General features: G+C 71.5%; 52 protein-coding genes and 1 riboswitch (2 of these 53 cut by a window edge). Of the genes, 12 read left to right on the top strand and 40 right to left on the bottom strand.

Annotation, left to right across the window (positions count from 1 at the left end):
- Positions 1–1,137: the 5' portion of a spermidine/putrescine ABC transporter substrate-binding protein gene (locus J2X68_RS21735; RefSeq protein ID WP_310434188.1), read on the bottom strand. The gene continues 57 nt to the left of window position 1, outside the view; only the first 1,137 of its 1,194 coding nucleotides appear in the window; it begins with the start codon at positions 1,135–1,137; its stop codon lies off the left edge, out of view.
- A 458-nt stretch (positions 1,138–1,595) separates the two neighbouring features.
- The gene (locus J2X68_RS21730) at positions 1,596–3,044 is read right to left on the bottom strand and encodes a gamma-aminobutyraldehyde dehydrogenase (RefSeq protein WP_310434187.1); all 1,449 of its coding nucleotides are present in this window, start codon (positions 3,042–3,044) and stop codon (positions 1,596–1,598) included.
- A 164-nt stretch (positions 3,045–3,208) separates the two neighbouring features.
- Here J2X68_RS21730 and J2X68_RS21725 point away from each other — a divergent pair, with 164 nt between their 5' ends.
- From J2X68_RS21725 to J2X68_RS21695, 7 genes are all read left to right on the top strand, one after another.
- A complete protein-coding gene (locus tag J2X68_RS21725) occupies positions 3,209–3,727 on the top strand; it encodes an Lrp/AsnC family transcriptional regulator (RefSeq protein WP_020128673.1) in 519 nt (172 codons plus the stop codon).
- Between the two features lie 19 nt (positions 3,728–3,746).
- Positions 3,747–5,111 (top strand): aspartate aminotransferase family protein, encoded by a 1,365-nt coding sequence (locus J2X68_RS21720; RefSeq protein WP_310434186.1) that lies wholly within the window; start codon positions 3,747–3,749, stop codon positions 5,109–5,111.
- Between the two features lie 195 nt (positions 5,112–5,306).
- Positions 5,307–6,050: an ATP-binding cassette domain-containing protein gene (locus J2X68_RS21715; RefSeq protein ID WP_310434185.1), complete on the top strand. Its 744-nt coding sequence runs from the start codon at positions 5,307–5,309 to the stop codon at positions 6,048–6,050.
- Entirely contained in the window at positions 6,032–7,498 is a 1,467-nt protein-coding gene (locus J2X68_RS21710) for a hypothetical protein (RefSeq protein ID WP_310434184.1), read from the top strand. The genes J2X68_RS21715 and J2X68_RS21710 overlap by 19 nt, the downstream gene beginning before the upstream one ends.
- Positions 7,499–7,630: 132 nt before the next feature.
- Positions 7,631–8,050 (top strand): VOC family protein, encoded by a 420-nt coding sequence (locus tag J2X68_RS21705; RefSeq protein ID WP_310434183.1) that lies wholly within the window; start codon positions 7,631–7,633, stop codon positions 8,048–8,050.
- Positions 8,051–8,085: 35 nt separating this feature from the next.
- On the top strand, positions 8,086–9,213 hold the full coding sequence (locus J2X68_RS21700) for an LOG family protein (protein WP_310434182.1): 1,128 nt from the start codon (positions 8,086–8,088) through the stop codon (positions 9,211–9,213).
- A gap of 162 nt (positions 9,214–9,375) precedes the next feature.
- Entirely contained in the window at positions 9,376–10,098 is a 723-nt protein-coding gene (locus J2X68_RS21695; protein WP_310434181.1) for an LAETG motif-containing sortase-dependent surface protein, read from the top strand.
- A 108-nt stretch (positions 10,099–10,206) separates the two neighbouring features.
- Here the strand turns inward: J2X68_RS21695 and J2X68_RS21690 are convergent, their stop codons facing one another.
- The 10 genes from J2X68_RS21690 to rpsB form a co-directional block, all read right to left on the bottom strand.
- Entirely contained in the window at positions 10,207–11,226 is a 1,020-nt protein-coding gene (locus J2X68_RS21690; RefSeq protein ID WP_310434180.1) for an ABC transporter ATP-binding protein, read from the bottom strand.
- Positions 11,227–12,897, bottom strand: coding sequence for an iron ABC transporter permease (locus J2X68_RS21685; RefSeq protein WP_310434179.1), 1,671 nt, complete (start codon positions 12,895–12,897; stop codon positions 11,227–11,229).
- A complete protein-coding gene (locus J2X68_RS21680; RefSeq protein ID WP_310434178.1) occupies positions 12,873–13,949 on the bottom strand; it encodes a thiamine ABC transporter substrate-binding protein in 1,077 nt (358 codons plus the stop codon). Before J2X68_RS21680 ends, J2X68_RS21685 begins: the two co-directional genes overlap by 25 nt.
- Before the next feature lie 92 nt (positions 13,950–14,041).
- Positions 14,042–14,147, bottom strand: a riboswitch (TPP riboswitch).
- A gap of 62 nt (positions 14,148–14,209) precedes the next feature.
- Positions 14,210–15,316, bottom strand: a complete 1,107-nt coding sequence (gene rlmN, locus J2X68_RS21675) for a 23S rRNA (adenine(2503)-C(2))-methyltransferase RlmN (protein ID WP_310434177.1) — start codon at positions 15,314–15,316, stop codon at positions 14,210–14,212.
- A gap of 169 nt (positions 15,317–15,485) precedes the next feature.
- On the bottom strand, positions 15,486–16,112 hold the full coding sequence (locus J2X68_RS21670; RefSeq protein WP_310434176.1) for a hypothetical protein: 627 nt from the start codon (positions 16,110–16,112) through the stop codon (positions 15,486–15,488).
- A gap of 535 nt (positions 16,113–16,647) precedes the next feature.
- Positions 16,648–17,829: a phosphatidate cytidylyltransferase gene (locus J2X68_RS21665; RefSeq protein ID WP_310434175.1), complete on the bottom strand. Its 1,182-nt coding sequence runs from the start codon at positions 17,827–17,829 to the stop codon at positions 16,648–16,650.
- A complete protein-coding gene (gene frr, locus J2X68_RS21660) occupies positions 17,829–18,386 on the bottom strand; it encodes a ribosome recycling factor (RefSeq protein WP_053748032.1) in 558 nt (185 codons plus the stop codon). Before frr ends, J2X68_RS21665 begins: the two co-directional genes overlap by 1 nt.
- Before the next feature lie 173 nt (positions 18,387–18,559).
- Positions 18,560–19,318 (bottom strand): UMP kinase, encoded by a 759-nt coding sequence (pyrH, locus tag J2X68_RS21655; RefSeq protein WP_171399760.1) that lies wholly within the window; start codon positions 19,316–19,318, stop codon positions 18,560–18,562.
- Between the two features lie 185 nt (positions 19,319–19,503).
- Positions 19,504–20,340 (bottom strand): translation elongation factor Ts, encoded by an 837-nt coding sequence (gene tsf, locus J2X68_RS21650; RefSeq protein ID WP_310434174.1) that lies wholly within the window; start codon positions 20,338–20,340, stop codon positions 19,504–19,506.
- Positions 20,341–20,486: 146 nt separating this feature from the next.
- Complete coding sequence (rpsB, locus tag J2X68_RS21645; RefSeq protein WP_310434173.1) at positions 20,487–21,419, bottom strand: 30S ribosomal protein S2; 933 nt, start codon at positions 21,417–21,419, stop codon at positions 20,487–20,489.
- A gap of 280 nt (positions 21,420–21,699) precedes the next feature.
- On the opposite strand from rpsB, the gene J2X68_RS21640 reads away from it, so the two are divergent.
- Positions 21,700–22,299: a M23 family metallopeptidase gene (locus J2X68_RS21640; RefSeq protein ID WP_310434172.1), complete on the top strand. Its 600-nt coding sequence runs from the start codon at positions 21,700–21,702 to the stop codon at positions 22,297–22,299.
- Positions 22,300–22,506: 207 nt separating this feature from the next.
- Here J2X68_RS21640 and J2X68_RS21635 read toward each other — a convergent pair whose 3' ends face one another.
- From J2X68_RS21635 to proS, 18 genes are all read right to left on the bottom strand, one after another.
- Complete coding sequence (locus tag J2X68_RS21635; RefSeq protein WP_310434227.1) at positions 22,507–23,064, bottom strand: helix-turn-helix domain-containing protein; 558 nt, start codon at positions 23,062–23,064, stop codon at positions 22,507–22,509.
- Between the two features lie 108 nt (positions 23,065–23,172).
- The gene (gene whiG / locus J2X68_RS21630; RefSeq protein ID WP_307165625.1) at positions 23,173–24,015 is read right to left on the bottom strand and encodes an RNA polymerase sigma factor WhiG; all 843 of its coding nucleotides are present in this window, start codon (positions 24,013–24,015) and stop codon (positions 23,173–23,175) included.
- A 264-nt stretch (positions 24,016–24,279) separates the two neighbouring features.
- Positions 24,280–25,440 (bottom strand): DNA-processing protein DprA, encoded by a 1,161-nt coding sequence (gene dprA, locus J2X68_RS21625; protein WP_310434171.1) that lies wholly within the window; start codon positions 25,438–25,440, stop codon positions 24,280–24,282.
- Positions 25,437–27,062: a YifB family Mg chelatase-like AAA ATPase gene (locus J2X68_RS21620; protein WP_310434170.1), complete on the bottom strand. Its 1,626-nt coding sequence runs from the start codon at positions 27,060–27,062 to the stop codon at positions 25,437–25,439. Before J2X68_RS21620 ends, dprA begins: the two co-directional genes overlap by 4 nt.
- A gap of 1 nt (position 27,063) precedes the next feature.
- The gene (locus J2X68_RS21615) at positions 27,064–27,471 is read right to left on the bottom strand and encodes a YraN family protein (protein WP_310434169.1); all 408 of its coding nucleotides are present in this window, start codon (positions 27,469–27,471) and stop codon (positions 27,064–27,066) included.
- An 88-nt stretch (positions 27,472–27,559) separates the two neighbouring features.
- Complete coding sequence (locus J2X68_RS21610) at positions 27,560–27,868, bottom strand: DUF2469 domain-containing protein (protein ID WP_005311352.1); 309 nt, start codon at positions 27,866–27,868, stop codon at positions 27,560–27,562.
- Between the two features lie 56 nt (positions 27,869–27,924).
- Complete coding sequence (locus tag J2X68_RS21605) at positions 27,925–28,461, bottom strand: NUDIX hydrolase (protein WP_310434168.1); 537 nt, start codon at positions 28,459–28,461, stop codon at positions 27,925–27,927.
- Positions 28,451–29,227, bottom strand: coding sequence for a signal peptidase I (lepB, locus tag J2X68_RS21600; protein ID WP_310434167.1), 777 nt, complete (start codon positions 29,225–29,227; stop codon positions 28,451–28,453). The genes J2X68_RS21605 and lepB (J2X68_RS21600) overlap by 11 nt, the downstream gene beginning before the upstream one ends.
- Before the next feature lie 122 nt (positions 29,228–29,349).
- Positions 29,350–30,330, bottom strand: coding sequence for a signal peptidase I (gene lepB / locus J2X68_RS21595; protein WP_310434166.1), 981 nt, complete (start codon positions 30,328–30,330; stop codon positions 29,350–29,352).
- The gene (gene lepB / locus J2X68_RS21590; RefSeq protein ID WP_310434165.1) at positions 30,218–31,315 is read right to left on the bottom strand and encodes a signal peptidase I; all 1,098 of its coding nucleotides are present in this window, start codon (positions 31,313–31,315) and stop codon (positions 30,218–30,220) included. Before lepB (J2X68_RS21590) ends, lepB (J2X68_RS21595) begins: the two co-directional genes overlap by 113 nt.
- A complete protein-coding gene (gene lepB, locus J2X68_RS21585; RefSeq protein ID WP_310434164.1) occupies positions 31,308–32,051 on the bottom strand; it encodes a signal peptidase I in 744 nt (247 codons plus the stop codon). Before lepB (J2X68_RS21585) ends, lepB (J2X68_RS21590) begins: the two co-directional genes overlap by 8 nt.
- Before the next feature lie 45 nt (positions 32,052–32,096).
- On the bottom strand, positions 32,097–32,447 hold the full coding sequence (gene rplS / locus J2X68_RS21580) for a 50S ribosomal protein L19 (protein ID WP_020128707.1): 351 nt from the start codon (positions 32,445–32,447) through the stop codon (positions 32,097–32,099).
- Positions 32,448–32,584: 137 nt separating this feature from the next.
- Complete coding sequence (trmD, locus tag J2X68_RS21575) at positions 32,585–33,418, bottom strand: tRNA (guanosine(37)-N1)-methyltransferase TrmD (protein ID WP_310434163.1); 834 nt, start codon at positions 33,416–33,418, stop codon at positions 32,585–32,587.
- Positions 33,418–34,020, bottom strand: a complete 603-nt coding sequence (gene rimM, locus J2X68_RS21570; RefSeq protein WP_310434162.1) for a ribosome maturation factor RimM — start codon at positions 34,018–34,020, stop codon at positions 33,418–33,420. The genes trmD and rimM overlap by 1 nt, the downstream gene beginning before the upstream one ends.
- 103 nt (positions 34,021–34,123) lie before the next feature.
- On the bottom strand, positions 34,124–34,363 hold the full coding sequence (locus J2X68_RS21565; protein ID WP_003973401.1) for an RNA-binding protein: 240 nt from the start codon (positions 34,361–34,363) through the stop codon (positions 34,124–34,126).
- Positions 34,364–34,368: 5 nt separating this feature from the next.
- On the bottom strand, positions 34,369–34,788 hold the full coding sequence (gene rpsP / locus J2X68_RS21560; RefSeq protein ID WP_054239730.1) for a 30S ribosomal protein S16: 420 nt from the start codon (positions 34,786–34,788) through the stop codon (positions 34,369–34,371).
- Between the two features lie 297 nt (positions 34,789–35,085).
- Entirely contained in the window at positions 35,086–35,682 is a 597-nt protein-coding gene (locus tag J2X68_RS21555) for a hypothetical protein (RefSeq protein WP_028806665.1), read from the bottom strand.
- A gap of 261 nt (positions 35,683–35,943) precedes the next feature.
- The gene (gene proS / locus J2X68_RS21550) at positions 35,944–37,359 is read right to left on the bottom strand and encodes a proline--tRNA ligase (RefSeq protein WP_310434161.1); all 1,416 of its coding nucleotides are present in this window, start codon (positions 37,357–37,359) and stop codon (positions 35,944–35,946) included.
- A 198-nt stretch (positions 37,360–37,557) separates the two neighbouring features.
- Between proS and J2X68_RS21545 the strand changes: the two genes are divergently transcribed.
- On the top strand, positions 37,558–38,439 hold the full coding sequence (locus J2X68_RS21545; RefSeq protein WP_310434160.1) for an SAM-dependent methyltransferase: 882 nt from the start codon (positions 37,558–37,560) through the stop codon (positions 38,437–38,439).
- Positions 38,440–38,637: 198 nt separating this feature from the next.
- Here the strand turns inward: J2X68_RS21545 and ffh are convergent, their stop codons facing one another.
- The 5 genes from ffh to J2X68_RS21520 all read right to left on the bottom strand — a co-directional run bounded on the left by ffh (position 38,638) and on the right by J2X68_RS21520 (position 46,285).
- Positions 38,638–40,188, bottom strand: coding sequence for a signal recognition particle protein (gene ffh, locus J2X68_RS21540; RefSeq protein WP_310434159.1), 1,551 nt, complete (start codon positions 40,186–40,188; stop codon positions 38,638–38,640).
- 122 nt (positions 40,189–40,310) lie between these two features.
- Complete coding sequence (locus J2X68_RS21535; protein WP_310434158.1) at positions 40,311–42,761, bottom strand: [protein-PII] uridylyltransferase; 2,451 nt, start codon at positions 42,759–42,761, stop codon at positions 40,311–40,313.
- Positions 42,762–42,787: 26 nt separating this feature from the next.
- Positions 42,788–43,126: a P-II family nitrogen regulator gene (locus tag J2X68_RS21530; RefSeq protein ID WP_003997576.1), complete on the bottom strand. Its 339-nt coding sequence runs from the start codon at positions 43,124–43,126 to the stop codon at positions 42,788–42,790.
- Positions 43,123–44,463, bottom strand: coding sequence for an ammonium transporter (locus J2X68_RS21525; RefSeq protein WP_310434157.1), 1,341 nt, complete (start codon positions 44,461–44,463; stop codon positions 43,123–43,125). Before J2X68_RS21525 ends, J2X68_RS21530 begins: the two co-directional genes overlap by 4 nt.
- Positions 44,464–44,800: 337 nt before the next feature.
- The gene (locus tag J2X68_RS21520; protein WP_310434156.1) at positions 44,801–46,285 is read right to left on the bottom strand and encodes a hypothetical protein; all 1,485 of its coding nucleotides are present in this window, start codon (positions 46,283–46,285) and stop codon (positions 44,801–44,803) included.
- Positions 46,286–46,733: 448 nt separating this feature from the next.
- Between J2X68_RS21520 and J2X68_RS21515 the strand changes: the two genes are divergently transcribed.
- Positions 46,734–47,390 (top strand): bifunctional DNA primase/polymerase, encoded by a 657-nt coding sequence (locus J2X68_RS21515; RefSeq protein WP_310434155.1) that lies wholly within the window; start codon positions 46,734–46,736, stop codon positions 47,388–47,390.
- Positions 47,391–47,511: 121 nt separating this feature from the next.
- Here J2X68_RS21515 and ftsY read toward each other — a convergent pair whose 3' ends face one another.
- A complete protein-coding gene (gene ftsY / locus J2X68_RS21510) occupies positions 47,512–48,717 on the bottom strand; it encodes a signal recognition particle-docking protein FtsY (RefSeq protein WP_310434154.1) in 1,206 nt (401 codons plus the stop codon).
- A 508-nt stretch (positions 48,718–49,225) separates the two neighbouring features.
- Here ftsY and J2X68_RS21505 point away from each other — a divergent pair.
- The gene (locus J2X68_RS21505; RefSeq protein ID WP_310434153.1) at positions 49,226–50,197 is read left to right on the top strand and encodes an LLM class flavin-dependent oxidoreductase; all 972 of its coding nucleotides are present in this window, start codon (positions 49,226–49,228) and stop codon (positions 50,195–50,197) included.
- An 85-nt stretch (positions 50,198–50,282) separates the two neighbouring features.
- Here the strand turns inward: J2X68_RS21505 and J2X68_RS21500 are convergent, their stop codons facing one another.
- The 4 genes from J2X68_RS21500 to J2X68_RS21485 all read right to left on the bottom strand — a co-directional run bounded on the left by J2X68_RS21500 (position 50,283) and on the right by J2X68_RS21485 (position 56,607).
- Entirely contained in the window at positions 50,283–51,701 is a 1,419-nt protein-coding gene (locus J2X68_RS21500) for a sugar porter family MFS transporter (RefSeq protein WP_310434152.1), read from the bottom strand.
- 216 nt (positions 51,702–51,917) lie between these two features.
- On the bottom strand, positions 51,918–55,475 hold the full coding sequence (smc, locus tag J2X68_RS21495; RefSeq protein ID WP_310434151.1) for a chromosome segregation protein SMC: 3,558 nt from the start codon (positions 55,473–55,475) through the stop codon (positions 51,918–51,920).
- 267 nt (positions 55,476–55,742) lie between these two features.
- The gene (locus J2X68_RS21490; RefSeq protein ID WP_020128723.1) at positions 55,743–55,946 is read right to left on the bottom strand and encodes a hypothetical protein; all 204 of its coding nucleotides are present in this window, start codon (positions 55,944–55,946) and stop codon (positions 55,743–55,745) included.
- Positions 55,947–56,325: 379 nt separating this feature from the next.
- Positions 56,326–56,607: an acylphosphatase gene (locus tag J2X68_RS21485; protein WP_020128724.1), complete on the bottom strand. Its 282-nt coding sequence runs from the start codon at positions 56,605–56,607 to the stop codon at positions 56,326–56,328.
- A gap of 196 nt (positions 56,608–56,803) precedes the next feature.
- Here J2X68_RS21485 and J2X68_RS21480 point away from each other — a divergent pair, with 196 nt between their 5' ends.
- Positions 56,804–57,671, top strand: partial view of a CAP domain-containing protein gene (locus J2X68_RS21480; protein WP_310434150.1) — the 5' portion only. 266 nt of this gene lie beyond the right edge of the window; 868 of the gene's 1,134 nt are visible here — the first part of the coding sequence; its start codon is at positions 56,804–56,806; its stop codon lies beyond the right edge, outside the window.

Below are 57,671 nucleotides of genomic sequence, written 5' to 3'. Positions count from 1 at the left end.
GATGTCCCGTGCGATCGCGAGGTGTCTGCGCATCTCGGCGTCCGGGAAGATCAGCGGGTTCTCCGCGAGGGCCGCCGTCTCCTCGTCGTCGGAGTCGGCGAGCACCGCCTGTGCGGCGGGGACCGGGCAGACGTAGTTCACCCAGGCCGCGAGCTCGGCGGCGACCTCGGGCCGGTAGTAGTGGTCGATCAGCTTCTCGGCGTTCGCCTTGTGCCGGGCGAGGTTGGGGATCATCAGGGACTCCGCCCACAGCTCGGCGCCCTCCTCGGGCACGACGAAGCGGATGTCGGGGTTGTCGGCCTGGAGCTGGATGACATCGCCCGAGTACGCCTGGCAGGCCAGGACATCGCCGCTGACCAGGTCCTTGGTGTAGTCGTTGCCGGTGAAGCGGCGGATCTGGCCGCGGCCCACCTGCTTCTCCACGTCGTCGCAGACCCGGTGGAAGTCGTCGGCCGTCCACCGGGTGACGTCCACGCCGTTGCCCTGCATCAGCAGCGCGAACGCCTCGTCCAGACCGGACAGCAGCGTCACCCGGCCCTTGAGGTCGTCCGCCCACAGCTCCGAGACGCCGCGTATCTCCCGGCCCAGCTTCCGCCGGTTGTAGGCGATGCCGGTGATGCCGGACTGCCACGGCACGGTGCACGCGCGCCCGGGGTCGAAGGCGGGCGACCGCAGCAGCGGGTCGAGGTGCTCGGTGACGTGGGGCTGCGCGGCCCGGTCCATCTCCTGCACCCAGCCGAGCCGGACGAACCGGGCGCACATCCAGTCGCTGATGACGATCAGGTCGCGGCCCGTCTGCTGACGGTTCATCAGCGCAGGGCTGATCTTGCCGAAGAACTCGTCGTTGTCGTTGATCTCCTCGACGTAGTCGACGGCGATGCCCGTGCTCTTGCGGAAGGCGTCGAGCGTGGGCCGCCGGTCGGGGTCGTCGTCGTCCGTGTCGATGTAGAGCGGCCAGTTCGACCAGGTCAGCCGCTTGTCATCGGCGGAGAGGTCGGCTCCGGCGCGGTCACCGGGCCGCACGTAAGCGGCGGGCACCCCGCAGCCGGCGAGCCCGCCGAGGACGGCGGTGCCCCCGAGCGCGCGCAACAGGGAACGGCGGGACACGGCGCGGGAGCGCGAGGGAGTCTGGGGCACGCCGTCAGCATGCCGTGAGGCCGACCCCCGGACAATCGACGCTGCGTCGAGCACACCGCGCGCGAGCCGACACCTTGTCGACCACCGACCCGACGAGCACAAGGAAACGGCCCCCGGTCCACGGACCGAGGGCCGAACTCCCCACCCCGACAAGCAGTCCGGCGCCCCCGGGAAACCCCGGCCGGCCGAACCGCCCAGGGGCTGCGGGACGCTGCCCGCGCGGCCGCGATGCCCGACGGTCACGGGAATCGCGCGCTCAGCCGAACTCCCCGAGGGGCGCGGGGAACTGCGCGACCGGCCACAGCGAAGCCGCACCCGGTCCCGAACCGGCACCCGCGCGGGCTCGAGCGCGGGCGCCGCCCCGGGCGCAGACACCGGTACCCATCTCGGCCCCGCCACCGGCCCCTTGCGAACCGACCGGACCGACCCGGACGGGCCACAGTCCGGCCCGCGGAGCGCTACGCGTCGAGAGACGTCATGACGTGCTTGATGCGCGTGTAGTCGTCGAAGCCGTAGCCCGACAGGTCCTTGCCGTAGCCGGACTTCTTGAAGCCGCCGTGCGGCATCTCGGCGACCAGCGGGATGTGGGTGTTGATCCACACACAGCCGAAGTCGAGCTTCTTGGACATCCGCATCGCGCGGCCGTGGTCCTTGGTCCACACCGAGGAGGCGAGGGCGTACTCGACGCCGTTGGCCCACTCCACCGCCTGGTCCTCGTCCGTGAAGGACTGGACGGTGATGACCGGCCCGAAGACCTCGTTCTGGATGATCTCGTCGTCCTGCTTCAGCCCGGAGACGACGGTCGCGGCATAGAAGTAGCCCTTGTCGCCGACCCGCTGTCCGCCCGCCTCGACCTTGGCGTGGGCGGGCAGCCGCTCGATGAAGCCGGTGACCTGCTTCAGCTGGTTGGGGTTGTTCAGCGGGCCGAAGAGCACGTCCTCGTCGTCCGGCTGCCCGGTCTTCGCCTCCGCCGCGGCCTTCGCGAGCGCGGCCACGAACTCGTCGTGGATGCCCTCCTGGACGAGGACGCGGGTGGCCGCCGTACAGTCCTGGCCGGCGTTGAAGAAGCCCGCCACGGAGATGTCCTCGACCGCCTTGGCGATGTCGGTGTCCTCGAAGACCACGACGGGCGCCTTGCCGCCGAGCTCCAGGTGGACGCGCTTGAGGTCCTTCGACGCCGACTCGGCGACCGACATGCCCGCGCGCACCGAGCCGGTGATGGAGGCCATCGCCGGGGTCGGGTGCTCGACCATCAGGCGGCCGGTGTCACGGTCGCCGGTGACGACGTTGAAGACGCCCTTGGGCAGGATCGAACCGATGATCTCGGCGATCAGCACGGTGGAGGCCGGCGTGGTGTCGGACGGCTTGAGCACCACGGTGTTGCCGGCCGCGATCGCCGGGGCGAACTTCCACACGGCCATCATCATCGGGTAGTTCCACGGCGCGACCTGCGCGCAGACGCCGACCGGCTCGCGGCGGACGATCGAGGTCATCCCGTCCATGTACTCGCCAGCGCTGCGCCCCTCCAGCATCCGGGCCGCGCCCGCGAAGAAGCGGATCTGGTCGACCATCGGAGGGATCTCCTCGGAGCGGGTCAGCCCGATCGGCTTGCCGGTGTTCTCCACCTCGGCCGCGATGAGCTCCTCGGCCCGCTCCTCGAAGGCGTCCGCGATCTTCAGCAGGGCCTTCTGACGCTCGGCGGGCGTCGTGTCGCGCCAGCCCGGGAACGCCTCGGCGGCGGCCGCCATCGCGGCGTCGACGTCCGCGGGGCCGGACAGCGGCGCGGTCGCGTACGCCTCGCCGGTCGCGGGGTTGACCACCTCGGTGGTCCGTCCGTCGGCGGCGTCACGGAACTCGCCGGCGATGTAGTTGCGTAGCTTGCGCAGCCGTCCCAGCTCGGTGCTCACTGCCGGCCCTCCAGGTTCGTTGTCCATTGACTGAGACACCCACACTAATCCTTGCCCCGACGTTTTCAACACCCCTGATCCCGTCGGCGCTGCGGAATCCGCAGATCTCCGTTACGTAAACAACGAATTTCATCGCCTCGGCCTTGCGGAACTGTCGAGACGTCGTGCACAGTGAGGCCGTGGCCAGTCGAAGCGCAGAGCACAGGGACTCCCGCGAGTCCAGGAACGGCAGCACCCCTCACCTGGATGCCGTCAGCCTCGCCATCATCCAGCAGCTCCAGGAGGACGGCCGTCGGCCGTACGCCGCGATCGGCAAGGCCGTCGGCCTCTCCGAGGCGGCCGTGCGCCAGCGCGTCCAGAAGCTGCTCGACCAGGGCGTGATGCAGATCGTCGCCGTCACGGACCCGCTCACCGTGGGCTTCCGGCGGCAGGCGATGGTCGGGATCAACGTCGAGGGTGACGTCGAGTCCATAGCGGAAGCGCTGACCGACATGGCGGAGGTCGAGTACGTGGTGATGACCGCGGGCTCGTACGACATCCTCGCCGAGATCGTCTGCGAGGACGACGACCACCTGCTGGACGTCATCAACAAGCGCATCCGCGCCCTGCCGGGTGTGCGCTCGACCGAGAGCTTCGTCTACCTGAAGCTGAAGAAGCAGACCTACATGTGGGGAACCCGATAATCGTGAGGACCCGATAACCGTGAGCACCAAGGACCTCAGCCGCACCGCGTACGACCACCTGTGGATGCACTTCACCCGCATGTCCTCGTACGAGAACTCCCCCGTCCCGACCATCGTCCGGGGCGAGGGCACCTACATCTACGACGACAAGGGCAAGCGCTACCTCGACGGTCTCGCGGGCCTGTTCGTGGTCCAGGCCGGCCACGGCCGCGTCGAGCTCGCCGAGGCGGCGTTCAAGCAGGCGCAGGAGCTGGCGTTCTTCCCGGTGTGGTCCTACGCCCACCCGAAGGCCGTGGAGCTCGCCGAGCGTCTCGCGCACCACGCGCCCGGCGACCTGAACAAGGTCTTCTTCACCACCGGTGGCGGCGAGGCCGTCGAGACCGCCTGGAAGCTCGCCAAGCAGTACTTCAAGCTCACCGGCAAGCCGACCAAGTACAAGGTCATCTCCCGCGCGGTCGCCTACCACGGCACCCCGCAGGGCGCCCTGTCCATCACCGGTCTGCCGGCCCTGAAGGCCCCCTTCGAGCCGCTCGTCCCGGGCGCGCACAAGGTCCCGAACACCAACATCTACCGCGCCCCGCTGTTCGGCGACGATCCCGAGGCCTTCGGCCGCTGGGCCGCCGACCAGATCGAGCAGCAGATCCTGTTCGAGGGCCCGGAGACGGTGGCCGCGGTCTTCCTGGAGCCGGTGCAGAACGCCGGCGGCTGCTTCCCGCCGCCGCCCGGCTACTTCCAGCGCGTGCGCGAGATCTGCGACCGGTACGACGTCCTGCTGGTCTCGGACGAGGTCATCTGCGCCTTCGGCCGGCTGGGCACGATGTTCGCCTGCGACAAGTTCGACTACGTGCCGGACATGATCACCTGCGCCAAGGGCATGACCTCGGGCTACTCCCCGATCGGCGCCTGCATCATCAGCGACAAGCTGGCCGAGCCGTTCTACAAGGGCGACAACACCTTCCTGCACGGCTACACCTTCGGCGGTCACCCGGTCTCCGCGGCGGTCGGCCTCGCCAACCTCGACCTGTTCGAGCGCGAGGGCCTCAACCAGCACGTGCTCGACAACGAGGGCGCGTTCCGGTCGACCCTGGAGAAGCTGCACGACCTGCCGATCGTCGGCGACGTCCGCGGCAACGGCTTCTTCTACGGCATCGAGCTGGTGAAGGACAAGCACACCAAGGAGTCCTTCAACGACGAGGAGACGGAGCGCGTCCTGTACGGCTTCCTCTCCAAGGCGCTGTACGACAACGGCCTGTACTGCCGCGCCGACGACCGCGGCGACCCGGTCGTCCAGCTCGCGCCGCCGCTGATCTCCGACCAGAAGACCTTCGACGAGATCGAGCAGATCCTGCGCGCGACGCTGACGGAGGCGTGGACGAAGCTCTGACCGTCAGCCTGATCAGCTGATCAACACCGGCCCCGGTGTCGACCGTTCGAGTGAGAAACGGCGACCCGGGGCCGTGTGCTGTCCGGCCTTCCCCTCCTGGCTGCCTAGCGTGCGAGTGACCGATCGGCCCTGTCTTCGTTCCCCCGCACGGGGGATTGGCACGGGAACCACAGATCTGAACCGAGGTGTACGCCCATGGAGGCCCCGCCGGACAACGACGTGCTGTGGGCACGCTCCCTGTACTTCACGCACCGCGACGGCTCACCAGCGCTCGGCGGCGTCTCGCTGGGCGTGCGCGAGGGCGAGATCCTCGCCGTCAGCGGACCGCGCGGCAGCGGCAAGACGACCCTGCTGCACTGTCTGTCCGGCCTGACGCCCGCCCAGCGCGGCGAGGTCTGGTTCAACAGCGTCCCCGTCCACACGATGGGCCCGATGGCCCGTGAACGGCTGCGCCGCGACCGCTTCGGCTGGATCGACCCGGCCCCGGTCCTCGTCCCCGAACTCAACGTCTGGGAGAACGCGGCCCTCCCCCTGATGCTGCGCGGCACCAGCCGCCGCCGGGCCAAGGCCGCCGCGCTGGAGTGGCTGGACCGCCTGGACATCGGCGACCGGGCCCGCAGCCGCCCGCAGGAGCTCACCCAGGCCGAGCGCCAGCGGGTCTGCATCACCCGCGCCCTGGCCCCGGCCCCCTCGGTCCTCTTCGCGGACGAGCCGACGGCGCCCCTCCACCGCGCCGACCGCGCCCATGTCCTGCGCACCCTGACGACGGCGGCCCGCTCCCACGGCATCACCGTGGTGCTGGCCACCCACGACCCGGAGACCGCCGCCCTCGCCGACCGCACGGTGCCCCTGATGGACGGCCGCCGGGTCCGGACGGTCCATCTGCCGCCGGTCACGGAGCCGGAAGGCCGGGGGGCCGCGTGCTCGCTCTCCGTCTGACGCGCAGCGCCCACCCGGCCGTCCAGCTCCGCCGCCTCCTGGTGGCGACGGCCTCGGCGGGCACCGGCTTCCTCCTCCTGTGCACGCTCGGCCGCGCCCTCACCCACCCCGAGGCCCCGGCCGCGTCCGTGCTCCGGCTCGCCTGGTGCGCGGTCCCGCTGGCCGCGACGGTCTACCTCGCCCTGGCCGTGGCCCGCACCGACCCCGGCACCCGCCCGCGCCCCGGCCTGGCGGCGATCGGCCTGGGCCCGACCCGTCTGATGGCCGTCTCGGCGACGACGACGGCCCTGTCGACGCTGCTCGGCTCCATGCTGGCCCTGCTGCTCTTCCTGCACCTGCGCGGCGATCTCACGGGCATGCCGTTCGACGGAGCGGCCGACGACTTCCTGGCCGCCGGACGGCCCCTCCCGCTGCCGGCGTCCCTGACGCTGCTGGCGCTGGTCCCGCTGGCCTCGTCGCTCGCGGTGGCCCTGATGCTCCGCCCCAGGGACGCGCGCGTGGCGGCCCAGGCGGCCCCGAGGATGCTCGGCCGGTTCGGCGCGTCCGGCAGGACGGGCCCGGGCGCCCGGTTCGGCGAGTACGGCCGGTACGGGGCGAGGTCGCGCGGCGGCCGGCCGACGCGCCCCGCCGAGGCCTCCGCCGAACCGGCGGCGAACGGCCGGCCGTTCCACCCGACGGCGGGCGGCCCCGGTGCGGACGGCGTCCCGTCGGCACCGGGCACCACGACCCTGCCCCCGGTCCCGGTAGCGGGCCTGGTCGACGCCACGGCGGAGGCGTCCGCCGACGGCTCCCCCGGCCCGGCGGCGGCACGGACGCCGCTCGCGGCGCAGACCCGCCCGCCCCACCCCACGGCCCTCCCCTGGGGCATGGCCCTCCTCGCCGCCGGGCTGGCCGTGGAGGCGTACGCCAACCGCACCGAGCACCCCACCACGCTGCCTCTCCCCGGCGGCCTCCCCACCGGCCCCGCCGCGGTGCTCCTCGGCTGGGTCCTGACCGCCGTGGGCCTCGCCCTCGCCGGACCGGGCCTCACCCACCTGTGCGGCCGCCTGCTCCAGTCGGCCCGTCCCGGCGCCCTCCGTCTCCTGGCGGGCCGCGGCCTGATGCAGGAGGCGGCCCGTATCGGACGGCCGCTGGGCGTGGTCTGCGCGGTGGCGTCCGGCGCGTACACGATGGCCGCGCTGTACGACCCGGCCGATCCGGCCTTCGGGCCGCTCACCACGCTCGGCGCGCTGGTCGTGGCGGGCTGCGCGGTCGCCACGCTGCTGACGGCGGCCGTGGAGGCGAGGCAGGTCCGCGCCGACACCACCGCCGCCCTGCTCCGCCTCGGCGCCCCGGCCAAGACGCTGCGCGGCGCCGCCGCCCTGCGCACCGGCGCCCTGCTCGCCCTCTTCGTCCCGCTCACCCTGATCGTGGCCGAACTGGCGGCCCTCCCGTTGACCACCCGCTGACGCCCCGGCCACCCGCGCAAGCCCGCCCGCGCTGAAAAAAGATCCCCGCCCCGCGATGAGTTCCGCACGGCCTCTCGGTCTACCCCACCGAACGCCACAGACCAGCACCGCGCATCCCCTGGGAGAGACCCGATGACCACCCCGGCCTACCAGCAGATGATCTTCGTGAACCTGCCCGTGAACGACCTCGACGCCTCGAAGAAGTTCTTCACGGAACTCGGCTACACGATCAACCCGCAGTTCAGCGACGACAACGCGGCCTCCGTGGTCATCAGCGACACGATCGTCGCGATGCTGCTCACCAAGCCGTTCTACGCGACCTTCACGAAGAAGGAGATCGCGGACGCCTCGAAGACCAGCGAGGTCCTGATCGCCCTGAGCGCCCAGAGCCGCGAGAAGGTCGACGAACTCGTCGACCGCGCGCTGTCGCTGGGCGGTTCGCCGAGCGGCGAGACGCAGGACATGGGTTTCATGTACGGCCGTTCGTTCGACGACCTCGACGGTCACACCTGGGAGGTCGTCTGGATGGACCCGTCGGCCGTCGAGAGCTGACCCCCCGCTCGTCCGGCGCTGCCTAGCATGGGCGGGTGCATCCGACGACACCCGCCCAGCCGTTCGACGGCTCCCACGACCGTGAGATCGAGTCCCTCGCCGAGTTCGACGAGGTGGTCCGCACCCATGGCACGCTCTCCCACTTCCGCGTCCAGTCCGTCGACCTGACGGACCGTACGGACGTCCTGCTCGCCCTGGACACCTCGGGCGCCGTCTTCCTCGGCTGCCCGATGGAGCCGGCGGCGGCCACGAAGTCCCGCGCCTCCGGCGCCCTGGTCTTCCCGCCCGTGCCGGGTCTGTCCTTCGACCCGTACCGCGGTTTCGTCTACTCCCCCGACGAGTTGTTCGCGTCCCTCGACGAGGGGTACGAGGCGACCCCGGACGCCCTCACGTACGCGTGGTTCCAGCGCACGAAGGCGGACGGCGACATCTTCGGCTCGATGCTCCGCTCGCTCCACGACGACGCCATATCCGACGCCCTCGACGAACTCCTCGCCGGGGAGAGCGTGGTGGGCGTCATGGGCGGCCATGCCATGGCGCGCGGCACGGACGCCTACGCCGGCGCGGCCCGGCTCGGCCGCGCCCTCGCCCGGGACGGGCTGATGGTGGCGACCGGTGGCGGACCCGGCGCGATGGAGGCGGCGAACCTCGGCGCGTACGCGGCCCCCTTCGACGGCGCGATGCTCACGGACGCGCTCCGACTCCTCGCCAAGGCCCCGCAGTTCACGCCCTCGATCACCGACTGGGCGGCGGCGGCCTTCGAGGTGCGGGCCGCCTGGCCGGGCGGCGGTCCCTCGGTGGGCATCCCCACCTGGTTCTACGGCCACGAGCCGCCGAACCCGTTCGCCGCGCACCTCGCCAAGTACTTCTCCAACGCCACCCGCGAGGACGGCCTGCTGGCCCGCTGCACCGCGGGGGTGGTGTTCCTGCCGGGCGCCGCGGGGACCGTGCAGGAGATCTTCGACAACGCGACGCCCAACTACTACGGGTCGCGGGGCGAACCGACCCCGATGGTGCTCGTGGACCGGGAGCACTGGACGCAACGGCTGCCCGCCTGGCCGCTCTTGCGTTCACTCGCCCGGGAGCGGTCGATGGAGTCCCGTATCGCCCTCGTCGACCGGATCGAGGAGGCGCCGGAGGCGTTGAAACGCCTCGGTGGTTAATAAGCGGGCAAAGCCAGCCGCCCGGAGGCGTCCCCGCATTGACACTTCTTATGGAACGCTTATAGACCTGTGAGTCTGCTGGGGATGGTGACGCACTCGGCTCACCGGGGGCGCCATCTCCCCCTCCACCCCCCGCAGTTGCGCTTCCCGTAAAGGACAAACGTGTCCCTTTCCCGCCGTACCGCAGCCCGTTCGGTGCGCATGCTCGGTGTCACCGCCGCCTCCGCCGCCCTGGCGCTCAGCGCCGCCGGTACCGCGCTGGCCTGCGACATCAGCGAGTTCTCCGCCGCTGCCGCCTGTGAGGGCGACCAGGGCGTCATCACCGTCACCGACAAGGACCCCACGGGCGTCCCGGCCGAGATCACCGTCTTCCTGGAGAACAACGGCGGCGACCTGAGGCAGGTCGGAACGGCTCAGACCGTCAAGGGTTCGCTCGCCGGTGTGACCGTCTCGTTCGCCGAGGCCTGGGAGCCGAACGCCGAGTACCGGATCCACGTCAAGGCCGTCAAGGGCAAGAAGACCCTGGTCGACAAGGACATCCCCGGCAACCTGACCACCCCGTCCAAGGCCTGCGAGGCCGACGACACGTCCACCCCGTCCACCACGCCGTCCACCACGCCGTCCTCGACGCCGTCGGACAGCACGACCACCGCGCCGCCGGCCGAGACGACCACTCCGTCGCCGTCCGGCTCGACGAGCGACAGCGCCGCGCCCGCGCCTTCCGCGAGCAACGCCCCGTCGGCCGCGGCCCAGGAGTCCAACCTGGCCGAGACCGGCGCCGGCTCCAACACCGGCCTGATCGTCGGCATCGCGGCCGTCCTGGTCGCCGTCGGCGGTGGTGCGGTGTTCTTCGGTATGCGGCGCCGCGGGTCCGGCAACCGCTGACCCGCACGACCGACCGGCTCGACGCACGGACGCGGACGGCCCGCCCCTCTCCGGGGCGGGCCGTCCGCATGTCCCGTCCTCCCGGCCGGACTCGGCCTCACCGGCAGCTCAGTCCAGTACGACGGTCTCGGCCGCGTCGAAGGACACCCCCACCACGGCCCCGACCTCCGGCGCGTCCCGCAGCGTGCACGCCGCCTCCAGCCTCGGCGCGCCCTGCGGCTGAAGGTGCACGGCGACATGGGTGCCACGGAAGGTGCGGGCGGCGACCGTGCAGCGCAGTCCCTCGTCCACGCCCACCAGGCGCACACCGGCGGGCCGGACGAGCAGCGTGCGCGCGCCCTGAGCCGACCCGGCCGGCACCGGCACCTTGCCCCACGGCGTGACCGCGGCCTCCTCCGTGACGGTCGCCTCCACCACGTTGTCGAAGCCGAGGAACCGCGCGACGAACGCGTCCGCCGGCCGCTGCCACACCTCCAGCGGTGAACCGGACTGGGCGATCCGCCCGTCCCGCATCACCACGACCCGGTCGGCGAGCGCGAAGGCCTCGCCCTGGTCATGGGTGACCGCGAGCACGGTCGTCCCCAACCGGCCGAACAGTTCCCGGAGTTCCACGACCAGGCGCTCCCGCAGCGACCGGTCGAGCTGACCCAGCGGCTCGTCGAGCATCAGCAGCCGGGGGCGCGGCGCGAGGGCCCGTGCCAGCGCGACCCGCTGCTGTTCACCGCCGGAGAGCGAGGTCACCGCCCGGCCCGCCGCACCCGGGAGCCCGACCAGGTCGAGCAGTTCCGCCACCCGCTCGCCCTGCCGGATCCTGGGCATACCGCGCATCCGCAGTCCGAAGGCCACGTTGCCGCCCACGTCCCGCTGCGGGAACAGCTGATGGTCCTGGAACATCAGGCCGAGTTCCCGTTTGTGCGCGGGCACGTTCGCCTGGTCGCGTCCGTCGAGCAGCACCCGCCCGGCGTCCAGCGGCTGGAGCCCGGCCACCGCCCGCAGCAGCGTCGACTTGCCGCTGCCGCTCGGCCCGAGCACGCACACCACCTGGTGCTCGGCGACCGCGAGATCGACGGCGTCGAGCACGGGCCTTCCCCCGAACCGCACGGTGGCGCGCTCCAGTTCCAGCAGCATCTACAACTCCCCCGTCCGGTCGGTCCGCAGTCGCTCCAGCACCAGCAGGGCCACCACGCACACCACCATCAGAATCGTCGAAAGGGCCATCGCCTGGCCGTAGTTGAGCTCACCGGCCCGCCCCAGCAACCGCGCCACGGCGACCGGGAGGGTCGGGTTGTCGGGCCGCGCGATGAACACCGTCGCCCCGAACTCCCCCAGCGACACCGCGAAGGCGAACCCGGCCGCGACGAGCAACGCCCGCCACACCATCGGCAGATCGACCTCGCGCCACACCCGCCACGGTGAGGCCCCCAGCACGGCCGCGGCCTCCCGCAGCCGTTGGTCCACCGCCCGCAGCACCGGCAGCATGGTCCGCACGACGAAGGGGACACCGACCAGCGCCTGCGCGAGCGGCACCAGGATCCACGTGCCGCGCAGGTCCAGCGGAGGCTCGTCGAGCGCGATCAGGAACCCGAAGCCGACGGTCACCGCGGAGACGCCCAGCGGCAGCATCAGCAGCGCGTCGAAGCCGCGGACCAGCCGTCCGGCGTCCCGCCGGGTGAGCGCGGCCGCGGCCAGCCCGCCGACCAGCACGGCGATCGCGGTCGCGGCGCCCGCGTACTCCAGCGAGTTGCCGATCGCGTCGATCGGCGGGACCAGGAAGACATTGCTGTCGTCTCCGGTCAGCGCCCGGTAGTAGGCGAAGTCCGGCGCGTCGAACGAGCGCTGCGCCAGCACCGCCAGCGGCAGCACCAGCAGCACGGCGATCGTGCCGAGCACTCCGGCGAGCAGCGCCCACTGCCCGGCGCCGCGCGGCCGCCGCGCCGTCACCGACGCGTCCACCAGCCGCAGCGCGGTCTCCCGCCCGCGCACGGTCCGGGCGTGCACGGCGAGGATCGCGCCGACGGCCACGAACTGCACGATCGTGAGGACGGCGGCCGTGGACAGGTCGAAGATCTCGGAGGTCTGCCGGTAGATCTCCACCTCCAGGGTGGAGAAGGTGGGGCCGCCGAGGATCTGCACCACGCCGAAGGAGGTGAAGGTGAAGAGGAAGACCATCAGCGCGGCGGCCGCGACGGCCGGCCCGAGGGCGGGCAGGGTGACCGTGCGCCACGCCGTCAGGCGGGAGGCGCCGAGCATGCGCGCCGCCTCCTCCTGCCGGGGGTCGAGCTGCGACCACAGCCCGCCCACGGTCCGTACGACGACCGCGTAGTTGAAGAAGACGTGCGCGAGCAGGATCGCCCACACCGTGGTGTCCAGTCGTACGCCCCACAGGTCGTCGAGCAGCCCGCCGCGCCCGACGAGCGCCAGGAACGCCGTGCCGACGACGACCGTCGGCAGCACGAACGGCACGGTGACGACGGCGCGCAGCACCTGCTTGCCCGGGAACTCCAGGCGGGCGAAGACGTACGCGGCGGGCAGCGCGATCAGGAGCGTGAGCGCGGTGGAGGCCAGCGCCTGCCAGGTGGTGAACCACAGGACGTGCCGGATGTCGGACTGCGCGAGCACGTCCCACAGCCGGCCGACGTGCCGGCCCCCGTCGGAGCCGAGCCCCCGGGCGACGATCGCGGCGACCGGGTAGGCGAAGAAGACCGCGAAGAACGCGACGGGCAGGGCCATGAGCCCGAGCCGTGTCGCGTTCCCCGCGCGGGCCGCGCGCGCGGTCACTTCAGTACGAGCGAGGTCCATGACTTGACCCAGTCGTCACGGTTGTCGGCGATCTTCGCCGGGTCGAGCGTCTCGGGGTCCTTCGCCTGCGGCCCGTACTTCGTGAACTCGGCCGGGACCGCGGCCCCCTCCCGCACCGGGTAGACGAACATGTTGAGCGGCATGTCCTGCTGGAACTCCTCGGTGAGCAGGAAGTCCAGGAGCGCCTTGCCGCCCTCGGGGTTGGCGGCGTTGCTCAGCAGGCCCGCGTACTCGACCTGGCGGAAGCAGGTGCCGGTGGAGACGCCGGTCGGGGCGGTCGACGGCTTGGGGTCGCCGTAGATCACCTCGGCGGGCGGCGAGGAGGCGTACGAGACGACCAGCGGCCGGTCGGCGCCCGCCTTCTTCCCGCCGGCGGACCCGGAGAACTCCTCGTTGTAGGCCTGCTCCCAGCCGTCGACGACCTTCACGCCGTTGGCCTTCAGCTTCTTCCAGTAGTCGGCCCAGCCTCCGTCGCCGTACGCGGCGGCCGTGGCCAGCAGGAAGCCGAGCCCGGGCGAGGAGGTGGCGGCGTTCTCGGTGACCAGCAGGTTCTTGTACGCGGGCTTCACGAGATCGTCGAAGGAGGCGGGCGGGGCCAGCTTGTGCGCGGTGAAGTACGCCTTGTCGTAGTTGACGCACACGTCGCCGGTGTCGACGGGCGTGACCCGGTGCTTCTTCTGGTCGGCCCGGTAGGCGGGCAGGACCTGGTCCGCGCCCTTCGCCTCGTACGACTGGAACAGCCCGTTGTCCAGGGCGCGCGACAGCAGCGTGTTGTCGACGCCGAAGAAGACGTCGCCCTGCGGGTTGTCCTTGGTGAGGATCGCCTTGTTGACGGCCTGCCCGGCGTCGCCGTCCTTGAGGACCTTCACCCGGTAGCCGGACTTCTTCTCGAAGTCCGCGAGCACGCTCTTGGAGACGGCCCACGAATCGTGGCTGACGAGGGTGACGGTCTTGGAGCTCGCCGCCGAACCGCCGTCGTCCGACGATCCGCAGGCGGACAGCGTGACGAGGCCGAGACCGACGGCCGCGGCCACGAACGTCCTGGTGTGCACTGGATTTCCTCCTGGGGTTGACCAGGAAGAGACGCGGCCCTGCCCGGGGGCCCGCGGAAGGTTCCGCCGGCACCCCGGGCAGGGCGCAACAGCTTGAGTGATGACCGAACTTCCTACCCAGAATGACCTGGGCAAGGTTCAGAGGGTCTGCGGACTCTCCCGCACTCTCAGCGCTGTGGCGCTCCCCTGTCGGAATATGAAGATGTACTGATACGGACGTACTGGTACCCGATACGTCATACCTGATACCGGGAGTCAGACTACCGCTCGGTGGCCGCGAGCTGACCGCACGCCCCGTCGATCTCCTGGCCTCGGGTGTCCCGGACGGTGACGGGCACGCCGTGCGCGGCGATCGCCTCGACGAACGCCTTCTCGTCCTCGGGCCGGGAGGCCGTCCACTTCGAACCCGGGGTCGGGTTCAGCGGGATGAGGTTGACGTGCACGGGCTTGCCGCGCAGCAGCCGCCCGAGCCGGTCCCCACGCCAGGCCTGGTCGTTGATGTCGCGGATCAGCGCGTACTCGATGGACAGCCGGCGCCCGGACCGCTCGGTGTACTCGAATCCGGCGTCGAGCACCTCGCGCACCTTCCACCGCGTGTTCACGGGGACGAGCGTGTCGCGCAGCTCGTCGTCCGGCGCGTGCAGGGAGATCGCGAGCCGGCACTTGAAGCCCTCGTCGGAGAACCGGTGGATGGCCGGCACCAGGCCGACCGTCGACACGGTGATGCCGCGCTGCGACAGCCCGAGCCCGTCCGGAGCCGGGTCGGTGAGCGCGCGGATGGCGCCGACGACCCGCTTGTAGTTGGCGAGCGGCTCGCCCATCCCCATGAAGACGATGTTGGAGAGCCTGGCGGGCCCGCCGGGCACGTCCCCGTCCCGCAGGGCGCGCATCCCGTCGACGATCTGGTGCACGATCTCGGCGGTGGACAGATTGCGGTCCAGCCCCGCCTGCCCGGTCGCGCAGAACGGGCAGTTCATCCCGCATCCGGCCTGCGAGCTGATGCACATGGTCACCCGGTCCGGGTAGCGCATCAGCACCGACTCGACGAGCGTGCCGTCGAACAGCCGCCACAGCGTCTTACGGGTGGTCCCCTGGTCCGTCGACAGGTGCCGCACGACCGACATCAGATCCGGCAGCAGCGCCTCACGCAGCTTCTCGCGGGCGCCGGCGGGGATGTCGGTCCACTCCGCCGGGTCGTGCGCGTACCGCGCGAAGTAGTGCTGCGACAGCTGCTTGGCACGGAAGGGCTTCTCCCCGATCTCCGCCACGACCTCCTTCCGCTCGGCGGGCGAGAGGTCGGCGAGATGCCGCGGCGGCTTCTTGGCTCCGCGGGGGGCGACGAAAGTGAGTTCTCCGGGTGCAGGCATAACACGACCAGTGTGGCAGATCATCGCCGGGGGCCCAGGCCAGAGGGGGGTGGGGGTGGTCACCCTTGGGCATCCCCTGTCAGCGTTGGTCGGCCTCGCACGGCCCGGGGACGGCCCGGGACTCAGTCGGCCCCGACCGGCCACGCCCAGGCAGCGGCGTCACCGCCCCTCACTCCAGCTGCATGGGAGCGACCTGAAGCTGTTCCCTGTAGGGCCAGGTGAAGGTGCGGTCGGGTTCGAGGTGGGAGTCCCCCCAGTGGATGGCATGGATGCCGTTCTCGGCGTCGGCCGTGAAGAACACGCAGACCAGCCTGGTGGAAGCCCCCAGCTCCTCGAACGTCTCGTGCAGCCCCAGGTACTCCTCGGTCGCCAGGTCCTCGCCGATGTCGAACAGGGCTTCCGGAGGCTGCGGTCCGTGCGCCCGGAGCAGCCGGTGCCGAGTGGGCGACGCGTTGGCCGGCAACCGGGCCCGGTCCAGAGGCCTCGGCCTGTCCGCGTACCGGAAGGGGAAGAGCGCGTGATCGTTGATCACCGCGTACTCGTATCCGCGCACGTCGCGCACGGCTTCCCCCAGCTCCCGCGCCGTTTCCGCGAGGTTCTCGCGCACCACTCCCGCAAGGGCGACACCGTACGGACTCCGCTTCTTCAACCCCGCAGCGAGATGCGCGGCATGAGCCTTCCCGTGCGCCTTGGCCAGTTGCACCGGGACCGCAGCGGCCAGTGCGCCGGCATGCCGCCCGAACCGCTCGACGGCCCAGGCCGACGGCCCCACCGGATAACCACCCAACACCGACATGCAGTGCTCCCTCCCCCAGGTCCCGCCTCCGAACTGTGTGACACGTACACGAAGGGTGCACAAGGGGGCGATCCGGCCACGCCGTGGCCGCACACGTTCGGTTCTCAGCAGCGGCGACCGGCGATGGCGGACGGTGGGACCGGCTTCCGCATGCGCACCCGCCCGGAGGGTCTCGTCCGATCGACCCCGGCCGTCGCCTCATCCTGCTGGCGCCGGAACCGGTCGTCCACATGGCCAACGACTTGTTCATCACGTTGCGGAGCAAACGCAATGCCGTCGCGGCCGGACACGACGCACACAGCCCGGAGTACATGCAGGCCTCGAATTCCTACGCGGAAGCCCTGCAGACGCTCAGATCCGAGATACGCCGCGATCTCGGACGCGGCCCGCTCCGGCGCAGAGTCGAGTACTGACCTCCCGGCGGCCCGAGCTCCGCGCATTCCAGCCCCGTGCTGCCCCGTACTGCACAACACAGCGGGCCCCCTCCCCGTACGCACAGGGAGGGGGCCCGCGTGAGCCGGTGGTGCGGTGTGGGTCAGCCGGAGCCCACGAACAGGACGAGCAGCAGCCACACCACGGGAGCCGTGGGCAGCAGCGAGTCGAGGCGGTCCATGATGCCCCCGTGGCCCGGGAGCAGCGTGCCCATGTCCTTGATGCCCAGGTCCCGCTTGATCATGGACTCGCCGAGGTCGCCGAGCGTGGCGCTGGCGGCGACGGCGAGGCCGAGGAGCAGGCCCTGCCACCAGGTGCCGTCGTCGATCACGAACTGCATCAGCAGCGCGCCGGCGACCATCGCGAACGACACCGCGCCGAGCAGGCCCTCGCGGGTCTTGCCCGGGCTGATGCGCGGAGCGAGTTTGGTCTTGCCGAAGCGCCACCCGACGGCGTACGCGCCCGTGTCGCTGACGACCGTCAGGACCAGGAACGTCATGACGCGGAACGCCCCGTCGTCGGCGGTGAGCATCAGGGCGACGAACGTGGCCAGGAACGGGACGTAGAAAGCCGCGAAGACGCCGGCGGTGACGTCCTTGAGGTAGCCCTCGGGCGGTTCGGTCATCCGCCAGACCAGCACCGCGAGCGCGGTGAGGGCCATGGCGACCCACGCGCCCTCGGGACCCCGGGCGTATCCGGCGACGACCATCGCCGCACCGCCGACCGCGAGCGGCACGAGCGGCGCCTTGATGCCCTTGCGCTCCTGGAGCCTGCTGGTCAGCTCCCACAGACCGACGACCACGGCGATCGCTATCACGCCGATGAACACGGCCTTGACGACGAACAGCGACGCGATGATCACCACACCGAGCCCGACCCCGACCCCTATGGCCGCGCCCAGGTCTCGGCCCGCACTCTTCTTCTGGGGTGCGGGCGCCGGGTGAGAGGCGTCGGGCATGGGCTCCGGATTCTGCGGCACCGCCGCGTGGGGCTGTGCCGACGGTGTGTCGTGGCCGTGGGCGGTGGCGCCGTACGGCTGGGTGCCGTAGGGCAGGTCCGGGGACAGGGGGCCGCCCGACCGAGCGGCCCCCCGGTCGTCATCCTGGTTTCCGCCGTGCGCGGGTACGTCGGGGACGATGGGCATGGGGCGAGTCTGCTGCGCCTCAGGCGCATCGTACGCGGGACCCGCCGGGGCGGCCCCCTGGACAGGCCCCTGGTCGACGGGCCCCCAGTACCCGGCCCGCGACCCGGCGTGTGGCGGTGAGCCCCAGGAAGAGTCGTTCATCAGACCTCGAGCAGCTCCGCTTCCTTGTGCTTCAGGAGCTCGTCCACCTGCGCGACGTACTTCGCGGTGGTGTCGTCGAGCTCCTTCTCCGCACGGCGGCCCTCGTCCTCGCCGACCTCGCCGTCCTTGATCAGCTTGTCGATCGCGTCCTTGGCCTTGCGGCGGACGGCGCGGATGGAGACCTTGGCGTCCTCACCCTTGCCCTTGGCGACCTTGATGTAGTCGCGGCGGCGCTCCTCGGTCAGCTCGGGGAACACCACTCGGATGATGTTGCCGTCGTTGCTCGGGTTGACGCCCAGGTCGGAGTCGCGGATCGCCTGCTCGATGTTGCGCAGCGCGCTCTTGTCGAACGGGGTCACGACCGCCATGCGCGGCTCCGGCACGGAGAACGAGGCCAACTGGTTGATCGGCGTCGGTGCGCCGTAGTAGTCGGCAACGATCTTGTTGAACATCGCCGGGTGCGCACGGCCGGTGCGGATCGCGGCGAAGTCCTCCTTGGCGACCACGACGGCCTTCTCCATCTTCTCCTCGGCCTCGAGGAGGGTCTCTTCGATCACCACTTGCTCCTGCGTGTCTTGAGTAGGCCCGGCTCCGGTTCCTTGCGGAGGCGGCGGCCGGCTGCGTCGCGTCTTCTTCCTGCACGGTTCCCGACCGGCAGGACATTGTCCATCCCCCGACCAGGGTCCGTCGCCCGGTCAGGTGTTGTCGTACGAGACCGGGGTTCCACCGGTCAGGCCCGGCTGCCTTGCTCACCCACAAGCGTGCCGATCTTCTCACCCTTGACGGCGCGAGCGATATTGCCCTCGGTCAGAAGCTCGAAGACGAGAATCGGGAGCTTGTTGTCGCGGCACAGCGTGATCGCGGTCATGTCGGCGACCTTGAGGTCGCGGGTGATGACCTCGCCGTACCCGAGGGCGTCGAACTTGACGGCCGCCGGGTTGGTCTTCGGGTCGGAGTCGTAGACGCCGTCCACGCCGTTCTTGCCCATCAGCAGCGCCTCGGCGTCGATCTCCAGGGCGCGCTGGGCGGCGGTGGTGTCGGTGGAGAAGTACGGCATGCCCATACCGGCACCGAAGATGACCACGCGGCCCTTCTCCAGGTGCCGCACGGCACGCAGCGGGATGTACGGCTCGGCGACCTGGCCCATGGTGATGGCGGTCTGCACGCGGCTGTCGATGCCCTCCTTCTCCAGGAAGTCCTGGAGGGCGAGGCAGTTCATGACCGTGCCGAGCATGCCCATGTAGTCCGAGCGGGCCCGGTCCATGCCGCGCTGCTGGAGTTCGGCGCCGCGGAAGAAGTTGCCGCCGCCGATCACGACCGCGATCTCGGCGCCGTCCCGGACGACGGCGGCGATCTCACGGGCGATCTTGTGCACCACGTCGGGGTCGACGCCCAGGCCCCCGCCACCGGAGAATGCCTCCCCGGACAGCTTCAGCATGAACCGGCCGCGTAGTTTGCCGTCGTCGCTCTTCTGGGCCTTGGTGGTCATGGGAGATCCCGCCTCTTTCACGTGGTGCACATGCGAAGAAGGCCATTGCCGGTGGGGTGTTCCAACCCGTGCGCGGCAATGGCCTCCTCGTCAGATCTGCTGTCGTCCGTCACGCACACGCGTGACGGCGTACCGGACGACTGCGTCCGACCCTATCGGGCCGGAGCGTCGATCGCGGCACGGACTCAGATGCCGACCTTGATGCGCGTGAAGCGCTTCAGGGTGACACCGGCCTCGTCCAGGACCTTCTGGACGGACTTCTTGTTGTCCAGCGCGTACGGCTGGCCGAGCAGCGTGGCGTCCTTGAAGAAGCCGTTGAGGCGACCCTCGACGATCTTCGGCAGGGCGGCCTCGGGCTTGCCCTCGGCGCGGGTGGTCTCCTCGGCGACGCGGCGCTCGGACTCGACGACCTCGGCCGGCACGTCCTCCTTGGAGAGGTACTTCGGCGCGAAGGCGGCGATGTGCTGGGCGATGCCCTTGGCGACGTCGGCGTTCGGCTTGTCCAGCTCGACGAGGACACCGATCTGCGGGGGCAGGTCGGGCATCGTGCGGTGCATGTACGCGGTCACGAAGCCGTCGGCGAACTGCGCGAAGCGGTCCAGCACGATCTTCTCGCCGAGGTTGGCGTTGGCCTCGTCCACGAACGCCTGGACGGTCTTGCCGGCCTCGATCTCGGACGCGAGCAGCGCCTGGAGGTCGGCCGGGGAGGTCTTGGCGACGTGCTCGGCGATCGCGTTGGCGACGGCCTGGAACTTGTCACCCTTGGCGACGAAGTCCGTCTCGCACTTCAGCTCGACGAGGACGCCGGAGGAGTTGTCGTCGGCGATGATCGAGACCACGGCGCCGTTCTCGGCGGAGCGGCCCTCACGCTTGGCGACGCCCTTCTGGCCCTTGATCCGGAGCGCCTCGACGGCCTTGTCGACGCTGCCCTCGGCCTCGTCCAGCGCCTTCTTGCAGTCCATCATGCCGGCGCCGGTGAGCTCACGGAGCTTCTTGACGTCAGCGGCGGTGTAGTTCGCCATGATCTGTGAATCTCTCTCGGAGTTCGAAGTCTCGAAGATCGGGGGGCTGTGGGTGAACGGCGGGCGGTGCACTCGGCACCCCCCGCCGTCACTTCGTCCCTAGGGCCGTACGGACGACCTGGCGGCCGTACGGCCTACGGCCTGACTCAGGCCTGCTCGCCCTCGGCGGCCGGAGCGGCCTCGGCGGCGGGGGCCTCAGCCTCGGCGGCGGGCGCCTCGGCCTCAGCGGCCGGAGCCTCGGCGGCGGGGGCCTCGGCGGCGGCCTCGGCCGGCTTCTCGGCGTCGGCGTTCTCCGCGTCGGCCTTCTTCTCGCCCTCGAGCAGGTCGCGCTCCCACGCGGCCAGCGGCTCGCCGGCGGCCTTGTCGCCCTTGTCGCCGGTGGCGACGCCGGAACGGGAGATGAGGCCCTCGGCGACGGCGTCGGCGATCACACGGGTGAGCAGGGTGACGGAGCGGATCGCGTCGTCGTTGCCCGGGATCTTGTAGTCGACCTCGTCGGGGTCACAGTTGGTGTCGAGGATGGCGACGACCGGGATGTTGAGCTTCCGGGCCTCGCCGACCGCGATGTGCTCCTTCTTGGTGTCCACGATCCAGACGGCGCTGGGCACCTTGGACATCTCGCGGATACCACCGAGGGTCTTCTCGAGCTTGGCCTTCTCACGCGAGAGGACCAGGAGCTCCTTCTTCGTCAGACCCGAGGCGGCGACGTCCTCGAAGTCGATGAGCTCGAGCTCCTTGAGGCGCTGGAGGCGCTTGTAGACGGTCGAGAAGTTGGTGAGCATGCCGCCCAGCCAGCGCTGGTTGACGTAAGGCATGCCGACGCGGGTGGCCTGCTCCGCGATGGCCTCCTGCGCCTGCTTCTTCGTGCCGACGAACATGACCGTGCCGCCGTGGGCGACGGTCTCCTTGACGAACTCGTAGGCGCGGTCGATGTACGACAGCGACTGGAGCAGGTCGATGATGTAGATGCCGTTGCGCTCGGTGAAGATGAAGCGCTTCATCTTCGGGTTCCAGCGACGGGTCTGGTGACCGAAGTGGACGCCGCTTTCCAGCAGCTCCCGCATCGTGACGACGGCCATGGCCGTTCTCCTTGGGTTTCTCGGTTGTGCCGCGGGGACCGGACGGCTCCCGCGCCTGACGCCCGCGGTGCGCCGAGCCACGAAGGACCGAGGGGCGCGGATACCGGAGAACCGACCGTGGCCGGCCCCCGATACCGGGGCGTGCGAAGTCGACCCGGTGACCCGGATCGCCAGAAGAAGTGTACGGGACCGGCGGAGCACCGGGTGACGCCGCTGTCCACAACCGCCGGGTGATCCACAGGCCCCGGCGGCGGTCGCGGGAGCGCGGGACGGTGTCGCCATGCACGCACAGCGATTCACGGCCCTGCTGCCGGTCCTGCCGATCCTGACGGTCATGACGGTGGCCACGGTGGCGTGGGCGGCCCCGCAGGCCGCGACGGGGGCCCGGGCGCTCCCCGGGCCGCCCGTCCCGGCGCGGCCCGTCCCGGCGATCGGCCGCGCCTGGCCGGTGGGCGACCGTCCGGCGGTGCTGCGGGGCTGGGAGCCCCCGGCCGGCCCGTACGCCCGTGGCCACCGGGGCGTGGACCTCGCGGCGGCGCCGGGCGCGCCGGTACGGGCGGTGTCGGCCGGGCGGGTGTCCTTCGCGGGCCGGGTGGCGGGCCGGGGCGTCGTCTCGGTGGAACTGTCGGCCACGGGGCAGCCGCCCCTGCGGACCACCTACGAGCCGGTGCGGGCGGCGGTGCGCAAGGGCGATGAGGTGGCCCCGGGCCAGGTCGTCGGCACGGTGGAGCCGACGGGCTCGCACTGCGCGCGCACCTGCGTGCACTGGGGGCTGCTCAGCGGCAGGACGTATCTGGACCCGCTGTCGCTGCTGCCCCCGTGGCTGCGGCGGAGCGGCCCGTCACGGCTGCTGCCCGTGCTGGGCGTGCCCCTGCCGTGACTCAGCCCCGGACACCCCGCAGCACCATGCGCACCGCGGCTTCCGTGATCGCCGAGCGGCCCGTCAGCACTGCCTGCCCGTGCTGGGCGTGCCCCTGCCGTGACTCAGCCCCGGACACCCCGCAGCACCATGCCCACCGCGGCTTCCGTGATCGCCGAGCGGCCCGTCAGCACTGCCTGCCCGTGCTGGGCGTGCCCCTGCCGTGACTCAGCCCCGGACGCCCCGCAGCACCATGCGCACCGCGGCTTCCGTGATCGCCGAGGGATCCTCCGCGGCGCCGAGCTCGATCCGCCGCACGGCCGCGTCCACCACGCCTTGCAACAGCATCGCCGCCAGCCGGGGCTCCGCATGCCCCAGTTCCGCCAGCGCCGCCCCGATCATCGCCACGAGCCCGCCGTGCGCGGCCCGGATCTTCTCCCGGGCCCCCGCGTCCAGCTCGCTCGCCGAGATCGCCACGACGGCCCGGTGCCGCCGGTCGCCCACCAGGGTGAGCTGTTGCCGCACGTACGCCTCGACCTTGGCCTCGGCGCCGTCGGCCGCGGCCATCGCCGCCTCGACCTCCGCCGCCCAGACGGGGAAGTCGACCTCGCACAGCTGCTCGACCACGGCGGCCCGCGACCGGAAGTACTCGTACACGGAAGAGCGCGCGAGGCCCGTGCGCTCGGCGAGGGCCGGGAAGGTCAGCGCCTCCGTCCCGCCCTCGGACAACAGGGAGCGTGCCGCGTCCAGCAGGGCGGCACGCTGCATCGACCGGTGCTCGGCCACGGAGGCCGCTCGAATCCTTGGCACGTCGACCACTTTACGGACGCGCCGCCCCCGGCGGGAGTGACTCCGCCCGCACTTCCGTCGGCCGGCCGGGCGAGTCCGCCCGGTTCAGCGGCCGAAGCTCGCCAGTTTCGCGCGCAGCTGCAGGACCGACTTGGTGTGGATCTGACTGACCCTGCTCTCGGTCACACCCAGCACGTTCCCGATCTCGGCGAGCGTGAGCCCCTCGTAGTAGTAGAGCGTGACGACCGTCTTCTCCCGGTCGGGCAGGGTGTTGATAGCCCGTGCGAGGAACCGCCTGAGCTCCCGGTCCTCGGCCACCTCCACGGGGTTGTCCGCGGCGGTGTCCTCCAGGGTGTCCATGAAGCTGAGGCCGTCCCCGTCCTCGCCCCCGACATGCAGCAGCTCCTCCAGGGCCACCACGTTGGCCAGCGACAACTGACTGAACACGGCGTGCAGTTCGTCCACCGCGATGCCCAGCTCGGCGGCCACCTCGCACTCCGAGGGGGTCCGCCGCAGCCGGGCCTCCAGCGTCGCGTAGGCCCGCTCGACGTTGCGCGCCTTCTGCCGCACCGACCGCGGGATCCAGTCCAGCGCCCGGAGCTCGTCGATCATCGCGCCCCGGATCCGGGTGATCGCGTAGGTCTCGAACTTGATCTCGCGCCCGATGTCGAACTTCTCGATCGCGTCGATCAGCCCGAACACCCCGGAGGACACGAAGTCGGCCTGCTCCACGTTGGGCGGCAGGCCGACGCTCACCCGGCCCGCCACGTACTTCACCAGCGGTGAGTAGTGCAGGATCAGCTGCTCCCGCAGCCGTTCGTCCCCCGTCGCCTTGTACGACCGCCACAGCTCGTCGAGTGTCGAGGGAGCGGGCGGCCGCACGCTGCCACCGTCACGGGCGGCTGGGGTGATCGCCGCCCGGTCGGACCCGGAGGTGTGCTGGGGCATTCGTCGCCTTGTGCCGTTCTGCCGTGAAGTGCGTGTGGTGGGTACCGCGTGGTGCAGAGGTGCCGGTCTGTGCCGGAATCCTCGTGAGCGTAGCGTGACTGAAGTGTCGCGGTGCGCGAAGGGCATGCCCCGACCGGTACGCAGATACGTTCCGCTGGACGCACTCCGGGGTCACCGCCGTCACCGCGGTCGACCCCGACGGCGGGTCAACTACCGGAATTGCCAAGGCTTTCGGCGTTCCCCCGGACGGCCGAACACCCCGGGTCAACACGGACGTCGACCCCCGCGAACGGAGACCACCGCCTGGCGTGTCAACTTCCAGCCGTCGCCGTGTCGTTCGACGTAGCCGAGCGCCCTGAGTTCGTACAGCCTCGCGATCGCGTCGTCCGCGGTGGTCCGGGCCTCGCGGGCGACCTCGTCGACCGCCGCCGGTCTGCGGGCGGGCAGCGCGGCCAGGACCCGCCGGGCGGCCGGCTCCAGCAGATCGCGCGGCAGCGCGGGGCCACGCCGGTCGGGGGCCAGCTCACCCATCTCGCCGACCAGTTCGACGATCTCCGCGGCGTCGCCGACCAGTACGGCCTCTCCCCTCAGCAGTTCGTGCACCCCGGCGGAGAGACCGCTCGTGGCCGGACCCGGCACCCCCATCGTGTGCCGGCCCAGCCGCTGGGCCGCCCGGGCGGTGACCAGCGAGCCGCTGCGGTAGGCCGCCTCGACGACGACCGTGCCCCGGGTGAGCGCGGCGATCACCCGGTTGCGCAGGAGGAAACGGCTCGGGGTCGGGTGATCGCCGGGCGGCAACTCGCCGATCACCAGACCCTGTTCGGCGATCCTGTTGATCAACGCCGTATGGCCGCGCGGGTAGGGCTGGTCGACCCCGCAGGCGAGGACGGCGACGGTGGCGCCGCCCGCGCCGAGGGCGCCCCGGTGGGCGGCGCCGTCCACCCCGTAGGCGCCGCCCGACACCACCACCCAGCCCTGTTCGGCGAGGCCGGCGGAGAGGGTGGCCGCCATGTGGGCGCCGTACTCGGTGCAGGCGCGGGCGCCGACGACGGCGACCGACCGCAGCGCCCACATCCGCAGGCTGGGCCGCCCCCGCACCCAGAGCCCGAGCGGCCGGGCGTCCCCGAGCTCGTCCAGCGTGCTCGGCCACTCGGCGTCCCCCGGGCACACGAATCGCACCCCGGCCTCCCGCGCGAGGGCCAGATCCCGCTCCGGCCCGGCCTGCCCGGCCCGCGCCCGCAGGCCGGCCCAGCGCCGCGCGGTCACCCCCGGCAGCGGCTCCCCGTCGTCCCGCAGCCGACGCACCACCTCGTGCACGCCCCGCTCCCGCACCCACTGCCCGCCCACCTCGTCGCCGGGTTCGAGGACCCGCCCGAGGAAGACCCGGGCGAGCCGGTCGCCGACCGGCCCCTCGCCGCCGCTCACGTCAGGGCCCCGAGGGCCATCGGCACCCCGCGCGGCACCCCCGTGCGCAGCTGGAGGGCCAGGTTGACGTCCATCGTGTCCGGCCGGTCGTGACCGACCAGGTCGGCGACGGTCCAGGCGACGCGCAGCACCCGGTCGAGTCCCCGGGCGGTCAGCAGCCCTCGCTCCAGGCTGCGCTCCGCCTCGTCCATGGCGCCGGCCGCGGCATGCCAGCGGTTGCGCAGCTCGCGCCCCGGCACCTCGCTGTTGGTCCGCCACGGAGTGCCCGCCAGCCGGGCCGCCGCGCGTTCCCTGGCGGCCCTGACCCGGTCGGCCACGATGGCCGTGGACTCGCCTCCGGGGCCTCGGTGGGCGAGCTCGGCCCGGCCGATCGGGTCGACCTCGACCCGCAGGTCGACCCGGTCGAGCAGCGGGCCGGAGAGCCGGGCCTGGTAGCGGCGGATCGCCGAGGGCGGGCACTCGCACTGGGTGTCCCGGAGCGAGAACCGGCCGCACGGGCAGGGATTCGCCGCCAGCACCATCAGGAACCGGGCCGGGAACCGCACCACTCCGGCACTGCGCGCGATCACCACGTGCCCGGCCTCCAGGGGCTGGCGCAGGGCGTCGAGGGCGTGGCTGCCGAACTCGGGGGTCTCGTCGAGGAAGAGCACCCCCCGGTGGGCCAGCGAGACGGCGCCGGGTCGGGCGAATCCGGCCCCGCCCCCGACCAGCGACTGCATCGTGGCCGAGTGGTGCGGGGCGCAGTACGGGGCCACGTCGATGAGCGGCTTGCCCGGGGGCAGCAGCCCGGCCACCGAGTGGACGGCGGTGACCTCCAGCGACTCCTGCCGGCTGAGCCGGGGCAGCACGGCCGGCAGGCGCTCCGCGAGCATGGTCTTGCCGGTCCCGGGCGGGCCTTCCAGGAAGAGGTGGTGTCCGCCGGCCGCGGCCACCTCCACCGCGGTCCGCGCCGAGCTCTGTCCGACCACGTCCGCGAGGTCGTGCTCCTGGTCCTGCTGGGCCGCGCCCATGCTGTGCATCCCGGTGGCCGCTCCCGTGCCGGGCATCCGCAGGCCGGCCAGGAGCGGATCCGGGCGGCCCGCCTCGTCCGGTTCCTCGTCGGGGACCGGCTCGTCGGCGAGGAGCGCGATGAGCTGCCGCAGGCTGCGCACCCCGAGCACGGACACACCGGGCACCAGTGCCGCCTCGGCGGCGGCGCACTCCGGCACGACCACTTGTTCGTATCCGGCGTCGGCCGCGGCCAGCACGGCGGGCAGGATGCCCCGGACCGGGCGGACCCGTCCGTCCAGGCCGAGCTCGCCGATCATGACGATGTCGGCGAGCACCCGGGGATCGATCCGTTCGGCCGCACCGAGCACGGCGCTGGCGATGGCCAGGTCGAAGCCGCTGCCGCCCTTGGGCACGGACGCCGGACTGAGTCCGACGGTGAGCTTCTTCTGCGGCCATTCGCCGCCCGAGTTCACCACCGCCGCCCGTACCCGGTCCCGGCTCTCGCTCAGGCTCTTGTCCGGCAGCCCCACCAGCGTGAACGCCGCGACTCCCGGTTCGAGGTCGGCCTGCACCTCGACGACGACCCCTTCGACGCCCACCAGCGCCACCGAGCACGTACGCGCGAAGCCCATCTCAGGCCACCCCCCGCGCGTGCTCGACGACGGCCGCCCCGCGCCGGGGCAGGACGACGCCGACCAGGTCGATGCGGACGCCGCCCGGCGGGGCTCCCCCGTGCGCCTGGATCCACCGCTCGGCCAGGCCGCGAAGGCGCTCGGCCTTCGCCGGTGTCACCGACCCCATCGGGTGCTGGAATCCTCCGCCGCTGCGGGTCTTCACCTCGCAGACGACCAGGGTGTCGCCGTCCCTGGCGACGATGTCGATCTCACCGGTCCTGCCGCAGCGCCAGTTGCGCTCCAGGACCGTCATCCCGGCCTCGGTCAGCCGCCGGGCGGCCAGTTCCTCGCCGTACCTGCCGAGTGCGCCTCGGGCCAGATCCGTGTTCGTGTCCATGCGGGCACCACCTCCGGCACCCACGCTCACGCATCCGCCGCCCCGAAAAGGATCTTGGTGGACAACCCGGGGCCTGTGGAAAACCCCGTCACCCACACGAGCGGCCTCCTACGGGGGCTCAGCTCCCCGGAAGCTCCAGATCGCTCTTGTTGAGCTCCTCGATGTTCACGTCCTTGAACGTGAGCACCCGCACCTGCTTCACGAACCGAGCCGGCCTGTACATGTCCCACACCCAGGCGTCCGCCATCGACACCTCGAAGAACACCTCGCCCTGGACCGAGTGCACCTGCATCTCGTAGTCATTGGTGAGGTAGAACCGTCGCTCAGTCTCGATCACGTATTTGAACAGACCGACGACATCGCGGTACTCCCGGTAGAGCTTCAGCTCCATCTCGGTCTCGTACTTCTCGAGGTCCTCGGCGCTCATGGCATGTTCCCCTTCAGCCGTGCGATCTCCCCATTGTGCGCCAGTCCCGTGCGCCTCTAGACGATTTCGGTGTCCAGGGTGACGGGTCCGGCCGGAGGACCTTCGTCGAGCAGCCTGCGCAGGAGCTCGGCGAGTCTGGTCGGATACACCGTCTCATGGGCCCGGGCCAGTTCCTGACAGGTCCACCAACGCGCTCCGGCGACGCTGCGCCGCTCCAGCTCGGTCAGTGCCGTGGCGCGGGTCGCCGTCACCGTCGTACGGGCCAGGTAGTACCACTCGTCCTGGTCCCAGCGGCGGCCCGCGAACGGGAAGGAGCACATCCGCCGCCACAGCACCGGGCCGAGTTCGACCTCGCTGATGCCGGTCTCCTCGACGAGTTCCCGCAGAGCCGCCTCCTCACGGGTCTCGTCGCCCTCCACGCCGCCGCCCGGGGTGAACCACCAGCGGTCGGTCGGGTCGTCCGGTTCGTGGCCGTGCAGCAGCAGGATGCGGTCCTGCGGGTCGAGGAGGACGACCCGTGCCACCTTGCGCAGCCCGCCCTCGTAGGAGTCGACGCCCGCGCCCGACGGCTCGCCGGTGGTCTCAGCGGGCACCGGCCGCCCCCGGCCGGGCACGGCGGCCCGACGTCCGCTTGGCGATCGGGCCGTACGCCGCCCCGCCGAGGACCAGCACACCACCGGCGACGATCATCCAGCCGATGGTGCCCAGCGGGCCCGGCCGGGAGAGGGCGCCGAGCGTCTTGAAGCCGGTGGGGCGCTCCAGCATGCCGTTCATGGGCCAGACGACGGCGTCGACGCGGGCCGCGACCGCGCCGCGCGCGACCGTGCCCTGGGCCGCGTCCGTGAGGTGGGCGGTGGAGTCCAGGGAACCCTCCCGCTCGTCGCCGAGCAGGAAGAGCCTGCCGTCCGGCACCTTCACGGTCGGGAAGTTCTTGATCTCGGCCAGGCTGCCCGCGGGCAGATACGGTTCCTCGATCTCCTTGCCGTTGACGGTCAGCTTGCCGTCGGTGCAGCAGGAGACCGTGTCGCCGCCGACCGCCACGACCCGCTTGACCACCGGCGCGTTGCTCGCCCAGGTCTTGTCGGTGAAGACGACCACGTCCCCGCGGCGTACCTCGTCGCCGTCGATGCGCTCGGCCAGCACCCGGTCGCCCGCGGCGATCGTGGGGCTCATCGAGCTGGTGGGCACGGTGTACGGCCGGTAGAGCAGGGCTCCCCAGCCGAATCCGCCGAGGAACAGCACAAGGCCCAGTGCGACGGCCAGTCCGGACAGAAGCTGTCCGGTCCGGCTGCCCACCGGGCCACTGCTGGTGCCTCCGCCACTGTGCGGGGCCGTACGCGTCGTGCTCTCGCCACCCATGGATCCGCACCCTACCCGGCGGTACCCGACCGGGTCAGCCCTTCTCTCCCGGTCTTCCCGAGCCTCGGTCACCAGCTTGGGAAAGGGTTTGCCGACGGGCGGCGGCCGCGGAAGCCGTGAGGTCAGCGGGTCGCCGACTCCTCCGTGCGCCGGCGCCGCCACAGGACGACGGGGACGACGCCGACGAGGGCGAGGCCCTGCGGGGCGACGGTCAGGGCCGCGGATCCGGCGGACTGGGCGTTCAGCCCGTCCTGGTCGAAGGTGTCCGGCACCGGCAGCGTGCCCCAGCGGGTGAGGGGCCAGGCCTTGACGACGGCACGGCCGACGACCTGGTCCACGGGCACCATGCCGTGGTTCTTGTCCGACTGGTTGTAGCGCGAGTCGCGCGAGTTCTGCCGGTGGTCGCCCATGACCCAGATGAAGCCCTTGGGGACCTTCACGCTGAACTGGCCGCCCTGGTCGTCCTGGCTGCACGGGGTGTTGCCGGGGTAGACGTACGGCTCGTTCAGCGCCTTGCCGTTGACCGTGAGCGGGCCCGTGCCCTTGCACGCGACGGTGTCGCCGCCGACGCCGATGACCCGCTTGATCAGGTCCTTCTCCTCCGCGGACGGCATCAGGCCGATCCAGCTGAGGACCGTCTGGAAGGCGTTCGGATCGACGGTCGCCTCGCCCGCCAGCCAGTTGTCGGGGTCGTGGAAGACGACGACCTCGCCGCGCTCGGGCTCGGAGCCGAACCACGGGGTCAGCTTGTCGACGAGGACCCGGTCACCCTCCTTGAGGGTGTTCTCCATCGAGGCGGACGGGATGGAGAACGCCTGCACCAGGAACGTCTTGATCAGCAGCGCGAGGACGAGCGCGATGCCGATCAGGATCGGCAGCTCCTTCCAGAAGGAGCGGGGCTTCTTCGGCTTCGGGGCCGGGCCGCCGGACCCTTCGCCACCGGTCCGGGGCGGCTCGTCCGCCGGCGGGCCGTCGCCGCCCGCCGCCGGGTCACTCCCGGAGGTCACGGCGCTGCCGGAAGCCGGGTCGGCTGCTCCCACGGGATGACCGCGGTGCTCCTCGCCGTCGTGCCCGGACCGTGCGCCAACCGCCACATCCCCCACGCCAACTCCTCACTCTGTGCCGCTGCCTGCCCCACGTACGACGCAGGCCCACCACTCCCATAACGAGCGGGAGTTCCGCAGGGCTCGGGAGTTGTCGAATCGATCCGTTCGGATCGCCGGAAGCAACACTATGCGACGGCTGGGCGGACGCGGTCGCCGCGACGGCCGAGCCGGTGACGGATGCGAAAGTTTGCGGTTCCTTGAGACGGACCCAGTGGCCGAGCGGCCAGGCGATGACCATGGCCCGCCCCACCACCTCGTCCTCCGAGACGGTGCCGCCGTAGTCGGTGTTCTGGTGGGCCCGGGAGTCGGCGGAGTTGGCCCGGTGGTCGCCCATGACCCACAGCCGGCCCTGGGGGACGGTGATGTCGAAGGACGTGCTGGAGGGGTCGTTGCCGGGATAGAGATACGCCCCCTCCTCGAGGGGCACGCCGTTGACGGTGACCCGGCCCTGGGTGTCACAGCACACGACGCGGTCGCCGCCCACTCCGACGACGCGCTTGATGAGGTCCTTCTCGTCGTCGGACGGCAGCAGACCGATGAAGGTGAGCCCCTCCTTGATCTGCTTGACGACGACCGGGTCCTCCTTCTTGGCCGTGGTCTGCTCGTCGTCCAGCCAGCCGCCGGGGTCCTTGAAGACGACGACGTCCCCGCGCTCGGGCCTGGAGCCGAACCACGGCGTGAACTTGTCGACCAGGACGCGGTCGCCGATCCGGATCGTCTGCTCCATGGAGCCGGACGGGATCACGAAGGCCTGCACGAGGAAGGTCTTCAGGACCAGGGCTATCAGGACGGCCACACCGACCAGCAGCGGTATCTCCCGGACGGCCGAACGCCTGCGCTTGCGCTTGACCTTGCGCTGGAGCTTGCGGCGCTCCGCGCGCGTGCGACCGCTGCCCGAGAGGGACGTGCGCCGGGCGCCGGTGGGCAGCAGGTTGTCAGCGGCGCTGGTGGGGATGCCGCGCGGCTTGCCGCGGTTACCCATGCGCACCCTCCGCGCCGGGCACGCGCGCGTAGGCGCTCGGGCGGGACAGGCGGCCGAGGTGCGCGGAGGGCCAGAGGATCCAGTCGGCGCGGCCGATCACACGGCCGACGGGGATCATGCCACCGCCCGGTGAACCGAGGTGGTCGCGGGAGTCGCGGGAGTGGCTGCGGTGGTCGCCGAGGACGAACAGGGTGCCCTCGGGCACGTCCACGTCGAAGTCCACCGTGGACGCACGGTCGCCGGGATACAGGAACGTCGACTCGTCGACCGACCGGCCGTTCACCCTGATCCTCCCCTCCTTGTCGCAGCAGACCACGTGGTCTCCCCCTACACCCACGACGCGCTTGATGTAGTCGAAGTTCCCGAAGTACCCGGTGCCGTCGAACACGACGACATCGCCCCGCCGCGGCTCGGCACCGAAACGGTACGCCAACTTATTTACGAGAACGCGGTCGCCGATCCTCAATCCGTTTTCCATGGATCCGCTGGGAATCTGGAACGGCTGCGCCACGAAAGCGTTGAGAGCGAGCAAGAACAGCAGGCAGATCAGCAGGGTCAGACTGATCCGGCCGCCCGGGAGCCACTCCGTGATCCGCGCCGTGATCCGCTCCGCCAACGCGAAACGCGACCGTTCCTCCGGTCCTTCCGCCTGCGGGGCCTCCTGGGAGACGTCCGCGGGAACGGAAGGATGGGAGGAGCGGTCGCGCTCCGTCGTCGGCTGAGCTTCGGTGTCCATCGGGGCCAGATGCTATCCGGCCGCTCCATGAACCCCGCAGGGCACTCAGTTGTCGCGCTTCTCCTTGATCTTCGCGGCCTTGCCGCGGAGCTCGCGCAGGTAGTAGAGCTTGGCGCGACGCACGTCACCGCGGGTGACGAGCTCGATCTTCTCGACGATCGGGGTGTGCACCGGGAAGGTGCGCTCGACGCCGACGGAGAAGGAGACCTTGCGGACCGTGAAGGTCTCGCGGACACCGGCGCCCTGGCGGCGGATGACTACGCCCTTGAACTGCTGCACACGGGAGCGGTTGCCCTCGATGACGCGGACGTGGACGTTGACGGTGTCACCCGGGCGGAAGGCCGGGACGTCGCTGCGCAGCGACGCGGCGTCGACAGAGTCGAGCAGGTGAGACATTTCGTCTGCTTTCTTCGCTGATGCCACAGGTCATCAACGGAACTAGAGCTTCGAGGATTGAGTGCCGTGTGCCCGTCGAGGCGGGCGTCGTGTCCCCCTGCGGCAGGGGCGCACACCGGACGGCGCACAACAGCGACCTATTCTTCCACGCCGTCGGTCCTGCGCCAAAATCGACCGTACGGCGCACCCTCCGGGTCGGGCGTCCAGCCGAGGATGGAGAGCATCTCGCGGTCCTTCTTGTCGAAGGTCTTCGGCTCGCAGCGCTCGATCAGGTCGGGCCGGTTGGCCGTCGTGCGCCGCAGGGCCTCGTCCCGGCGCCAGCGGGCGATCCTGCCGTGGTGGCCGCTGAGCAGCACCTCGGGGATCTCCCGGCCGCGCCAGACGGGCGGCTTCGTGTAGACGGGCCCCTCCAGCAGGCTGGCCATGGCCCCGGGGGCGAAGGAGTCGTCGCGGTGGGACTCGGCGTTGCCGAGCACGCCGGGCAGGAGCCGTGCCACGGCCTCGGTGACGACCAGGACGGCGGCTTCCCCGCCGGCCAGGACGTAGTCACCGATGGAGACCTCGTAGACGGGTATCCGGGTGGCGTACTCGTCGACGACCCGACGGTCGATGCCCTCGTAGCGGGCCGGGGTGAAGATCAGCCAGGGGCGCTCGGAGAGCTCGACCGCGAGTTCCTGGGTGAAGGGCCGTCCGCTGGGGGTCGGGACGACGATCGCGGGCGCGTGGGAGCCCCGCTCGTAGCCGTCGGCCAGGACGGTGTCGAGGGCGTCGCCCCACGGGTCGGTCTTCATGACCATGCCGGGACCGCCGCCGTAGGGGGTGTCGTCGACCGTGTTGTGCCGGTCGTACGTCCACTCCCGCAGGTCGTGCACCTGTACGTCCAGCCGGCCACGCGCGCGTGCCTTGCCGACCAGGGAGACGTTCAGCGGGTCGAGGTACTCGGGGAAGATCGTGAGGACGTCGAGGCGCATTACGGCCGGTCCCCGTCCTCGTCGGCTTCTTCGTCCGCGTCCGCGTCACCGTCGGCGTCCTCATCGGCGTCCCGCGCGGACGCGATCTCGGCCCGGTCGTCGATCAGGCCGGGCGGCGGGTCGATGACGGCCCGCTGCTCCTCTAGGTCGATCTCGGTGACGATCGACTCGACGAAGGGGATCATCACCTCGCTGCCGTCGGGCCGCTCGACGATGAAGAGGTCCTGGGAGGGCAGATGCGAGATCTCGGTGATCCGGCCGACCTCGAGGCCGTCCTTGGTGACCACGTCCAGGTCCATCAGCTGGTGGTCGTAGTACTCGTCCTCCTCCTCGGGCAGCTCCGCGGGGTCGACCTCGGCGATCAGGAGGGTGTTGCGCAGGGCCTCGGCGGCGGTGCGGTCCCGCACCCCCTCGAAGCGCAGGAGGAGACGGCCGCTGTGGACGCGGCCGGTCTCGATGGTCAGCGGGCCGGTCGAGGCCGGGTCCGTGGCCAGGACGGCGCCGGGCGCGAGCCGCTGCTCGGGCTCGTCGGTGCGTACCTCGACGGTGACCTCGCCCTTGATGCCGTGGGCGCGGCCGATCCGCGCGACTACGAGCTGCACTTCTGAAGATCTCCTGTCGTACCTGTCATCGGCTGCCGTAACGACTACGGGCCGGGGACGGCCCAGAGGCCCTCCCCGGCCCGAGCCGGTGCTGCGAAACGCGTCAGCGAACGTGATCCACGTCGACGAGGTCGACGCGGACGCCACGGCCGCCGATGGCGCCCACGACGGTGCGCAGAGCGCGTGCGGTGCGGCCGTTGCGGCCGATCACCTTGCCGAGGTCATCGGGATGGACCCTGACCTCGAGCACCCGCCCGCGACGCAGGTTGCGCGAGGCGACCTGCACATCGTCGGGGTTGTCGACGATGCCCTTCACGAGGTGCTCAAGCGCCTCTTCGAGCATGCTGCTCAGGCCTCGGTCGACTCGGACTCGGCGGCGGCCTCGTCCTTCTTCTCAGCCTTCTTCTTCTGGGTGATGGCCTCACCCTTGCCCGAGTCGTCGCCACCGAGGGCCTCGAACACGGGGCGAGCCTTCTTCGGCTCGGCGACGAGCAGCGGCGCCGGGGCGGGCTCGCCCTTGAACTTCTGCCAGTCGCCGGTCTTCTTCAGGATGGCGAGCACCGGCTCGGTCGGCTGCGCGCCGACACCCAGCCAGTAGGCCACGCGGTCGGCGTCGACCTCGATGATCGACGGGTGGTACGTCGGCTGGTACTTGCCGATCTCCTCGATCGCACGACCGTCACGACGGGTGCGGGAGTCGGCGACGACGATGCGGTAGTGAGGCGCGCGGATCTTGCCCAGACGCTTCAGCTTGATCTTGACTGCCACGGAAGTGGTGTCTCCTGGTCTTGACGTGGTTGGGCACGGCGAGATGGCCGCGTGGGGTTGCGGTACCCGAGTGCCCGATGGACGCGTCAGCCGGAGGAGAGAGGGGTCCTGTGCGACTGTCGAGTACAGCTAGCCATTGTGCCACACCGCGCGGGTCCCTTCCGGCCGCGGGTGGTCTGCGGGCATGCGGCAGGGACGCCCGGCGCTTGCGGGGCGCCGCCTTCGACGGCCCCCCGCATCACGCTGAACCGGCAGCCACGAGATGCCGGTGCATGACGGCACGTGCCCGGCACGTGCCTAGGCCGCGCCCGCGATCTCCGGGATCCGGAACGGCTTGCCGCAGCCCCCGCACACGATCGGCGCCTGGGCCAGGACCGACGGCACGACCCGGACGTTGCGTCCGCAGTCGCACACGGCCTTGACCCGGACGCCACCGCCGGAGGATCCGTGCCGGGCGGCCGGGCCGCGGAAGGAACGGGTGGTGTCGGAGGAGGTGGCCGCGAGATGGGCCTTGAGGGCCCGCTGGAGGCGCTCGATCGTCGGGCGGTAGCGCCGCTTGGCCTCGGGGTTGAGCGTGACCAGGGAGAAGCCGCTGCTGGGGTGCGGCTCCTCGGGGTGGTCCAGCCCCAGTTCCTCGGCGATCGCGAGGAATCTGCGGTTGTGGTAGCGGCCGGCTCGGGAGGTGTCGCGCACGCCGCGGGCCGCGGCGATGCCATGGACTGCCTCGTGAAGCAGTCGCTCGAAGGAGAGCTCGTGACCGCAGGCGGACGACGACTCCCCGATCAGGGACTCTGGCGCGGCAAGGTCGGGCAGTTCGGGGTGGTACCGCTGAATGTCGGCCCACGCCTCTGCCAGCTCTGCGGCGAGAACAGGTGGTGTCTGTGTCGTGCTCACGTAATGACAACGAGCGGGGGTGCCCCTGTGTTCCTATTCCGGGCCATCCCAAATAATTTGCACGTACCCGTCAGTTGCCGCTGATGCGTCCTGACGAGGGCGGGTGCGCTGATCTGCGGAGAAGTCTCACAGCTCCTACCAAGCTGGTGCGTAGGCCCACGTACGACCCGGCGCGTAGACGAGGTCCGCGCGCCGGGGCAGGGATGTTCCGCAGGGGCGCAAGAGGCCTTTCGGCCGCTCTCGCGTGCGGAGTGCGCTGTGTCAGTAGGCGCGCGCGACGATCGCGAGGTTACCGGGGGCGTCCCCGTCGTCCGGCACCGACCCGTCCTCCGCGATCAGACACCGTACGGTCAGCGACTGCTCGGCCAGCCTGGCCTCGCCTTCTTCGCCGAGCGTCGCCCACGGGACGCGCGCCCAGCCGCCGGCGAGGGCCGCCTCGGCGGCCTCCTCGGTCGTCGAGACGTCCGTCGTGCGGGATTCGCGACGCTCACGGGACTGCCTCAGCAGCAGCGCCTGGTCCTCGTCGAGGACGCCGGGCAGCAGGCCCTCGAGCGCGTCGATCGCCACCGGTTCCTTGCCTCCCGGGATGCGGCGGGCCAGCATCGCGGTGCCGTTCTCCAGGTCACGGGGTCCGATCTCGACGCGGACGGGCACGCCCTTGAGCTCCCAGTCCACCGCGCGCCGCCCGAAGGGGACGTCGGTGCGGTCGTCGACCCGGACACGGAGCCCCGCCGCCGTCAGCCGGTCGCCCAGCTCACGGACCTTGGCCAGAACCGCCTCGTCGGCCTTGATCGCGAGGACGACGACCTGGATCTGCGCCAGCCGGGGCGGCACCCGCAGCCCGTCGTCGTCGCCGTGGGTCATGACCAGGGCGCCGATCATGCGGGTCGTCGAACCCCAGGAGGTCTGCCAGACCAGCTCCTGGGTGCCCTCCTTGGACAGGTACCGGGTGTTGAAGGCCTTGGCGAAGTTCTGGCCCAGCTCGTGGCTGGTGACCATCTGGAGGGCCTTGCCGTCGCCCATCATGCTTTCCAGGGTGAGGGTGTTGACGGCTCCCGCGAAGCGCTCCTTGACCGTCTTGCGGCCGGAGACGAAGTCGATCGCGAGGACGTTCTCCAGGAAGTCGCCGTAGACCTCGCGCTGGATGCGGGCGGCGAAGTCCCGGGCCTCCTCGTAGGTGGCGTGCGCGGTGTGCCCCTCCTGCCAGAGGAACTCGGACGTCCGCAGGAACAGGCGCGGCCGCAACTCCCAACGGACCACGTTGGCCCACTGGTTGATCAGCAGGGGCAGATCGCGGTAGCTCTGCACCCACTTGGAGAAGTACTCGTTGACGATGGTCTCGGAGGTGGGCCGGACGACCGCCGGCTCCTCCAGCTCCTTGCCGCCCCCGTGCGTCACCACGGCCAACTCGGGTGCGAATCCCTCGACATGGTCCGCCTCGCGGGTGAGGTAGGACTGCGGGATCAGCAGCGGGAAGTACGCGTTCTCGGTGCCCGTCCGCTTGATGCGGGCGTCCATCTCCGCCTGCATCCGCTCCCACAGTCCGTAACCGTACGGTCGGATCACCATGGTGCCGCGCACCGGTCCGTTGTCGGCCAGTTCCGCCTTGTTGATCAGATCCTGGTACCAGCGCGGGAAGTCGTCCGCCCGCGGGGTGAGAACGGGAGCCTTAGCCATGGCGAGATGGTACGGCCCCAAGTTGCCGGAATGTGAATTCTCGCCACAGGCACAGCCGGCCCACAAGCAGGGGCCCGAGACCCCTGGACGCCGTCGCGTACGGGGAGTTACCTGGCATACGGGGGAAGTGCGCGCGCACTGACGGGGGCCACCTGATCGGTTACTGCGGCAACTCTCGGCGGATTGGGGCGCTTATCCATGACACCTACGCTCGTGCGGCAGCACCTGCCACTCGCGGGGCCGACGCCCCGCGCGGACCCGGGTGCACGCGCGCGTGACTGGTCGGAGATCCAGGAGCGGATGCTGGTCCCGCTCTACGAGGCCGTCTACGAGCGACTGGACGTGGGGCCCGGCACCAGGCTCCTCGCCCTCGGCTGCGGCTCCGGGCTCGCCCTGCTGATGGCGGCCTCGCGCGGCGCGGCGGCCCTCACCGGGGTCGAACCCTCCTCTCCCGGGCGGCTGGCCCTCGCGCGCGAGCGCCTGCTGCCGAAGGAGCCCGGGGAGCGGTCCGCGGGCGCGCCGGGAGAGGGGGAGCGCGTCCGTCTCACGGACCGGCTGCCGAAGGACACGGCGGGCCCGGGCACGCGCGCGTACGACCTGGTGACCGCGTTCGAGCCGATCGGTTGTCGCGCGGGCGACGCGGACGGGCTCACCGGTCTGCTCGCGGCCACGACACCGCTCCTCGCGCGCGGGACGCCGGTGGTGCTGGTCGGCTGGGGTCCGCCGGAGCGCTGCGCCACGTCCGCGGTGTTGCGGATCGCGGTCAAACTGGCCGAACCGCTGCGCGGCGGCACGGTCGGGCTGCGCCCGGCGCTGCGCGACGACCTGGAGGAGGTCGCCGGGCGGGCCGGTCTGAAGCCGGACGGATCGGGGCGGGTGGCCTGCCCCTTCGGATACGCGGACGTGGAGAGCGCCCTCAAGGGCCTGCTGTCCACCGGCCTGTTCGACGCGGCGGTGGCGGCGACGGACCAGGCGCAGGTCGACAAGGAACTGACCGAGGCGCTGCACCCGTACCGGCGCCCGGACGGGACGGTGTGGATGCCGAACGTGTTCCGGTACCTGATCGCGCGGACTCCCTGAAGCTCCCGCGTCTCCCGAGGTCCTCCGTCTCCCGGCAGGCCTTCACCGACCGCGTGACGTCCGCGCGCCGGTGCGCGCCCGGCTGCCTCCACAGGGCCGGTTTCCGCCCGTACGCCGATGGGGCGCCCCTCCGTGACCGGAAGAGCGCCCCACGCGGCGTACGGGCGGACCCGGCTCGGCGCCGGGTGCGACGGGCCGTCAGCCCATGAACTTCTTGAACTCGTCCGGCAGCTCGAAGTCCTGGGCGCCCTGCTGGGGCAGCCCGAGCGCGTTGCCGCCCTGGGCCTGGGCCTCGCGGCGCTGGGCCGCCTCCAGCTCCTGCTGCTTGCGCTTCATCGGGTTGCCGGAGCGCTGCTTGCCCTTGGCCTGCTTCGGCTGCTTCTTCTGCCGGCCGGCGCCACCGCCCATGCCCGGCATTCCCGGCATCCCGGGCATCCCGCCGCCCTGGGCCATCCGGGACATCATCTTGCGGGCCTCGAAGAACCGCTCCACCAGGCCCTTCACCGCGCTGACCTCGACGCCGGAACCCTTGGCGATACGGGCGCGGCGCGAGCCGTTGATGATCGTCGGGTCCTGGCGCTCGCCCGGGGTCATCGACTTGATGATCGCGGCCGTGCGGTCGACGTCCCGCTCGTCGAGGTTGGCGATCTGGTCCTTGATCTGGCCCATGCCGGGGAGCATGCCGAGCAGCTTGCTGATGCTGCCCATCTTCCGGACCTGCTCCATCTGGGCCAGGAAGTCGTCCAGGGTGAAGTCCTGGCCCTTCTTGGACGCCAGCTTGGAGGCCATCTTCTCGGCCTCTTCCTGGCTGAACGTCTTCTCCGCCTGCTCGATCAGGGTGAGCAGGTCACCCATGTCGAGGATGCGGGAGGCCATCCGGTCAGGGTGGAAGGCGTCGAACTCGTCCAGCTTCTCGCCGTTCGACGCGAACATGATCGGCTTGCCGGTCACGGAGGCGATCGACAGGGCCGCGCCACCGCGGGCGTCGCCGTCGAGCTTCGACAGCACGACACCGTCGAAGCCGACGCCGTCACGGAAGGCCTCGGCCGTGTTGACGGCGTCCTGACCGATCATCGCGTCGACGACGAAGAGGATCTCGTCGGGCGAGACGGCGTCGCGGATGTCCGCCGCCTGCCGCATCAGCTCGGCGTCGATGCCGAGGCGGCCGGCGGTGTCCACGATCACGATGTCGTGGACCTTGGTCCTGGCGAACTCGATGGAGTCCTTGGCGACCTGGACCGGGTCGCCCACCCCGTTGCCGGGCTGCGGGGCGTACACGGCCACGCCGGCCCGCTCGGCGACGACGCTGAGCTGGTTGACGGCGTTGGGGCGCTGGAGGTCACAGGCGACGAGCAGCGGCGAGTGGCCCTGCTCCTTCAGCCAGCGGCCCAGCTTGCCGGCGAGGGTGGTCTTACCGGCGCCCTGGAGGCCGGCGAGCATGATCACGGTCGGCGGCTGCTTGGCGAACCGCAGCCGCCTGGTCTCGCCGCCGAGGATCGTGACGAGTTCCTCGTTGACGATCTTCAGGACCTGCTGGGCGGGGTTCAGCGCCTTGGAGACATCGGCGCCGAGCGCGCGTTCCTTGACGTTCTTGATGAACGTGCGGACGACCGGCAGGGCCACGTCCGCTTCGAGGAGTGCGATGCGGATCTCGCGCGCCGTGGCGTCGATGTCCGCTTCGCTCAAGCGCCCCTTGCCGCGCAAGTTCTTGAAGGTCGCTGAAAGGCGATCGGAGAGAGTATCGAACACGGCGGCGTCGGTCCTCGGAGTCGGGGGCAGTCTGAGCGTCTTCCAGGGTATCCGGCCGCGCAAGACATTCGTCCCCGCCTGCTGTAATCAGCGGGCGGGGACGTGTGCCGCGCGGCACGGGGTCAGGCCCGCAGGGTCTCCTCCAGCTTGCGGGTGACGGAGGCGGCCTCGTCGGCGGGCAGGGGCGCGCCGTCCGCCCCGGTGACGTAGAACGCGTCCACGGCGTTCGCGCCGAGGGTGGAGACGTGCATGCTGCGGACCCGCAGCCCCGCGTCCTCCAGGGCCTGGCCGATCCGGTGCAGCAGCCCCGGCGCGTCCTGGGCGCGCACCTCGATGACCGTGGCGTGCCGGGAGGCAGCCGGGGCGACCGTCACACGCGGCGGCGGCGCGACCACGCCCCGCCTGCGGGGGTAGGCGGCGTCCCGTTCCGCGAGCCGTCCGGCGATGTCCAGCGAGCCGTCCAGGGCGCGTACGAGGTCGGCGCGCAGCCGGGCCGCCTGCGGCAGGGAGCCGTACTCGGCGGCGACCCGCCAGTTCAGCAGCAGGACGGAGCCCTCGACGCCGGTCGGCAGGTCCAGGGCGCGCAGCTCGGCGGTGCGGACGGTCAGCCGGTGCACGGCGAGGACGCCGGCCACGGCGGGCAGCACGCCCGCCTGGTCCGGGACGGCGATGAGCAGTTCCACACCGAGCGGCTCGGGGTCCTCCGCGGGTCCGTCCTCCGTAGGGGGCTCGGTCTGGGCGCGCAGGGCCAGCACCGGTCCCCCGGTGGCGACCGCCTCGATGGCGAGCCGCTCCTGCTCCGCGGTGGGCGCGGCGGCGTCGGGCTCGTCCGGCGCGTCCCCGGCGAGCACCGCCGCCACCCGCTTGACCAGGTCCGCCACGAGCGAACCCCGCCAGGACGACCAGGCGGCGGGGCCGGTGGCCAGCGCGTCCGCCTCGGTGAGCGCGTGCAGCAGCTCCAGGGTGCTCTGCGAGCCGACCGCCTCGGCGACCGAGCGGACCGTGGCGGGGTCCTCCAGGTCGCGCCGGGTGGCCGTCTCGATCAGCAGCAGGTGATGCCGTACGAGCGTGGAGAGGACGGCGACCTCGGCGCGGTCGAAGCCGATCCGGGCCGCGACGTCCTTGGCGATGATCTCGCCCGCCACCGAGTGGTCGCCGGGCCAGCCCTTGCCGATGTCGTGCAGCAGAGCGCTGACCAGGAGGAGGTCGGGGCGGCTGACCCGGCGGGTGAACTCGGAGGCGCGCACGGCGGTCTCGATGAGGTGCCGGTCGACGGTCCAGATGTGCACGGCGTTGCGCTGCGGGCGGCAGCGCACCCGCTCCCAGTCGGGCAGCAGCCGGGTGATCAGGCCCTCGGCCTCCAGCGCCTCCCAGACCTCGATGGTGGGCTGGCCGGAGCCGAGCAGCGTCACGAGCTGCTCACGGGCCTCGGCGGGCCAGGGCGTGGGCAGCGGGCGCACGGTGGCGGCGAGGCGCCGTACGGCGTGCAGGGAGAGCGGGAGGCCCGCCTGCGCGGCGGCGGCCGCGGCGCGCAGCGGGAGCACGGGGTCGCGTTCGGGGCGGGCGGCGCGGGCGAGCACCACCTCGCCGTCCTGCTCCACCACGCCTTCGGCCAGCGGGGACCGTTCGGCGGCGGGCTTGGCGCCGCCGCCCAGCATGGCGCGCAGCCGCGGCCGCACGGCACGCGACCGCAGCACGCGCCCCACCTCACGCCAGGTGACGTCGCTCGCGTACGCGATGACGCGGGCCGCCTCGTACACCTGCCGCAGCAGCGTGTCGGCGTCCAGCAGGCCGAGTTCGGCGGCCACCTGGTCCTGTTCCTGGAGGGCCAGGCGGTCGGTGGCACGGCCGGTGGCCAGGTGCAGGGCGTCCCGTACGTCGAGGAGCCGGCGCCGGGCGTCGTCGAGGCCCTCGCGCGGCGCGTCGGCCAGCCAGGAGGCGGCGACGGCCCGCAGCGCCGTGGCGTCCCTGAGCCCGCCCCGCGCCTCCTTCAGGTCCGGTTCCAGCAGGTACTGGAGCTCGCCCTGGCGCTCGGCGCGCTCGACGCAGAGCTCCTGGAGCTCGGGCAGGCGCTTGGGCGCCTGGTTGCGCCAGTCGGCGAGGACGGCCGTCCGCAGTCCCGCCGTCAGCCCGGGGTCGCCGGCGAGGTGGCGGGCGTCGAGGAGGCCGAGCTGGACCTTGAGGTCCTCCCCCGCGGTCTTGCGGGCCTCCGCCGGAGTGCGGACGGAGTGGTCCAGAGCCAGGCCCAGGTCCCACACGGGGTACCAGAGCCGGTCGGCGAGGGCGGCGACCGCCTTGGGGTCGGCGCCGTCGTGCAGCAGCAGGAGGTCGAGGTCGCTGCGCGGGGACAGCTCGCCCCGCCCGTAGCCGCCCACGGCGACCAGGGACACGCCCTTCAGCTCCTCGGCGCCGGCCGTGAAGAGCCCCGACAGCCAGTCGTCGGTCAGTTCCGCGAGGGCGGAACGGCGCGGCGGCCCGGGCCGCGCCCCCTCGGTGAGGAGGCGCAGCCGGGCCGCCGCGTAGCCGCTGGGTCCCGAGTCCTCTGCATCCTTGCGCACGTCCGTACTCGTCACCCAGCGACTCCTGTTCTGTTCTGCCGTCAGAGCGCGTCCGGGCCGCGCTCGCCGGTGCGGACCCGTACGGCCGTCTCGACCGGGAGGGACCAGACCTTGCCGTCACCGATCTTGCCCGTGCGGGCCGCCTTGACGATGACGTCGATCAGCTGCTCGGCGTCGTCGTCCTCGGCCAGCACCTCGATGCGGATCTTGGGAACCAGGTCGACCGTGTACTCGGCGCCGCGGTAGACCTCGGTGTGTCCCCGCTGACGACCGTAACCGCTGGCCTCGGTGACCGTCAGTCCGTGGACGCCGAAGGCCTGCAGGGCTTCCTTGATCTCGTCGAGCCGGTGGGGCTTCACGACGGCGGTGATGAGCTTCATGCGTCCACCTTCTTGCTCGCGTCGGTGACCGCGGTCGGGAGGGCGGTCGTGCGGGCGGCGCCGCCGCCGGCCCCGCTGAAGTCGTATGCGGTCTCGGCGTGCTCGGCCTGGTCGATGCCGGCCACCTCGTCGTCCTCGGAGACCCGCATGCCGATCGTCTTGTCCAGGAGGAAGGCGAGGATCGCGGAGACCACCAGCGAGTAGCCGAGGACCGCGAAGACTCCGGCGCACTGCTTCCAGAACTGGTCGAGGCCGCCGCCGTAGAAGAGGCCCTCGACGTCGGACTGGCCCTTGCCGCTGGCGAAGAAGCCGATCAGCAGGGAGCCCACGACACCGCCGACCAGGTGGACGCCCACGACGTCGAGCGAGTCGTCGTAGCCGAACTTGTACTTGAGGCCGACGGCCATGGCGCACAGGACACCGGCGATGGCGCCGACGGCGATCGCGCCGAGCGGGGAGACCGCACCACCCGAAGGAGTGATGGCGACCAGGCCGGCGACCGCGCCGGAGGCGGCGCCCAGCGTGGTGAACGCGCCGTGCCGGATCTTCTCGTAGACGAGCCAGGCCAGCATGGCGGCGGCGGTGGCGACCTGCGTGTTGACGAACATCAGCGCGCCGACGCCGTCGTCGTTGCCGAGCCACGAGCCGGCGTTGAAGCCGAACCAGCCGAACCACAGCAGACCGGCGCCGAGCATGACCAACGGCAGGCTGTGCGGACGCATCGGGTCCTTCTTGAACCCGACGCGCTTGCCGATGACGAGGATCACGCCGAGGGCCGCGGCACCGGCGTTGATGTGCACCGCCGTACCACCGGCGAAGTCGATGACACCCAGCTCGAAGGCCCAGCCGCCGGCGCCCCAGACCCAGTGCGCGACCGGGAAGTAGACGACCGTGGCCCACAGCGCGACGAACAGCGCCCACGCGGAGAACTTGACGCGGTCGGCGAGCGCACCGCTTATCAGGGCGGGCGTGATGATCGCGAACATCATCTGGAAGACCATGAACACGAAGATCGGGATGGTGTAGCCGTCCCACAGCTCCGTCAGGCCGATGTTGCTGAGACCGACCCAGTCGGAATTCCAGCCGATGAGGCTGCCGGAGTCGGTGCCGAAAGCGAGGGAGAAGCCGTACAACACCCACAGGATGGTGACGATGCCGATGCTGATGAAGCTCATCATCAGCATGTTGAGCGTGCTCTTGACGCGGACCATGCCTCCGTAGAAGAAGGCGAGGCCCGGGGTCATGATCAGCACCAGGGCGGAACAGATGAGCATGAAGCCTGTGTTCGCGGACGACAGCGTGGGTGCGTCCGCCGCAAGCGTGATGGCTGCTGCCATCGGCGTCTCCTCGTCGTAGGTACGGCCCCGTGCGGGCGAAGCCAGAGCGGGTCGTGAGGGGTGGGCCGGTTATGCGCCATGAGATTCGCGCAGCGCGGTTTCGGTGGAAGCCCCTCGTTGTTTCGCCGCTGTGACGAAGGCGCCTTGCGCGTTACGCCTCGATGAACTGGCTGATGTTCGCCGAGTGGATCGTTATCGTGGCGCAACCTTCGAAGAACGCAATAAACCGGCCGCGGACGGCCTTCCGAATGACCTGGCATGGGGGAGCCGAGTCGGGCAGTTCGGGAGGGCCGGCCGCGGCCGGAGTTCGGGGGTTGTGCTCTGCGGATCGGCCGGATCAGACCGCTTCCGCCGTCTCCGGCAGCTCGATGGTGAGCCGCTCGGTCAGGTCCACGACTTCCGAGAGATCCCCGAAATCGCGTACGGCGCTGTCGACGGTCTTTCGGATACGAGTGTTGACGCGCTCGGAGCGCACCTTCTTGGCCTCCTTCATGGCCTGTGTGGCGAGGGTGGCGCTCTGCTCGGGCTCGCGCTGGAGGAGGTGGACGGTGGCCATGCCGATCAGGTTCAGCACGTACGACCGCTGGTGGTCGTGGTCGCCCGCGAACCGCTCCACGGCCTTGCGCATCAGGGGCTCGGCCAGCGAGGCGTAGGTGGGGCTGCGGCCGGCGACATAGGCGAGGTCGCGGAACGAGTGGCTGTTCTCGCCGTAGAGCTCGGCCTCGGAGAAGAAGCGGATCCAGTCCGGGTCCGGCTCGTCCCACTCGTCCGACTCGGCGAAGGTGTCCTCGGCCATCCGCACCGCCCGCTTGCACCGGCCCGGCTGCCCCATGTTGGCGTAGGCGCGGGCCTCCATCGCATACAGCATGGCCTGGGTGCGCGGGCTCGCGCAGTCCCGGCTGCCGTACTGCGCGAGGTGGATCAGCTCCAGGGCGTCCTCGGGCCGGCCGAGGTGGATCATCTGGCGGCTCATGCTGGACAGCACGTACGAGCCGAGCGGCCGGTCACCGGCCTCCTTCGCCGCGTGCAGGGCGAGGACGAAGTACTTCTGCGCGGTGGGCTGGAGCCCGACGTCGTAGCTCATCCAGCCCGCCAGCTCCGCCAGTTCGGCGGCGACCTTGAAGAGCCTCCTCGCGGTGGACTCGGGCTGCGGCTCCTGCAGGAGATCCGTCACCTCGTGCAGCTGGCCGACGACCGCCTTGCGGCGCAGCCCGCCGCCGCACTGGGCGTCCCACTGCCGGAACATGACGGTGGTGGACTCCAGCAGGTCCAGCTCGGGCCGGGACAGCCGGCCGCGGGCCCGGCTGGTGGGGACCGAGTCCGGCTCCTCCAGCGGGGCGGGCGGCGAGGGGACGAGCCAGCGCTGCATGGGCTCGATGAGGGACGGCCCCGCGCACAGGGCGAGCGAGGTCCCGAGGAAGCCGCGCCGCGCCAGCATCAGGTCGCTGCGCGAGAACTCGCTGAGCTGGGCCACCGTCTGCGGGGCCGTCCACGGCAGGTCGACGCCGGTCACGGAGGGCGCCTGACGCGCCGCCCGCAGGCCGAGGTCCTCGACGGAGACGACACAGCCGAACCGCTCGGAGAACAGCTCGGACAGGATCCTCGGGATGGGCTCGCGGGGGTTCTCGCCGTCCAGCCAGCGGCGCACGCGCGAGGTGTCCGTGGAGATGTGGTTGGCGCCCAACTGACGTGCGCGGCGGTTCACTTGGCGGGCGAGCTCGCCCTTCGACCAGCCACTGCGCACGAACCACGAAGAGAGCAGCTCGTTCGGGCGCTTGTCCGCACCCGCAGCGTTACTTCCGCTTCCGCCGTTGCCGCTCACTGGAACGCCCCCATCCCTGAGACCACTTGTCACTGAGTGCGCCAAGCCTTATCAGAATGCCGGTAAATACGGCCCTCCGTACGGTACTTGTCACCCTTCGAACGGAAAGCCGACTTGCCTCCGGCATACCCACAAGCGCATGTGCCTCCAGGACCCGCACACTCAAAGTAATCCTACGATCACGGTCCCGGCCACGAGGATCCCGGAAACGCCACCATTCGCCACCCCTTCGAATGAACTCTCGGTGGCTCGTACGCGATTCACTTGACATAGGACGGCCGGGAGTGGGCGGAGCGAAGCACTCAGGGGCGCGCATCGCCCGGCACACCACCCGGAGCGCTTCCAGGCGCTGCCTGGATCGAGCGGTCGGCGGGGAAGCGGAAGCACACAGAGTCACGACGATCGACCGCTGCGTAACCATCGGAGCGTCGAACCCGTTGGAGGGGGCATGGGCTTCACGATCGGCGGCATTCGCGAGATCCGCTCCGGCGCGCGCAGGCGCGGTCGCTCGTCCGAGTGCACCGCCGTCGCCGAGTTCACGGGACTGTGGGGCTGGGACGCGGTGCCCGGCGCGCGGGCCGCTGCGGGCGTCTGCTCGTGCGGGCGCCCCGACTGCCGCGAACCCGGCGCGCACCCCTTGCCGTTCGCCCCCCGCGTCCCCGCCGGGGCCACGCTCGACGAGGTGAGCAGGACCTGGTCGGAGTTCCCGGGCGCGGCGGTCATGCTGCCCGTCGGGCGCGCCTTCGACGTGATCGACGTCGCCGAGTCCGCCGGCCGTCGCGCCCTGGTGAGGCTGGAGCGCATGGGCATCCCCCTCGGCCCGGTCACCGCCGCTCCCGAGGGCCGCACCCAGTTCTTCGTCGCCCCCGGCGCCGCCGCCGAACTGACCGGCCTGCTCTACCGCATGGGATGGGACGACCCGACCGCCCTGGACCTGCGGGGCCTCGGCCCCGGCACGTACATCACGGCCCCGCCCTCCGACCGCGGCGGGCTCGGCCCGGTGCGCTGGCTGCGCCCGCCCGCACTGGACTCGGCGACCCGTCCACCGCAGGCCCGGCTGCTGCTGGGCACCCTGGCCTATCTGGCCCACCGGTCGCGCGCCTGATCCGTACGGCGCGCACACAGCCGAGCGCCCGCTCCCACTGCACCTGGGGGCGGGCGCTCTGTCGGTTCCGCGCCGGGGCGGCGCCGCTCTCGCGGGCCCGGCCGGTCGCCGTCGTGGTGTCTCAGTCGCCGATAAGGGCATCCACGAAGGCCTCCGGCTCGAACGGCGCCAGGTCGTCCGCGCCCTCGCCGAGTCCGATCAGCTTGACCGGGACACCCAGCTCGCGCTGGACCGCGATCACGATGCCGCCCTTCGCCGTGCCGTCCAGCTTGGTCAGGACGATGCCGGTGATGTTCACGACCTCGGCGAAGACACGGGCCTGGACGAGACCGTTCTGCCCGGTGGTGGCGTCGAGGACGAGGAGCACCTCGTCGAGCGGCGCGTGCTTCTCGACGACCCGCTTGACCTTGCCGAGCTCGTCCATGAGCCCGGTCTTGGTGTGCAGCCGCCCCGCGGTGTCGATGAGGACGACGTCCACCCCCATCTCCTTGCCCTCCTTCACCGCGTCGAAGGCGACGGAGGCGGGGTCGCCCGCCTCGGGGCCCCGCACGGTGTGCGCGCCGACGCGCTCGCCCCAGGTCTGGAGCTGGTCGGCGGCGGCGGCGCGGAAGGTGTCGGCGGCGCCGAGGACGACGGTCCGGCCGTCGGCCACGAGCACGCGCGCGAGCTTGCCGGTGGTGGTGGTCTTGCCGGTGCCGTTGACCCCGACGACCATGACGATGCCCGGCTTGCGCTCCGCGGGCTCGGTCTTCACGGTGCGGTCGACCTCGGTGCCGACCAGCTTGAGCAGTTCCTCGCGCAGCAGGCTGCGCAGCTCCTCGGGGGTGCGGGTGCCGAGCACCCTGACGCGCTCGCGCAGCCGCTCGACCAGTTCCTGGGTGGGCTGCACGCCGACGTCGGCGGTGAGCAGCGTGTCCTCGATCTCCTCCCAGGTGTCCTCGTCGAGGTGCTCCCGGGAGAGCAGCGTCAGCAGGCCCTTGCCGAGGGCGTTCTGCGAGCGGGACAGCCGGGCGCGGAGGCGGACCAGCCGCCCCTCGGTGGGTTCCGGGATCTCGAGCTCGGGAACCTCGAGAACGGGCGGTTCCTCGACGGCGGTGCCGGTCGGGCCGCCGTCGGGAAGATCCACCTCCTCTATCGTGCGGCGCGGTTCGTCGCGCGGCGTCTCGGCCTCGTCGCCGACATGCGGCTCGGCCGGAGGGGCGGTGATGTCGGGCGCGGTGGGGGGCGGCGGGGGCAGCGACTTCTTCCGTCGGCTGCCGACCACGAGCCCGCCGAGCACACCGAGCACGACCACGGCGATGACTACAGCAAGGATGACGGTTTCCATAACCCGACCAGTATGCGTGACCCCTCCCCGCCGGTGCGGGTGGCGACCCGGCCGCGCGTCAGCCGGTCGGCCCGCTCCTGCGCGGCGCCCCCTCGCCCGCCGAGCGGCCACAAGACCCGCCTCGTCGAGACCGTCGCGCTCGAGGTCTCACGGGCGCGGCGGGCCGGCGGCGGCGCTCGACGCCGCCGGGTGCGTCCGCCCGACGGGACGGCGGCGGCGCCCGGCGCCCCATCGCGGTTCGTCGGGGCCGAGCCGGGGGGCTACGCGTCCGAGCCGAAGAGCTAAGCGCCCGAGCCGGGGGCGGCGCGTCCGAGCCGGGGAGGGCGGCGCCGCCCGGCCGCGCCGCCTGCCCTGCGGGCCGGCCGACAGGGCGGGGCAGGTGACGGCCCGGCACGCGTGGCGCGGGCCCGGGTGGCGCCCCGGCGCGCGTGCTCGGACCGTCCCGGCCCATGGCCATCTGACACATCGTCAGCTACGGTCCCCCCACATCCGCCGAAGGGGGCCTCCCATGCCCGTCACCGTCGTCCGTTTCAACCTCGTCGCTCCCGGCGCGACCCCTGCCGAGCTCGGTGTGCGCTACCGGGCCGCTCTGGAAATGGCCGCGTACGCCGACGAGTGCGGGGTCACGACCGTGCAGACCGAGGAGCACCACGGAGCCGAGAACAACTGGCTGCCCTCGCCGTTCGCCTTCGCGGGCGCCGTGCTCGGCGCCACCCGGCGGCTCGCGGTCACGGTGTCGGCGGTGATCGGCCCGCTGCACGATCCGCTGCGGCTGGCCGAGGACATCGCGGTGCTCGACCTGCTGAGCGGCGGACGGCTGGTCACGGTCGCCGGGATCGGGTACCGGCCCGAGGAGTACGCCCGGGCGGGGGTGGACTGGAAGCGGCGCGGGCGGCTCCAGGACGAGCTGCTCGACACCCTGCTCAAGGCCTGGACCGGCGAGGAGTTCGAGTACCGGGGACGCACGGTACGGGTCACCCCGCGCCCGTCCTCCGCACCGCACCCCCTGCTGCTGGTCGGCGGCTCCTCGAAGGCCGCCGCCCGCCGGGCCGCCCGGCTCGGTCTGCCGTTCTTCCCCAGCGCGCACCTGCCGGAGCTGGAGGCGTACTACAAGGAGCGGCTCGTGGAGTACGGGACGGAGGGCTGGACGATGATGCCGGCCGCCGAGACCCCGCTGCTGCACATCGCCGAGGATCCGGACCGGGCGTGGGCCGAGTACGGCGAACACTTCCTGCACGAGGCGCGGACGTACGCCTCCTGGCAGTCCGCCGACATCCGCTCGGCGGTGCGGTCGGCGGCGGGCAGCGTCCGGGAGCTCCGCGACGAGGGGGTCTACCGGATCCTCACGCCGGACGAGTGCGTGGCGCAGGGCCTCGACAACCTCGTCCTGCATCCGCTGGCCGGCGGGATGCCGACGGCGGAGGGGTGGCGCGCGCTGCGGCTGTTCTGCGAGAGCGTGCTGCCCCGGCTCGCCAGGTGAGCCGGGGCAGCACGTCCTACGGGTATCGAGGAGCGGGCAGCGGGGGATGGGCCCGGCTCCTCGAGTTCAGGGGCCTCTCGGAGGCTCAGCCCATCTCCTCCAGCGCCTTGCCCTTCGTCTCCTTGACGTACTTCAGGACGAACGGGATGGAGAGCGCGGCGAAGAGCGTGTAGATCACGTAGGTCGCGGAGAGGTTCCAGTCGGCCAGCGACGGGAAGCTCGCGGTGATGGCCCAGTTGGCGATCCACTGAGCGGAGGCGGCCACGCCGAGGGCGGCGGCACGGATCCGGTTGGGGAACATCTCGCCGAGGAAGACCCAGACCACCACACCCCAGGACAGGGCGAAGAACAGGACGAACACGTGGGCGGCGATCAGGGCGATCCAGCCCTGGGTGGCCGGCAGCTTGCCGTCGACCAGGTCGAAGGAGAACGCCCAGGCCTCCAGCCCGAGGCCGATGACCATGCCGACGGAGCCGATGAGGGCCAGCGGCTTGCGGCCGACGCGGTCCACGAAGATCATCGCGATCACGGTGCCGATGATGTTGATGATCGACGTCGTGAAGGAGTAGAAGAACGAGTCCGTCGGGTCGACGCCGACCGACTGCCACAGCGTCGAGGAGTAGTAGAACGCGACGTTGATGCCGACGAACTGCTGGAAGACCGACAGGCCGATGCCGACCCAGACGATCGGCTTGAAGAAGAAGGATCCGCCGAGCAGGTCCTTGAAGGTGGACTTGTGCTCGCTCTTCATGCCGTGCTCGATCTCGGCGACGCGGGCGTCCAGGTCGATCTTCTTGCCCTCGACCTCTTCGAGGATGTCGCGGGCCCGGTCGTGCTTGCCGACGGAGATCAGGAAGCGCGGGGACTCGGGGATGGCGAAGGAGAGCAGGCCGTACAGGACGGCCGGGACCACCATGACGCCCAGCATGACCTGCCAGGCCTCCAGGCCCATGAGCTTGCCGCGCTGGTCGCCGCCGGCGGCGTTCAGCAGACCCCAGTTGACCAGCTGCGAGATCGCGATGCCGATGACGATCGCGGCCTGCTGGAAGGACCCGAGGCGGCCGCGGTAGGCGGGCGGGGCGACCTCCGCGATGTAGGCGGGGCCGATGACGGAGGCCATGCCGATGGCGAAGCCGCCGACGACCCGCCACGCGGCGAAGTCCCACAGCGCGAAGGGCAGGGCGGAGCCGACGGCGCTGACGGTGAACAGCACGGCGGCGATCTGCATGACCCGGATGCGGCCGATGCGGTCGGCGATGCGGCCGGCGGTCGCGGCGCCGACGGCGCAGCCGATCAGGGCGATGGCGATGACCTGCGCCAGGGCCGCGGAGCCGACGTCGTAGCGGTCCCGGATGGCCTCGACGGCGCCGTTGATCACGGAGCTGTCGTAGCCGAAGAGGAAGCCGCCCATCGCGGCCGCCGCCGCGATGAAGATGACGTGCCCGAGATGATCGGGGTGAGCCGTCCCGGCTCCTGACTTTTGTGCCTGCTCTGTGCTGGTCACGTTCAACTCCTCGGGCCGCCGGCAACGCCGCCGACGGGATCAACACCTCCAGATAGGTGGTACCTGAAGGTAAAAGCAACGGTGCCGAGACTATGCCTTCAAGTTTCGAAGTCAAGAGGGGGTGAGTGTGACGTTTCCGCACACACTTCGAGGAGATGTGTTCAATTCTTGAAGAGAGGCTCGGGGCTTGATGCCTAGTACCCCGTCACGGGCCGTTCAGCGCAGGCGCTGGCTGATGACCTTGGACACACCGTCGCCCTGCATGGACACGCCGTACAGCGCGTCGGCGACCTCCATCGTGCGCTTCTGGTGCGTGATCACGATCAGCTGCGAGGACTCCTGGAGCTCCTGCATGATCCGGATCAGCCGCTGGAGGTTGGTGTCGTCGAGCGCGGCCTCGACCTCGTCCATGACGTAGAACGGGCTGGGCCGGGCCTTGAAGATCGACACCAGCATGGCGACGGCGGTCAGCGACCGCTCGCCGCCGGAGAGCAGGCTGAGCCGCTTGACCTTCTTGCCGGGCGGCCGGGCCTCGACGTCGACGCCCGTGGTCAGCATGTTGTCGGGGTCGGTCAGGATCAGCCGTCCCTCGCCTCCCGGGAAGAGCCGGCTGAACACGCCCTCGAACTGCCGTGCCGTGTCCCGGAACGCCTCGGTGAAGACCTGCTCCACCCGCTCGTCGACCTCCTTCACGACCTGAAGGAGATCGGCGCGGGTCTTCTTGAGGTCCTCCAGCTGCTCGCTGAGGAACTTGTGCCGCTCCTCCAGCGCGGAGAACTCCTCCAGGGCGAGCGGGTTCACCTTGCCCAGCTGCTGGTAGGCGCGTTCGGCCGCCCTCAGCCGCTTCTCCTGCTCGGCCCGCAGGAAACGTCTCGGCAGGTTGCGCGGGTCCTCGGGGTCCTCCGGCAGCACCTCGCCCTCGGCGGGCGGCGAGGGCGGCACCGGCTGGTGGGGCCCGTACTCGGAGACGAGCCCCGCGGGCTCCACCCCCAGCTCCTCCAGCGCCTTGGTCTCCAGCTGCTCGATCCGCATCCGCTTCTCGGCGCCGAGCACCTCGCCCCGGTGGACCGAGTCCGTCAGCTTGTCCAGCTCGGCCTTGAGGTCGCGCCCCGCGGTGCGGGCGCCGGCCAGTTCCTGTTCGCGCCGCGCCTTGGCGGCGTCGGCGGCGACCCGCTCCGCCTCGGCCCGCCCGAGGGACACCTCGACATGGGCGAGCAGCTGGCGCGCACCGGAGGCGACGGCCTCCGCGACGGCGGCCTCGTGCCGCAGCCGCGCCCGCCGCTGCTCGGCACGCGCGCGTGCCTCGCGTTCCACCCGCGCGGCCCGGTCCAGCGAGTCGGCCCGCCCGGCCAGCCCCTTCACCCGCTCCTCGTGCGTACGGACCTGGAGCCGCGCCTCCATCTCGGTCTGCCGGGCGTTGGCCCCGTCCGCGGCGAGCCGGTCGCGCGCGGAGGTGTCGGGCTCCTCCTCGACCGGCATCTCCTCGGCGACGGCCAGCCGTTCGGCCAGTTCCTCGGCCTCCTCGACGGCCCGGTCCAGCGCCTCCTGCGCCCGCGCCGCGGCCGCCGTGGAGCGTTCGGCCTCACCGGCGGCGCCCCGCGCCTGTCCCGCGAGCCGCCCGAGCTGCTGGGCCACGGCCGACTTCTCCCGGTCGGCGGCCCGGCGCCGCTCCCCCGACTCCTCGACGAGCGCGGCGCACTCCTTGCGCCGCTCCCCCGCCGCGAGCTGCTCCCGGGTCAGCTCCTCGCACCGCACGGCCAGCTCCTCGAGCTCGGCCGCGGCCTCGTCGACGGAGGCCTGCACCTCCAGCAGACTGGGCGCCCCGGCGGAACCGCCGTGCGCAAAGTGCGCCCCCAGCAGGTCGCCCTCGGCGGTGACGGCGGTGAGATCGGGCCTGGCGTAGACGACGTCCTCGGCGTCCTCCAGCGTGCCGACGACGACGATGCCTCGCAGGAGACGCCGGACGGCGGGCAGCAGATCGGCGGGGCCTCGCACGAGGTCGGCGGCGTACCGCGGCCCTTCGCTCCCGCGCGGCTCCTCGGGCGCGTCGTCCGGGGCGCCGCCGACCAACAGCGCGGCCCGGCCCCCGTCCTGCTTGCGCAGCAGGCGGATGGCCTCGGCGGCCGCGGACGGAGTGGTCACCGCGAGGGCGTCCGCCGCCGCTCCGAAGGCCGCCGCGAGCGGGACCTCGTACCCCGGCGTCACCGTCAGCAGGCCGGCCGCCAGCCCCAGCAGTCCGCTCAGCCGGTCCCGCGCGCCGAGCAGCGCGCCCGTGCCGTCCTTGCGGCGCAGGCCCATCGCCAGGGCCTCGTGGCGGGCCTGGGTCGCGGCGCGTCTGCGCTCGGCCCCCGTGACCGCCTCGCGGGCCGCGGTGAGAGCTGCCTCCGCCTCGGCGAGCCGCTGCCTGGCCGTCTCGTGCTGCTCCGCGAGCTCCTGGTCACCGGCGTCGAGGCCGTCGACCTCCGCCTTGAGCTCCTCGTACTCCTCCTGCGCGGCGACGGCCCGCTCCTGGGCCTCGTCGCGGGCGGCGGCGAGCCGGTCGATCTCGGCCCGGGCGGAGGCGGCACGCGAACGCGCCGCGTTGACCTGGCCGTTCAGCCGGGCCAGTCCCTCACGGCGGTCGGCGATGGCCCGGGCGACGTCCTTCAGCCGCCGTTCCTCGACGGCGAGCTCCCGCTCCAGGTCGGCCCGGTGGGCCACGGTGTCGTCGAGCGCGTTCCGGGCCGCTTCGAGGGCGGCCTCCAGCTCGGCCTCCTGCTCCCGGACGCGGGCGGCCTCGCGTTCCATGTCCTCGGGATCGCGGCCACGGCGCTCCTCGGGCGGCGCGGAGGTGGCGCTCTTCACCCGCGCGTCGGCGAGCGAGATCGTGCCGCGGACGCGTTCGGCGAGCTGGGACAGCTCGTACCAGGTCTGCTGGGCGCGCTGGAGGCGCGGCGCCAGCCGGCGGACCTCGTCCTCCAGCAGGCCCTCCCGCTGCAGTGCCTTGCGCAGTTCCTGCTCGGTGGCTTCCTTGCGCTCCTTGAGGGCGGCCTCGTCGGCGACCTCCGTCTGCAGCGCCTCCCTCAGCCGTACGAGGTCGTCGGCGAGCAGGCGCAGGCGGGCGTCGCGCAGGTCGGCCTGGATGACGGCGGCGCGGCGGGCGACGGCGGCCTGGCGGCCGAGGGGCTTGAGCTGACGCCGGAGTTCGTCGGTCAGGTCCTGCACGCGCGCGAGGTTGGCCTGCATCGCGTCGAGTTTCCTGAGCGCCTTCTCCTTGCGCTTGCGGTGCTTGAGGACGCCCGCGGCCTCCTCGATGAAGGCGCGGCGGCCCATGGGGTCGGCGTGCAGGACGGAGTCGAGCTGGCCCTGGCCGACGATGACGTGCATCTCGCGGCCGATGCCGGAGTCGGACAGCAGGTCCTGGATGTCGAGGAGCCGGCAGGTGTCCCCGTTGATCTGGTACTCGCTGCCGCCGTTGCGGAACATGATCCGCGTGATGGTGACCTCGGCGTACTCGATGGGCAGCGCGCCGTCGGAGTTGTCGATGGTCAGGGACACCTCGGCGCGGCCCAGTGGGGGGCGGCCGGTGGTGCCGGCGAAGATGACGTCCTCCATCTTGCCGCCGCGCAGCGACTTGGCGCCCTGCTCGCCCATGACCCAGCTGAGGGCGTCGACGACGTTGGACTTGCCCGAGCCGTTGGGGCCGACGACACACGTGATCCCCGGTTCGAACCGGAGCGTGGTCGCCGATGCGAACGACTTGAACCCCCGGAGGGTCAGGGCCTTGAGGTGCACGGCGCTGGACTCTACCTTCCGGGGGTGTCTCACTCCATGAACCCGCGGTTTCACCCGTGAACGCGCAGGGCACACCACACGTTAAGAGACTGAAAGGGTGCGCGGGGAAAGCAAAAGGGCGAGCGGGACGACGGCGGGGAAGACGGGGCGGGGGAAAGAAAGAAGGGACGCCGAAGCGTCCCTTGCAAACTCTGACAACCTAGCGGTCCGACGCGGTGAGATGTGCCGCCCGACCCCTGCGTGTGCCGTTGTGCAGCGGTGCAGCGATCAGGTGAGCGCAGGCTCCGCCTGGCGTGCGTCGATGCTCTCCAGAAGCGATTCGTGAGAAGCGGCAGCCGTCAGCGCGTCGTTCTCGGCCTGGATCCGTCCGAGCTCGGATTCCAGATCCTGTACACGCTGCTGGAGCCGTCGCATCTCGGCGAGGAGTCGCGGGTCGGAGCCGCCGACGTAACCGAGAAGCGCCTTTGCCATGATGGATGGTCCTCCACAATGAGTGACCGACCGAAGCGGTGTGGGTCGTGAGGGATTCGCACCCGCGGTGCTTGCCAGGATCTCGGTGATGTTGCCGTTCATCCATGCCAAACAGCTGAGGTGCGCGGGGTGCTTTCAGCGTCTCACCAAAAAGTTTGACGGTCAACACGATCACGCCCCGTATTGGCGGGCATCCCGGCGGCGCGCGGCCTGAACGGCGGCGCTGCGACTCCTGCGGGGCCCTCGGGGCGTGGCGATCATCCTGGCGTGCGGAGCGTCCCACTGCAAGCGATTCTCGGCAACCACCTGCCCCTTTTCCTGTGGGCAGGTGCCGTTGGCACATACCGGCGTCCGTCCCGGGCCGCTCCGAGCGGATTCCTCAGCGGATCGCGAAGCCGTCGTAGCCGCCGCGCGGTGTGTCCCATATCTCGGTGACGCCGTCCACCCGCCCGGGCGTGTCGTCACCCAGGAGCCACCCGAGCAGTCCCTCGCAGCCCTCCCGGGCCCCCTCCGCGACGACCTGGACCCGCCCGTCGGCCAAATTGAGAGCAAAGCCACTCAGGCCGCCGATCTCCAGCGCCTTGGCCCGGGTGAACCAGCGGAAACCCACTCCTTGGACGTGTCCGCGCACCCAGGCGACCAGCCGTACATCCTCGTTCATGGGTGCAACCTAACCGGGCAAAGTCGCTCCGGGCACTTCCTCCTCCAGAGCCATGCGGTACCGTCCCGACCCAATGATTCTCATATGAAACTCACTCGATCGGGTGAGTCAGGTTGACCAGAGGGCTCAGGAGGCGCACGTCGCCCCAGCACTTCGGCCGACCGTTGGGAACACCGCTCGGACGAGAGGCAAGGACATGGGACGCCACCGACGCTCCGCCGCCGGCCGCGCCGCCACGAGCCGCGCCACGGGGGTCACACAGACGCACGGCTCGTACGCGGACAGCCACACCCCGCAGGACCCGTACGCCGACGAGCGCCCCACGATGGGCATCGCGCCGTATCTGAACCCGGAGGCGTACGCCGACTCCGTCGCCCGGAGCCGGGAGTACCTGTTCGCCACCGGTGACGAGTACGCCCACGCCGACACCGCGGCCTTCGCGTCGGACGGCTTCCGGCCCGACGACGGTGACCTGCGGACCGGCGCGAACCGGACCGCGGCCGGCCGCCGTCGCAAGCGCAAGGTCGCCACGCCGGTCAAGACGGGCCTGCTGGGCGTCTCCGCGGCGGTCGCCATCGGCACCGTCGCGGTGGCCACGGGCGTGGTGCCCGGTCTCGACAACTACCAGCTCGGCGGCGGCAGCGGCTCGTCCGACAACGTGCAGGCCGCCGACTCCCCGACCAACTCGGCCTCCGGGCAGGGCGGCACGTCCGGCTCCGCCGACGCCGAACGCGGTGGTACGTCGACCAGCCGCGACGCCGGCCGGTCCGCCTCGCCCTCCGCCTCCGCGACGCCCTCCCCTTCCGCCTCCACCGCGTCGGCGTCGCCGACCGAGACGGCCACGAAGGATCCGCAGGCCACGCCTTCGAAGAAGCCGAAGACCACGCCGTCCCAGTCGAAGACGGCCACCAAGGCGCCGCAGAAGCCCGAGTCCCCGGTGACGGTCTCGGCCGAGGCGCAGGCCGCGGCCGAGGTGCTGAAGCTGGTCAACGAGGAGCGGGCCAAGGTCGGGTGCAGCGCCGTCTCCGCCAACAGCGCACTGTCGGAGCTCGCCGAGGAGTTCA

This window comes from Streptomyces sp. 3330, assembly GCF_031456635.1.
Classification (GTDB): Bacteria; Actinomycetota; Actinomycetes; order Streptomycetales; family Streptomycetaceae; genus Streptomyces.
The sequence above is the reverse complement of the archived record's forward strand: the minus strand, read 5'-3'. Positions and strand labels throughout refer to the sequence as shown.

What these genes read in the sequence shown, in the direction of transcription:
- rplS (WP_020128707.1), bottom strand. Translation starts at nt 32,447, where the DNA reads ATGTCTCACCTGCTCGACTCTGTCGACGCCGCGTCGCTGCGCAGCGAC.
- proS (WP_310434161.1), bottom strand. Translation starts at nt 37,359, where the DNA reads ATGGCTAAGGCTCCCGTTCTCACCCCGCGGGCGGACGACTTCCCGCGC.
- J2X68_RS21525 (WP_310434157.1), bottom strand. Translation starts at nt 44,463, where the DNA reads ATGGCAGCAGCCATCACGCTTGCGGCGGACGCACCCACGCTGTCGTCC.
- trmD (WP_310434163.1), bottom strand. Translation starts at nt 33,418, where the DNA reads ATGCGCCTCGACGTCCTCACGATCTTCCCCGAGTACCTCGACCCGCTG.
- tsf (WP_310434174.1), bottom strand. Translation starts at nt 20,340, where the DNA reads ATGGCGAACTACACCGCCGCTGACGTCAAGAAGCTCCGTGAGCTCACC.
- J2X68_RS21545 (WP_310434160.1), top strand. Translation starts at nt 37,558, where the DNA reads ATGACACCTACGCTCGTGCGGCAGCACCTGCCACTCGCGGGGCCGACG.
- pyrH (WP_171399760.1), bottom strand. Translation starts at nt 19,318, where the DNA reads ATGACCACCAAGGCCCAGAAGAGCGACGACGGCAAACTACGCGGCCGG.
- rpsB (WP_310434173.1), bottom strand. Translation starts at nt 21,419, where the DNA reads ATGGCCGTCGTCACGATGCGGGAGCTGCTGGAAAGCGGCGTCCACTTC.
- J2X68_RS21515 (WP_310434155.1), top strand. Translation starts at nt 46,734, where the DNA reads ATGGGCTTCACGATCGGCGGCATTCGCGAGATCCGCTCCGGCGCGCGC.
- J2X68_RS21665 (WP_310434175.1), bottom strand. Translation starts at nt 17,829, where the DNA reads ATGAACGACTCTTCCTGGGGCTCACCGCCACACGCCGGGTCGCGGGCC.
- J2X68_RS21505 (WP_310434153.1), top strand. Translation starts at nt 49,226, where the DNA reads ATGCCCGTCACCGTCGTCCGTTTCAACCTCGTCGCTCCCGGCGCGACC.
- ftsY (WP_310434154.1), bottom strand. Translation starts at nt 48,717, where the DNA reads ATGGAAACCGTCATCCTTGCTGTAGTCATCGCCGTGGTCGTGCTCGGT.
- J2X68_RS21620 (WP_310434170.1), bottom strand. Translation starts at nt 27,062, where the DNA reads ATGGGCTTCGCGCGTACGTGCTCGGTGGCGCTGGTGGGCGTCGAAGGG.
- lepB (WP_310434164.1), bottom strand. Translation starts at nt 32,051, where the DNA reads ATGGACACCGAAGCTCAGCCGACGACGGAGCGCGACCGCTCCTCCCAT.
- lepB (WP_310434167.1), bottom strand. Translation starts at nt 29,227, where the DNA reads ATGGGTGGCGAGAGCACGACGCGTACGGCCCCGCACAGTGGCGGAGGC.
- J2X68_RS21565 (WP_003973401.1), bottom strand. Translation starts at nt 34,363, where the DNA reads ATGCTCGAAGAGGCGCTTGAGCACCTCGTGAAGGGCATCGTCGACAAC.
- J2X68_RS21640 (WP_310434172.1), top strand. Translation starts at nt 21,700, where the DNA reads ATGCACGCACAGCGATTCACGGCCCTGCTGCCGGTCCTGCCGATCCTG.
- J2X68_RS21685 (WP_310434179.1), bottom strand. Translation starts at nt 12,897, where the DNA reads ATGGACCTCGCTCGTACTGAAGTGACCGCGCGCGCGGCCCGCGCGGGG.
- J2X68_RS21690 (WP_310434180.1), bottom strand. Translation starts at nt 11,226, where the DNA reads ATGCTGCTGGAACTGGAGCGCGCCACCGTGCGGTTCGGGGGAAGGCCC.
- whiG (WP_307165625.1), bottom strand. Translation starts at nt 24,015, where the DNA reads ATGCCCCAGCACACCTCCGGGTCCGACCGGGCGGCGATCACCCCAGCC.
- J2X68_RS21530 (WP_003997576.1), bottom strand. Translation starts at nt 43,126, where the DNA reads ATGAAGCTCATCACCGCCGTCGTGAAGCCCCACCGGCTCGACGAGATC.
- rlmN (WP_310434177.1), bottom strand. Translation starts at nt 15,316, where the DNA reads ATGCCTGCACCCGGAGAACTCACTTTCGTCGCCCCCCGCGGAGCCAAG.
- J2X68_RS21490 (WP_020128723.1), bottom strand. Translation starts at nt 55,946, where the DNA reads ATGGCAAAGGCGCTTCTCGGTTACGTCGGCGGCTCCGACCCGCGACTC.
- lepB (WP_310434165.1), bottom strand. Translation starts at nt 31,315, where the DNA reads ATGGGTAACCGCGGCAAGCCGCGCGGCATCCCCACCAGCGCCGCTGAC.
- J2X68_RS21715 (WP_310434185.1), top strand. Translation starts at nt 5,307, where the DNA reads ATGGAGGCCCCGCCGGACAACGACGTGCTGTGGGCACGCTCCCTGTAC.
- J2X68_RS21485 (WP_020128724.1), bottom strand. Translation starts at nt 56,607, where the DNA reads ATGAACGAGGATGTACGGCTGGTCGCCTGGGTGCGCGGACACGTCCAA.
- J2X68_RS21705 (WP_310434183.1), top strand. Translation starts at nt 7,631, where the DNA reads ATGACCACCCCGGCCTACCAGCAGATGATCTTCGTGAACCTGCCCGTG.
- J2X68_RS21670 (WP_310434176.1), bottom strand. Translation starts at nt 16,112, where the DNA reads ATGTCGGTGTTGGGTGGTTATCCGGTGGGGCCGTCGGCCTGGGCCGTC.
- J2X68_RS21610 (WP_005311352.1), bottom strand. Translation starts at nt 27,868, where the DNA reads ATGAGCGCCGAGGACCTCGAGAAGTACGAGACCGAGATGGAGCTGAAG.